At 62.2% G+C, this 47,231-nt stretch carries 44 protein-coding genes; 16 read left to right on the top strand and 28 right to left on the bottom strand.

All coding sequences use genetic code 11. The features are described from left to right. A partial coding sequence (locus AC1DWF_RS08145) for an acyl-CoA dehydrogenase family protein (protein WP_476841587.1) occupies positions 1-589 on the bottom strand: 589 nt, incomplete at its 3' end. A gap of 121 nt (positions 590-710) precedes the next feature. Here AC1DWF_RS08145 and AC1DWF_RS08140 point away from each other — a divergent pair. Beyond that, positions 711-1,616 carry a LysR substrate-binding domain-containing protein gene (locus tag AC1DWF_RS08140; protein WP_476782703.1) on the top strand — a complete coding sequence of 302 codons (906 nt, stop codon included), beginning with the start codon at positions 711-713 and terminating at the stop codon, positions 1,614-1,616. Here AC1DWF_RS08140 and AC1DWF_RS08135 read toward each other — a convergent pair. Further along, a complete protein-coding gene (locus AC1DWF_RS08135; protein ID WP_476788992.1) occupies positions 1,606-3,648 on the bottom strand; it encodes an oxidoreductase in 2,043 nt (680 codons plus the stop codon). The genes AC1DWF_RS08140 and AC1DWF_RS08135 overlap by 11 nt on opposite strands. 111 nt (positions 3,649-3,759) lie before the next feature. On the opposite strand from AC1DWF_RS08135, the gene queF reads away from it, so the two are divergent. Continuing rightward, a complete protein-coding gene (gene queF / locus AC1DWF_RS08130; RefSeq protein WP_476788993.1) occupies positions 3,760-4,221 on the top strand; it encodes a preQ(1) synthase in 462 nt (153 codons plus the stop codon). Between the two features lie 26 nt (positions 4,222-4,247). Here the strand turns inward: queF and AC1DWF_RS08125 are convergent, their stop codons facing one another. The 4 genes from AC1DWF_RS08125 to AC1DWF_RS08110 are packed head-to-tail and all read right to left on the bottom strand — an operon-like array spanning position 4,248 to position 6,839. Continuing rightward, positions 4,248-4,667, bottom strand: coding sequence for a hypothetical protein (locus tag AC1DWF_RS08125; protein WP_476841586.1), 420 nt, complete (start codon positions 4,665-4,667; stop codon positions 4,248-4,250). A gap of 26 nt (positions 4,668-4,693) precedes the next feature. Then, positions 4,694-4,993 carry a type II toxin-antitoxin system RelE/ParE family toxin gene (locus tag AC1DWF_RS08120; protein ID WP_476782701.1) on the bottom strand — a complete coding sequence of 100 codons (300 nt, stop codon included), beginning with the start codon at positions 4,991-4,993 and terminating at the stop codon, positions 4,694-4,696. Further along, positions 4,990-5,220 (bottom strand): hypothetical protein, encoded by a 231-nt coding sequence (locus tag AC1DWF_RS08115; RefSeq protein WP_476782700.1) that lies wholly within the window; start codon positions 5,218-5,220, stop codon positions 4,990-4,992. The genes AC1DWF_RS08120 and AC1DWF_RS08115 overlap by 4 nt, the downstream gene beginning before the upstream one ends. A gap of 53 nt (positions 5,221-5,273) precedes the next feature. Beyond that, a complete protein-coding gene (locus AC1DWF_RS08110) occupies positions 5,274-6,839 on the bottom strand; it encodes a trimethylamine methyltransferase family protein (RefSeq protein WP_476841585.1) in 1,566 nt (521 codons plus the stop codon). A gap of 91 nt (positions 6,840-6,930) precedes the next feature. On the opposite strand from AC1DWF_RS08110, the gene AC1DWF_RS08105 reads away from it, so the two are divergent. Next, complete coding sequence (locus tag AC1DWF_RS08105; RefSeq protein WP_476841584.1) at positions 6,931-7,833, top strand: LysR substrate-binding domain-containing protein; 903 nt, start codon at positions 6,931-6,933, stop codon at positions 7,831-7,833. A gap of 121 nt (positions 7,834-7,954) precedes the next feature. Then, positions 7,955-9,799: a DNA mismatch repair endonuclease MutL gene (gene mutL, locus AC1DWF_RS08100; protein WP_476841583.1), complete on the top strand. Its 1,845-nt coding sequence runs from the start codon at positions 7,955-7,957 to the stop codon at positions 9,797-9,799. 18 nt (positions 9,800-9,817) lie between these two features. Here mutL and AC1DWF_RS08095 read toward each other — a convergent pair whose 3' ends face one another. Then, complete coding sequence (locus AC1DWF_RS08095) at positions 9,818-10,711, bottom strand: DMT family transporter (protein ID WP_476841582.1); 894 nt, start codon at positions 10,709-10,711, stop codon at positions 9,818-9,820. Positions 10,712-10,800: 89 nt separating this feature from the next. On the opposite strand from AC1DWF_RS08095, the gene AC1DWF_RS08090 reads away from it, so the two are divergent. Next, entirely contained in the window at positions 10,801-11,727 is a 927-nt protein-coding gene (locus AC1DWF_RS08090; RefSeq protein WP_476782695.1) for a LysR family transcriptional regulator, read from the top strand. Positions 11,728-11,876: 149 nt separating this feature from the next. After that, complete coding sequence (locus tag AC1DWF_RS08085) at positions 11,877-12,110, top strand: DUF2093 domain-containing protein (protein ID WP_476782694.1); 234 nt, start codon at positions 11,877-11,879, stop codon at positions 12,108-12,110. A gap of 29 nt (positions 12,111-12,139) precedes the next feature. Here the strand turns inward: AC1DWF_RS08085 and lpxK are convergent, their stop codons facing one another. From lpxK to AC1DWF_RS08055, 6 genes are all read right to left on the bottom strand, one after another. Beyond that, the gene (gene lpxK / locus AC1DWF_RS08080) at positions 12,140-13,165 is read right to left on the bottom strand and encodes a tetraacyldisaccharide 4'-kinase (RefSeq protein WP_476782707.1); all 1,026 of its coding nucleotides are present in this window, start codon (positions 13,163-13,165) and stop codon (positions 12,140-12,142) included. A gap of 2 nt (positions 13,166-13,167) precedes the next feature. Continuing rightward, a complete protein-coding gene (gene waaA / locus AC1DWF_RS08075) occupies positions 13,168-14,484 on the bottom strand; it encodes a lipid IV(A) 3-deoxy-D-manno-octulosonic acid transferase (protein ID WP_476788995.1) in 1,317 nt (438 codons plus the stop codon). Next, positions 14,481-15,275 (bottom strand): lysophospholipid acyltransferase family protein, encoded by a 795-nt coding sequence (locus AC1DWF_RS08070; protein WP_476841581.1) that lies wholly within the window; start codon positions 15,273-15,275, stop codon positions 14,481-14,483. The genes waaA and AC1DWF_RS08070 overlap by 4 nt, the downstream gene beginning before the upstream one ends. Further along, a complete protein-coding gene (locus AC1DWF_RS08065; RefSeq protein WP_109574520.1) occupies positions 15,275-15,526 on the bottom strand; it encodes a DUF4170 domain-containing protein in 252 nt (83 codons plus the stop codon). The genes AC1DWF_RS08070 and AC1DWF_RS08065 overlap by 1 nt, the downstream gene beginning before the upstream one ends. Before the next feature lie 77 nt (positions 15,527-15,603). Next, positions 15,604-16,410 carry a 3'(2'),5'-bisphosphate nucleotidase CysQ gene (locus AC1DWF_RS08060; RefSeq protein ID WP_476841580.1) on the bottom strand — a complete coding sequence of 269 codons (807 nt, stop codon included), beginning with the start codon at positions 16,408-16,410 and terminating at the stop codon, positions 15,604-15,606. Further along, positions 16,397-17,740: a TldD/PmbA family protein gene (locus AC1DWF_RS08055; RefSeq protein WP_476788996.1), complete on the bottom strand. Its 1,344-nt coding sequence runs from the start codon at positions 17,738-17,740 to the stop codon at positions 16,397-16,399. Before AC1DWF_RS08055 ends, AC1DWF_RS08060 begins: the two co-directional genes overlap by 14 nt. Positions 17,741-17,882: 142 nt before the next feature. Here AC1DWF_RS08055 and AC1DWF_RS08050 point away from each other — a divergent pair, with 142 nt between their 5' ends. Then, the gene (locus tag AC1DWF_RS08050; protein WP_476788997.1) at positions 17,883-19,313 is read left to right on the top strand and encodes an MATE family efflux transporter; all 1,431 of its coding nucleotides are present in this window, start codon (positions 17,883-17,885) and stop codon (positions 19,311-19,313) included. A gap of 20 nt (positions 19,314-19,333) precedes the next feature. Here the strand turns inward: AC1DWF_RS08050 and AC1DWF_RS08045 are convergent, their stop codons facing one another. The 5 genes from AC1DWF_RS08045 to AC1DWF_RS08025 all read right to left on the bottom strand — a co-directional run bounded on the left by AC1DWF_RS08045 (position 19,334) and on the right by AC1DWF_RS08025 (position 25,739). Then, positions 19,334-20,155: a patatin-like phospholipase family protein gene (locus AC1DWF_RS08045; RefSeq protein WP_476782688.1), complete on the bottom strand. Its 822-nt coding sequence runs from the start codon at positions 20,153-20,155 to the stop codon at positions 19,334-19,336. Next, positions 20,152-21,510 (bottom strand): M16 family metallopeptidase, encoded by a 1,359-nt coding sequence (locus AC1DWF_RS08040; protein WP_476782687.1) that lies wholly within the window; start codon positions 21,508-21,510, stop codon positions 20,152-20,154. Before AC1DWF_RS08040 ends, AC1DWF_RS08045 begins: the two co-directional genes overlap by 4 nt. 4 nt (positions 21,511-21,514) lie before the next feature. After that, positions 21,515-22,888, bottom strand: a complete 1,374-nt coding sequence (locus tag AC1DWF_RS08035; RefSeq protein ID WP_476788998.1) for a M16 family metallopeptidase — start codon at positions 22,886-22,888, stop codon at positions 21,515-21,517. Between the two features lie 113 nt (positions 22,889-23,001). Further along, positions 23,002-23,556: a 16S rRNA (guanine(966)-N(2))-methyltransferase RsmD gene (gene rsmD, locus AC1DWF_RS08030; RefSeq protein WP_476788999.1), complete on the bottom strand. Its 555-nt coding sequence runs from the start codon at positions 23,554-23,556 to the stop codon at positions 23,002-23,004. Next, positions 23,556-25,739, bottom strand: coding sequence for a pseudouridine synthase (locus tag AC1DWF_RS08025; RefSeq protein ID WP_476782974.1), 2,184 nt, complete (start codon positions 25,737-25,739; stop codon positions 23,556-23,558). The genes rsmD and AC1DWF_RS08025 overlap by 1 nt, the downstream gene beginning before the upstream one ends. 76 nt (positions 25,740-25,815) lie before the next feature. Here AC1DWF_RS08025 and AC1DWF_RS08020 point away from each other — a divergent pair, with 76 nt between their 5' ends. Then, positions 25,816-26,268, top strand: coding sequence for a nucleoside deaminase (locus tag AC1DWF_RS08020; protein ID WP_476782973.1), 453 nt, complete (start codon positions 25,816-25,818; stop codon positions 26,266-26,268). Positions 26,269-26,293: 25 nt separating this feature from the next. On the opposite strand, the gene AC1DWF_RS08015 is transcribed toward AC1DWF_RS08020, so the two are convergent. The 3 genes from AC1DWF_RS08015 to AC1DWF_RS08005 form a co-directional block, all read right to left on the bottom strand. Further along, positions 26,294-26,911 carry a hypothetical protein gene (locus AC1DWF_RS08015; RefSeq protein WP_476782972.1) on the bottom strand — a complete coding sequence of 206 codons (618 nt, stop codon included), beginning with the start codon at positions 26,909-26,911 and terminating at the stop codon, positions 26,294-26,296. 188 nt (positions 26,912-27,099) lie between these two features. Then, complete coding sequence (gene ileS / locus AC1DWF_RS08010; RefSeq protein WP_476782971.1) at positions 27,100-30,021, bottom strand: isoleucine--tRNA ligase; 2,922 nt, start codon at positions 30,019-30,021, stop codon at positions 27,100-27,102. A gap of 234 nt (positions 30,022-30,255) precedes the next feature. Further along, entirely contained in the window at positions 30,256-31,059 is an 804-nt protein-coding gene (locus AC1DWF_RS08005; RefSeq protein WP_476782977.1) for a MipA/OmpV family protein, read from the bottom strand. 216 nt (positions 31,060-31,275) lie between these two features. Here AC1DWF_RS08005 and AC1DWF_RS08000 point away from each other — a divergent pair, with 216 nt between their 5' ends. Beyond that, complete coding sequence (locus AC1DWF_RS08000; protein WP_476782970.1) at positions 31,276-31,821, top strand: HdeD family acid-resistance protein; 546 nt, start codon at positions 31,276-31,278, stop codon at positions 31,819-31,821. On the opposite strand, the gene AC1DWF_RS07995 is transcribed toward AC1DWF_RS08000, so the two are convergent. Further along, positions 31,818-32,801, bottom strand: coding sequence for a bifunctional riboflavin kinase/FAD synthetase (locus AC1DWF_RS07995; protein WP_476782969.1), 984 nt, complete (start codon positions 32,799-32,801; stop codon positions 31,818-31,820). The genes AC1DWF_RS08000 and AC1DWF_RS07995 overlap by 4 nt on opposite strands. A gap of 8 nt (positions 32,802-32,809) precedes the next feature. Further along, a complete protein-coding gene (locus AC1DWF_RS07990; protein ID WP_476782968.1) occupies positions 32,810-33,673 on the bottom strand; it encodes a TIGR01459 family HAD-type hydrolase in 864 nt (287 codons plus the stop codon). A 270-nt stretch (positions 33,674-33,943) separates the two neighbouring features. On the opposite strand from AC1DWF_RS07990, the gene AC1DWF_RS07985 reads away from it, so the two are divergent. Next, complete coding sequence (locus AC1DWF_RS07985; RefSeq protein WP_476841579.1) at positions 33,944-35,803, top strand: pilus assembly protein TadG-related protein; 1,860 nt, start codon at positions 33,944-33,946, stop codon at positions 35,801-35,803. Between the two features lie 63 nt (positions 35,804-35,866). Here AC1DWF_RS07985 and AC1DWF_RS07980 read toward each other — a convergent pair whose 3' ends face one another. The 3 genes from AC1DWF_RS07980 to AC1DWF_RS07970 form a co-directional block, all read right to left on the bottom strand. Continuing rightward, positions 35,867-37,405, bottom strand: a complete 1,539-nt coding sequence (locus AC1DWF_RS07980; protein ID WP_476782966.1) for a DHA2 family efflux MFS transporter permease subunit — start codon at positions 37,403-37,405, stop codon at positions 35,867-35,869. 124 nt (positions 37,406-37,529) lie between these two features. After that, entirely contained in the window at positions 37,530-38,678 is a 1,149-nt protein-coding gene (locus AC1DWF_RS07975) for an HlyD family secretion protein (RefSeq protein WP_476788887.1), read from the bottom strand. Next, positions 38,675-39,145, bottom strand: a complete 471-nt coding sequence (locus AC1DWF_RS07970) for a MarR family winged helix-turn-helix transcriptional regulator (protein ID WP_476786876.1) — start codon at positions 39,143-39,145, stop codon at positions 38,675-38,677. Before AC1DWF_RS07970 ends, AC1DWF_RS07975 begins: the two co-directional genes overlap by 4 nt. A 162-nt stretch (positions 39,146-39,307) precedes the next feature. Here AC1DWF_RS07970 and AC1DWF_RS07965 point away from each other — a divergent pair, with 162 nt between their 5' ends. The 3 genes from AC1DWF_RS07965 to groL all read left to right on the top strand — a co-directional run bounded on the left by AC1DWF_RS07965 (position 39,308) and on the right by groL (position 42,090). Continuing rightward, positions 39,308-39,922, top strand: coding sequence for a DsbA family protein (locus tag AC1DWF_RS07965; protein ID WP_476788888.1), 615 nt, complete (start codon positions 39,308-39,310; stop codon positions 39,920-39,922). Between the two features lie 159 nt (positions 39,923-40,081). Next, positions 40,082-40,378, top strand: a complete 297-nt coding sequence (gene groES, locus AC1DWF_RS07960) for a co-chaperone GroES (protein WP_476841578.1) — start codon at positions 40,082-40,084, stop codon at positions 40,376-40,378. Positions 40,379-40,440: 62 nt separating this feature from the next. Beyond that, complete coding sequence (gene groL, locus AC1DWF_RS07955; RefSeq protein ID WP_476841577.1) at positions 40,441-42,090, top strand: chaperonin GroEL; 1,650 nt, start codon at positions 40,441-40,443, stop codon at positions 42,088-42,090. Between the two features lie 88 nt (positions 42,091-42,178). On the opposite strand, the gene AC1DWF_RS07950 is transcribed toward groL, so the two are convergent. After that, the gene (locus AC1DWF_RS07950) at positions 42,179-42,940 is read right to left on the bottom strand and encodes a DeoR/GlpR family DNA-binding transcription regulator (protein ID WP_476786074.1); all 762 of its coding nucleotides are present in this window, start codon (positions 42,938-42,940) and stop codon (positions 42,179-42,181) included. Positions 42,941-43,061: 121 nt separating this feature from the next. Here AC1DWF_RS07950 and AC1DWF_RS07945 point away from each other — a divergent pair, with 121 nt between their 5' ends. Beyond that, positions 43,062-43,418: a DUF4406 domain-containing protein gene (locus AC1DWF_RS07945; protein ID WP_476788904.1), complete on the top strand. Its 357-nt coding sequence runs from the start codon at positions 43,062-43,064 to the stop codon at positions 43,416-43,418. Positions 43,419-43,630: 212 nt separating this feature from the next. On the opposite strand, the gene AC1DWF_RS07940 is transcribed toward AC1DWF_RS07945, so the two are convergent. After that, positions 43,631-45,076, bottom strand: a complete 1,446-nt coding sequence (locus tag AC1DWF_RS07940) for a patatin-like phospholipase family protein (RefSeq protein ID WP_476788890.1) — start codon at positions 45,074-45,076, stop codon at positions 43,631-43,633. A 115-nt stretch (positions 45,077-45,191) separates the two neighbouring features. On the opposite strand from AC1DWF_RS07940, the gene AC1DWF_RS07935 reads away from it, so the two are divergent. Together AC1DWF_RS07935 and fumC are read left to right on the top strand one after the other, a co-directional pair. After that, positions 45,192-45,371, top strand: coding sequence for a CsbD family protein (locus AC1DWF_RS07935; RefSeq protein ID WP_476786076.1), 180 nt, complete (start codon positions 45,192-45,194; stop codon positions 45,369-45,371). 181 nt (positions 45,372-45,552) lie between these two features. Further along, positions 45,553-46,950 (top strand): class II fumarate hydratase, encoded by a 1,398-nt coding sequence (fumC, locus tag AC1DWF_RS07930; protein ID WP_476788891.1) that lies wholly within the window; start codon positions 45,553-45,555, stop codon positions 46,948-46,950. The last annotated feature ends 281 nt before the right edge of the window (positions 46,951-47,231 follow it).

Here is a 47,231-nt window from a genome sequence, read left to right as displayed (position 1 = left end):
GGTTGTCATGCGCTGCCGACTTCGCCCAGACGACAAAGACGTCGGCGATCGGCGCGTTGGAAATCCACATTTTCGAACCGCTGATCTTGTAGCCGGTGGCGGTCTTTTCAGCGCGAGTCTTCATGCCGCCCGGATCGGAACCGGCATCCGGCTCSGTCAGGCCGAAGCAGCCGATCCATTCGCCCGATGCGAGCTTGGGTAGATACTTCTTGCGCTGCTCCTCGGAGCCGTAGGCGTAGATCGGATACATGACCAGCGACGACTGCACTGACATCATCGAGCGGTAGCCCGAATCGATGCGCTCAACTTCGCGTGCCACGAGACCGTAGGTCACGTAGCCTGCACCAAGGCCGCCATATTCCTCGGGAACGGTGATGCCGAGCAGGCCAGCCTCGCCCATCTCGCGGAAGATCGCCGGATCGGTCTTTTCGTCGAGATAGGCCTCTTCGATGCGCGGGGCGAGCTTGTCGGCGGCAAATGCCGATGCCGCATCGCGCATCATGCGTTCGTCTTCGGTCAGCTGATCTTCAAGAAGGAAGGGGTCGGCCCAGACAAAGCTGGCGGCCGCCGCCGGTTTGGATGTGTTCATTGTTCCTCCGGGAGAATGAGAGCGCTTTTTCATATCCTAGCCCGCTTCAGGCCTTTTCGCTAACAAGTAATCTTGTAAAGTTGATGCGTAAAATCAATCAACTCAAGCCCCAGGCCACCCCATGCGCCGCGCCTATGTGCCAACAATCGCCGAACTTGAGGCGTTCCGCGCCAGTGCACGCTACGGCACCACAATTCGCGCTGCCGATCAGCTTGGACTGACGCAAAGCTCGGTGAGCCGATCGATCGGGCAACTGGAGGACAGGCTCGGCGTCGCCCTTTTCCACCGCGTCCGCCAGCGCCTGGCCCTGTCGGATGCCGGCCGCCGTTTTGCCCGCGACGCCGACGCGATCCTCGACGCCCTGCATGAGGCTACCGTCAGAACCATGGCCTTTGGCGGCCAGTCCGACATGCTCAGCCTCGCCGTGCTGCCGACACTTGCCGACCGCTGGCTCATCCCACGGCTGGCGGGTTTCCATCTCGCGGCCCCCGATGTCGCCATCGATCTGGCGGTCCGGCTTGAAACGGTCGATCTCGAAACCGAGGCCTTTGACGCGGCGATCCAGCGCGGACCGGTCGAGCCCGGCCAGCCCGGTTTTCTGCGCCTGTTCGACGAGGAGCTGGTGGTGGTCGCGGCACCCGTGCTGCTCGACGGCCGGGCTTCGCTCGATGACGCCGAACTCGCCGCCTTGCCGCTATTGCAGCAGTCTACTCGCCCGACGCTGTGGCTGCAGTGGTTCCAAGCCGCCGGGATCGACCCACGCACCACCTTGCGCGGCCATCGCTTCGAGCAATTCTCGATGGTTGTCGAAGCGGCAATCGCCGGGCTCGGAGTGGCCTTGGTGCCTCAAGTGCTGGCCGCGCGCGAACTCGCATCCGGCCAACTGGTCATGGCCTCGGCTAACCGCATCGCCGGCGAGTTCCCCTATCGCCTCGCCTTCCGGCCCGGCACGGAGGATCGCCCGGGCTTGCGCGAATTCCTGCGCTGGATCTCGGCAGAGGTTACGTCCCCAGCGGTCAAATCCTGAGGCCGAACCTGATCCCGTCATAGATCGCCGCGTGGATGTTGCGGGCCTGGACCGCATCGCCAATGCGCAGAAGGATGAAGCTCGCATCCCGGATCTCGGGGAAAATCTCGCCGCCATGGATCAGGCGTTCGTAATCGATCGCCCCGCCGTTCCTCGATAGTGGCTTGAGCTCGAGATAGAGATCATCCAGCGGCAGTGTGCCATGCTCGACCACCACCTGATCGACGCGCCGCTCCTCTTGCCAGCCCTTGGCATAATCGGAGGAAAGTGTCGCGACCAGTGGATTGCCCTCGCGCCGAACTGACCGCAGCCGGGTGTTGATAGTGATCTTCACGCCGGTGCGGTGGAACGCCTCCATGTAAGGCACATGGTTCATGCCGCCGATCTCCGGCGCAAACAGCCGCTCGGGCGTGACCAGCTCAAGCTTCGAGCCGGCCTTGCCGATCAGTTCCGCTGCCGTCATGCCCTGATGGCCGCCATTGTCGTCATACAGCAGCACGTTTTCGGCCGGCTTGACGGCGCCTGCGATGATGTCCCAGCTCGACGTCACCAGATCGTCGCCAGCATCGAGCGGCGGGTTTTGCGGCAGGCCACCGGTGGCGATGACCACTGCGTCGGGCCGGAGCGCCAGCACATCGTCCTTGCCGGCCCAGATGTCGTAGCTAATCTCGACGCCTAGCCGTTCCAATTCAGCCAGACGCCAATCGACGATACCGATCAGTTCACGCCGGCGCGGGTTCTGCGCCGCCAGCCGCACCTGCCCGCCAGCCTGGCTTGATGCCTCCAGCACGGTCACCTTGTGGCCGCGCTCGGCCAGCACCCGTGCGGCCTCAAGGCCGGCAGCACCCGCGCCGACCACGACGACCTTGCGCAGCGGGCCTTGGGTGCGTGAAATCACATGCGGGATCGTCGCTTCGCGGCCTGTCGCTGCGTTGTGGATACACAGTGCGCCGCCGCCCTCATAAATACGGTCGAGGCAGTAGGTGGCACCTACGCACGGCCTGATCTGATGCTCACGCCCCTCCAGCACCTTCTTGATGATATGCGGCTCGGCAATATGGGCACGCGTCATGCCGACCATGTCGAGTTTGCCGGCAGCGATGGCATGGCGGGCTGTTGCAACGTCGGAAATACGCGCGGCATGGAAGACCGGGAACTTGGTTGCCGCCCTCACCTCGCCGGCAAAGTCGAGATGAGGCGACGAGGCCATGCCGTGCAGCGGGATGACGCCGGTGAGCGCGGCGTCGGTGTCGATATGGCCGCGAATGATGTTGAGGAAATCGAACTTGCCCGACGAAGCCAGCCGACGTGCGATCTCGATGCCCTCGTCCTTCGACAGGCCTTTTTCGAAGTCCTCGTCAGCGACCATGCGGATGCCAACGATGAACTCGTTGCCGACGGCAGCCCGCACCGCATCGATCACTTGCCAAGTAAAGCGCAGCCTATTGTCGAGCGAGCCGCCAAAGTCATCATCGCGGTGGTTGGTGGCCGGCGACCAGAACCCGTCCATCAGATGGCCGTAGGCCTCGAACTCGATGCCGTCGAGCCCCGCCGCCTGCATGCGCTGGGCAGCAGAGGCATAGTCGGCGACGATGCGCTCGATGTCCCAATCCTCGATTATCTTGGGAAATGTGCGGTGGGCAGCCTCGCGCACCGGAGAGGCGCTCAGCACCGGCAGCCAGTCGGCCTTGTTCCAATTGGTGCGGCGGCCGAGATGGCTGATCTGGATCATCACCTTGCAGTCGTGCTCGTGGCAGTCGTCCGCCAACGCCCGCAGCCACGGCACTATGGCATCGTCATAGGCGTGCAGATTGCCGAAGGCCGCCGGGCTGTCGCGCGAAACGATCGCCGAACCTGCCGTCATCGTCAGCGCCATGCCGCCCTTGGCCTTCTCCGCATGGTAGAGCCGGTAGCGCTCGTTGGGCATGCCGTCTTCGGAATAGGCCGGCTCGTGGCTCGTCGACATGACGCGGTTCTTCAACGTCAGATGCTTGAGCTGGTAGGGCTGGAGAAGCGGGTCGTTGCTGGTCATTGCATTCCTGCATTATCCGGCGCTAATACACGCCACTTAAAATCTGGACATTGAGTTGCGCGCACCAGCGAACCACAGCAATGAGCCAGAGCCACCCCGAAGAGCCACCCAATGACCATCACCGATAGCCTGACCCAGCTTGGCACCAAGGTCGAAACGCCGACCTCGCCCGAAACCGCCGTGCTCGAAACCGTGCCTTACGACCGCGTTGGCGGCCCGCCCGCCATCGTGCGCTTCACCTGCCCGGAATTTACTTCGCTCTGCCCGGTCACCGGCCAGCCCGACTTCGCGCACATCGTCATCGATTACGCCCCGGACCAGCTTCTGGTCGAATCGAAGTCGCTGAAGCTGTTCATGGTCTCGTTCCGCAACCATGGCGCATTCCACGAGGATTGTACCGTGATGATCGGCCGCCGCATCGTCGAAGCAACCAGGCCGTTGTGGCTGCGCATAGCMGGCTACTGGTATCCGCGCGGTGGTATCCCCATCGACGTGTTCTGGCAGACGGGCACGCCGCCCGAGGGATCGTGGCTGCCAGACACCGGCGTCGCGCCTTATCGCGGGCGCGGCTGAGCTGCTCACAGGGATGCTAAGGGCGTTCATTCGCATTGATACTGGCTGAACGCCCATTCGTTGGTCACCGATAAAAAATCGGCGATCTTCCATTCGCCGTCGACCTTCTTCAACTTCCATTGCATGCGGTGCGGTTCGCCTGACGCCGTGAAGGTTGCGACCACGATCGCGCTCTCGCCGCTCTCCGCTTCGTTCAGTTTCAGGCTCTTGTCGAGTTCGGCCTTGTCGTAGGCCGCACTGTCGAGTGGCATGTTGGTGTCAAGACAATCGCCCTGACCCGACTTCACCAATTGGTCGCGAGCATCGAGCACGGCTTTTGCCGGATCTACGAAGCGGCCACGCTCGGCCGGGTCGAGTTCCAACCCGATATGATCGTAGAACGGCTTGACCGCCTCCAGCGCCGTTCCGGCAAGAGCCGGTGTGGCCAGCAAAGGCAGGCAAGACACAACAGCAAATGGGCCTGCGCATCGCATCACGAACCGCCCGATCCCGGCGTACTGGCTGGGTCGCGCGCGCCGTGCCGAACCGCATGAATGACAATGTCGTTGCCAGTAAACTCGTAGAAAATCAGATAAGGATACGGCCTCGCATTGATCCGCCGGATACCCTCCACTTCGGTCAGGCGACCCACCTCAGGATGGCGGCACAGCAATTCTGTGATCATCTTTATGCGCTTGGCGACTTTCCGGCCGCCCGATGGCGATTGATCGGCGACATGGTCGAGTATCCCTTCGAGGTCGGCAAGAGCCGAGAGGGTATAACGCAACCTCATCCGCCGTACTTGGCCCAGACTGCCCGAACTTGCTCGTCCGACGCAAACTCACCGCGCGCGGCAGCGGCGCGGGACCGTTCGATGGCCAAGCGTTCTTCAGCGGTCAACGGGACAGGCTCGGCAGAACCCGCACCTACCAACTCAAAGATCGCGCGGGCAATGTCGTCCTGATCATCCCTGGAGAGCTTTCGAGCTGCCTCCAATGCCTGCTCGAGCAATTTGGTCATGTCTTAGCCTCGCATATATGCAGACAAGGATACTCCGCTCCTACCAGTCTCCGTCAATACCACGCATCGTCCATCGACGCCTTCTTGCGCGCCATGAAGTCGTTAAGCGCCTCGTCGATTGCGACATCCAGCGGTGGCGCTTCGTATTCGGCGAGCATCGTCTTCCAGCGCTTGTTGGCGCGCATGGCGGCATCGAGCGAGCCCGCGGCCTGCCATTTCTCATAGGGCTCGTTGTCGGCGACCGCCGAATCCCAAAACGCCGTTTCGTAGTTGGCCATGGTGTGCGCGCAGCCGAAGAAGTGGCTGCCGGGCCCGACTTCCTTGAAAGCGTCAAGCGCTAGCTGATTGTCGTCGATCTTCACGCCGTCGAGATAGGTGTGCAGCGCACCGCAGAAATCGATGTCCATGACGAATTTTTCGAAAGACATCGACAAGAGTCCATCGAGGAAGCCGGCCGAATGCAGGATGAAATTGGCGCCGCAATGCACAGCCGCCAGCATCGCCATGGTGCCTTCGTTCATGGCGTGTGCGTCGGGCAGCTTCGACGTGGTGAAGTTGCCKGAGCAGCGGAGCGGCAGGTTCAGTCGCCGCGCAAGTTGCCCAATGACCATCGAGCCGATGGCCGGCTCCGGCGTGCCGAATGTCGGCGAACCTGAGCGCAGCGACATCGACGACAGGAAATTGCCSAAAATGACCGGCGCGCCGGGGCGTTCGAGCTGGGTCAACGCGCAGCCGGCCATGGTTTCGGCGAGCGACTGGGCAATGGCGCCGGCATTGGTAACCGGACCCATGGCACCGCCAAGGATGAAGGGCACAACGACCGCCGCCTGGTTGGCCCGCGCATAAGCGCGCAATGCGGTGGTCATGGTGGCGTCCCAGACCAGCGGTGAGTTGACGTTGACGTTGCCCAGGATGACGCAATTCTCATCGGTGAATTGTTCGCCAAAGACGATGCGGGCCATGTCGATGGAGTCCTCCGCCCGGCTCTCCGACGTCACCGAGCCCATGAAGCCACGGTCGGAGTAGCGGATATGGCTGTAGACCATGTCGAGATGGCGCTTGTTGACCGGCACGTCCACTGGTTCGCAGATCGTGCCGCCGGAATGGTGCAGCCAGGGCGAGGACTGCGCCAGCTTCACGAAATTGCGGAAATCCTCGATGGTGCCGTAGCGCCGGCCATTGTCGAGATCCATGACGAAGGGCGAACCGTAGGCCGGTGAAAAGACGACGCTTTTGCCGCCTATGACCACCGAGCGCTCAGGGTTGCGGGCATGCTGGGTGAATTGGGCGGGTGCTGTCTTCAGCACTTCGCGCAGCATGCCTGGCTCAAATTTGACGAGCACGCCGTCGACCTTGGCCCCGGCCCGCTTCCAGTGATCGAGCGCCACCGGGTCGTCGCGAAACTCCATGCCGATTTCGGCGAGGATGCGGTCGGCCGTCTCTTCGATGCGGACGAGGTTTTCCTCCGACAATATATCGTAGGTCGGGATGTTCCGGAGGATGTAGGGTCGACCATGCGCCTCGGGCCCGTGCGAGCGCTGTTCACGGCGCGCATTACGGCCGCCACGCTCGCGGCGCTTCGTCGGCTCGGTCTGGATTTCAGGCGCAACGACGTTCATACATGGCTCCAAAGCACTCCAGCATGAAGCTAGCCTTTGGACCGGCTGCTGTGACGCTTGAAAATCCTCATCATTTGCATAATCTGCACTTATGCAAAGCCTGCGCCATCTCCTGCCCTCCGCCGGCAGCCTTATCGTCTTCGAGGCAGCCGGTCGGCTGTCGAGTTTCACTGCTGCGGGCCGCGAACTCGGCATGACCCAGGCCGCGGTCTCCTATGCCATTCGCGGGTTGGAGGAGCAGCTCGGCGCGCAACTATTCCAGCGCCGCCACCGTCAAGTTTTGCTCACGGAGGCCGGCGAGCGCTTCCATGCCGACGTCACGCTTGGCCTGTCGCATATCCGCAAGTCGGCCGAGGAGCTCCGGGCACGCGCGGGCGGCATGCATGTTACGCTGTCGGCTTCCACCGCCTTCGCCTCGTTCTGGATGATGCCGCGCCTGCAAAAATTCCGAGACGACCTGCCCGGCATAGACCTGCGCATCCAGACCGCCGACCGCGACCTCGATCTGATCGCCGAGGGCATTCCCTTGGGAATTCGCGGCGGCAACGCCGAGGATTGGCCCGACTATGAGCTGCTGCCGATATCAGGCGAGGAGATTTACCCCGTTGCCGGCCCGGCCTATGTCGCGCGCGCGGGCACACCACAGACCCCGGCCGAGATGACGCTGCATCACCTCATCCATCTCGAAKAACCCTTCCGCCCGGCTGCAACATGGAACCAGTGGTTCCAATCTGCAGGCCTCAACGGGGCAGTCGCCAAGCGCGGACTGGTCATCAACGACTATGTCCTTGTCATCCAGGCCGTGATGGAGGGCCAGGGTATCGCGCTCGGCTGGCGCCATCTCACCGACCGGCTGATAGCCGCCGGGCTGCTCGTGCGCCTGACCGATCACGTCATGACCACCGGCAAGGGCTTCCATGTCGCCTGGCCGAAGAACCGTCCGCTCAGCGAAAGCGCCGAAAAGGTGCGCGACTGGCTGGCAACGCAGGCTTGAGAAGCCTGTTCACCAGGCAGATCAAGCCTGGCTGGCAAGCGCGTTCCTGACAGGGATTTCCGCGAAGTATCCATAGGCAAGAGCCTGTCCGCGCCGACGCGAATCCCGCTATAGTGCCCCGATGTCCATTCGCCAGCTTTCCGAAACGATGATCAACCAGATCGCAGCCGGCGAGGTCGTCGAACGACCTGCCAGCGTGGTCAAGGAACTGGTCGAAAACRCACTCGACGCCGGAGCCTCCCGCATCGAGGTGGCCACCGCGGGCGGCGGGCTCAACCTGATACGCGTCGTCGACGACGGGTCGGGCATGCCCGAACAAGAACTCTCGCTGGCGATCTCGCGCCACTGCACCTCCAAGCTCGGCGAAGATATCCTCGACATCCGCTCGCTCGGCTTCCGTGGCGAGGCGTTGCCGTCCATCGGCTCGGTGTCGAAGCTCGCCATCCGCTCGCGAACCAAGGCTGCCGACAGCGGGGCTGAAATCACCGTCGAAGGCGGCCGCGTCTCGGCGGTGCGTCCGGCAGCGACCAATCGCGGCACCTCTGTCGAAGTGCGCGACCTATTTTACGCCACCCCTGCCCGGCTCAAATTCATGAAGACCGAGCGCGCCGAGGCGACCGCCATCGCCGACGTGATCAAGCGGATCGCGATTGCCTTCCCAGCCGTGCGCTTCACGCTCTCGGGCACCGACCGCTCGACACTGGAACTCTCCGCCGCATCAGACGATGTTCAAGGCAGGTTGACCCGCATCGCCCAGGTGATGGGCAAGGATTTCCCCGACAATTCGATCGTGATCGAAGCCGCCCGCGAAAGCGTGCGCCTCGATGGCCATGTCTCGATCCCGTCCTACACCAGGGGCAATGCGCTGCAGCAATATGCCTATGTCAATGGCCGGCCGGTACGTGACAAGCTGATCGCCTCGGCTATACGCGGCGCTTATGCCGACGTGCTGCCGCGTGACCGTCATGCGGTGACGGTGCTCTTCCTGACCCTCGACCCGGCCTATGTCGACGTCAACGTGCATCCTGCCAAGGCGGACGTGCGTTTCCGTGACCCTGGGCTGGTGCGTGGGCTGATCGTCGGCGCGGTGCGCCAGGCGCTGGCTGGTGCGGGCATCCGCCCGGCCACCACGGGCACGCAAGCGATGATGGGGGCGTTCCGCCCCGGTGCGACCGCCTATGGCCATCCCGGACCGGCCAGTGGCCATCGCGCCTACAATCCGGATTTTCGCGCCGCGACCTTTGGGGGATTCGACCCGCTGCGTTCACCGCACCGGCCACTCGATAACGGTTTCTCGGAGCAGCGGCAGGCAAGTTTCGATACCGGCCCTCTGCACAGCGCCGACGCACGCGCCGGGTTGAGCGAGGTTGCCGAAGCCGTGCTGCAAACCGAACTGGGTGCGGCGCGCGCGCAGGTGCACGAAAACTACATCGTCGCCCAGACCACGGATTCGCTTATCATTGTCGACCAGCACGCTGCCCATGAACGGCTGGTCTATGAAGCGCTCAAGAACGCGCTGCATTCGCGGCCTGTGCCAGCGCAAATGCTGTTGATGCCGGAAATAGTCGACCTGCCGGAAGAAGACGCCGAGCGGCTGGCGCTGCATTCAGAGACCCTTGCCCGCTTCGGTCTCGGCATCGAGCGCTTCGGCCCGGGCGCAGTTGCGGTGCGCGAAACGCCTGCCATGCTTGGCGAGACCGATGTCACCCAGCTGGTGCGCGACCTCGCCGACGAGATCGCCGACAGCGACACCTCCGATACGCTGAAGGAGCGGCTGGATGCGATTGCCGCGACCATGGCCTGCCATGGCTCGGTGCGGTCGGGCCGCCGTCTGAGACCCGAAGAGATGAACGCGTTGCTGCGCCAGATGGAGGCGACACCCGGTTCAGGCACCTGCAACCACGGCCGCCCGACCTATATCGAACTCAAGCTCGCCGATATCGAAAAGCTGTTCGGCCGGCGCTAGAGCCGGCCAAATCGGCCATCACCGCTTGAGATTGACCAGGACCACACCCGCCAGCGCCAGTACGCCGCCCAATATGCCGAACAGGCCGGGCGTCTCGCCGAGCCATACGAAGCCGATCAGCACGGCCACCGGCGGCACGCAGTACATGAAATTAGCGGCGCGCGAGGCTGGCAGGCGGGAAAGCACCACCGACCAGCTGGCATAGGCGATCAGGCTCGGCACGATGCCGAGAAAGATGACCGACCAGAATGGCTCGCTGTCGGCGACCGCCATCTGCGCGAAACCGCTGGGCAGTGCCGGCGCCAAGCATAATGCGCCGAGGATCATGTTCCAGGCCGAGACGGTCAGCGGGTGGTGACGGCTGAAGAGCCGCTTCTGCACGATGCTGTTGATCGAGGTGCAAAGTGCCGAGCCCAGGATCAGCAGAGCGCCGGTATTGAAGGTAAGTCCCTGCCCTTCGCCAAGCGCGATGATACCGATGCCGGCAAAGGACAAGAAGGTGCCCGCCCAGGCCAATACAGGAAAACGCTCGCCCAGCAACACCATCGCCAGCACCGCTGTGATGATCGGGTTGACGTTGATGATGAAGCTTGCGGCACCGRCCGAAATGGTCAGCTCGCCAAAGTTGAGCAGGATGGTGTAGAGCGCGACGAAGAAGACGCCGCCAAACGCGAAGCGCCAGAGTTCGTTGAATGCCGGCAAGGCGGGCCGGCGTATCAGCAGGTAGATGGCCGACGGCACTGCCGCTATGGCGAAGCGCAAGGCACCAAGCTCGATGGGACCGATCGCTGTCAGTCCGGCGCGGATGGCCGGGAATGCCGAAGCCCAGCCGACGATGGTAACGACCACGGCAAGGATGGTCACAGCGGACGCCGTCGGTGTGGAATTCAACGTACTTGTCTGGATGGCCATGGCATTGATCTCGAAAATTGGCTGAGGGCCATAGGTGACGTCATTTCGAGCTGATTGACAAACGATCAATTCAAGGATCAGCTGTGAGCATGGATCACAGCTTGGAACCGATGCTGCCGCTTGAAACCCTGCGCGCCTTCCAGGCGGCGGCGCGCTCCGGCAGCTTTTCAGCAGCCGCCGAAAAGCTCAACATGACACATGGCGCCGTCAGCCGTCAGGTTGCCAAGCTGGAGAGCTGGCTTGGCCTGAAACTGTTCGAGCGCAAGGCGCGCGGCGTTTCGCTGACGCTCGAAGGCCAGCGCCTGCACCTCAGGACCAGCGAAGCATTTTCGCTGATCGCCAACACCACCGACCGCTGGGTCGAGCCACGTGGTGCCGCCGTGGTGCGGCTGACTTCTATCCCCTCGGTTGCGGGGCTGTGGCTGATGCCGCGCCTCTCGGCGCTCGAAGCCGGCGCGACCCCATTGCGGATCGTGCTCGACATCGACATTCGCCAGGCCGACCTCGCCGACGAAGGCATCGACCTTTCGGTCCGCTGCGGCCGCGGCAAGATCCCCGGCCGCGTGTCGGCACAGCTTTTCGAAGAGTACTGCTTCCCGATCGCCTCGCCGGCACTCGCCGCCCAGATCGGGGCCGGCAAGGCCGAACGACTGCTGAACTACCCGCTCATCCACGATTCGGATGCTTCCAGCTGGCGCTCATGGTTCAGCGCCCATGGCCTCGACTATCGTCCCCGACCGCAGGATCGTCGTTTCGAGGACTATAATCTGGTGCTCGACGCCGCCGCTCATGGCCTAGGCATAGCCTTGGCACGTCCACCACTGACCGAATCCCACCTCAAATCYGGCCGCATCGCCGTTGTCGACGAACGGAGCGCGCTGAACCCGGTATCTTATTGGCTCGACCGGCCGGTTGGACGACCTCGGCCTGCTGCGGCGGAGCTGGCGCGCCGCATCGGTGCCCAGGCAGGTCTTGCGCCCGAACGGATCGAGCGGTTCCTGGCAGAAGACAGGTAACTTGACCTCAGGCGTTTTGTGGCCATAAAAGCCAATATGCAGCGCAGCCACTCCCTACTGGGGACGCGCGGGCGCGGTGAGATTTGAACCTGTGCAATTGATCGATCCCGATTTTCGAGACCATGCACCAGGATGTTGAGCACAAAGCGATGATGAACCGTTTCGAAGGCCCCGGCGCACGCGAAGCTCGCATTCGCTACCTCGACGGCGATTTCCAGGTAACGAGCCCCGGCTCCTTCGTGCGTTGCGCGGTGACGGCGGAGTCGATCCCCCTCGACGAACTCAAATACTGGAGCGTCGCCCGCCAGGAGCCTTATCGCGACGCAGCGATTTCGCTGGCGCGCGAAATCGAAATGAACCCGGATCTGCGCAAGCGCGGCTAAAGCCGTCGCTTCGCAAGATCATGCCCTGATCAGCCCGATATCTTCCGCCGCCGCCAGGCTTCGAGCGTCTCGCCTACGACACGCTCGGCCGTGTGTTCGATGTCGAACACCGCATCAATCTCCATCACGTTCAGCCGCTCCAGGAATTCCGGCGAAGCTGCACCGTGACGCAGCCGTGCGGCATCCTTCGATGTCGTGACAAGTTCCAGTTCGCCAGCCTGAGCTGCGGCAACCAGATCGTCCAGATCTTCGGGCAGATAGAAGTGATGGTCGGCAAAAGCCCGCTCCAGCACCACCGTCCCTCCGGCTTTCTTCAGCGTGGCAAAGAACTTTTCGGGATGACCGATGCCGGCAAATGCGAGGAAACGTCGCCCCACGAATGCCTTCTTGTTGCGGGGCCGCGCGGTCGCAGCAAAGATAGGCTTGCCGGCGCGCGCCGCCTGACGCACCACCGCATCGGCCTTCTCGCCCTCGCCCATCTTGAGGATGGCATCGGCAAACCGAAGTTGGTCGATCAGCCGCGCGCGCATCGGCCCGCCGGGGATGACATGGCCATTGCCTAGGCCGTAGCGCGCATCGACGACCACCAGCGCGTAGTCGATATGGATGCGCGCGCTCTGGAAACCGTCGTCCATGATGAGGAAATTGCAGCCGCGCTCGATCAGCAGGCGCGCGCCCGCTGCCCGGTTGGCGGAGACAGCGACCAGCGCGTGTTCGGCCAGCAGCAGCGGCTCGTCGCCGACATGCTTGGCGCTGTCATGGTGCGTGTCGACGACATGGGGTTCAGCGAAGCTGCCGCCATGGCCGCGCGACAGGATGCCAGGTACGAGCTGCATGCGCCTGGCCTGCTTGGCGAGCGCGATTGCGATCGGGGTCTTGCCGGTGCCGCCGACGGTGAAATTGCCGACGCAAAGCACCGGCGCATCCATCTTCTCGCGCCGGGCGGTTTTCATGCGCCGGCCAGCGACCAAGGCGTAAAGCCACGAGACCGGGTAGAGCGCGTATGCGCGCCAGTCCGGCTTTTCCCACCAGAAAGGAGGCGCTTCGCTTGCCAGCTCTACCTCCCCCCCGCGCCTTTGAGGCGCGACTGAACGATCAGTGGATGAATATAAGGTTCGAGCGCCTTCAGTGTCCGTGCCAGCGCGCCGCGCATTTCCTCGACGGTCGAGGCACCAGCTGCCATCATGTCATGGCGGGCGATCTCGTTGCCGAGCAGGAAGTTGACAGCACCGGCCAGCATGTCGCGGTCGCGGACAATCTTGGCGCCACCGCGATCGATCAGCCGCTGATAGGTGTCGCGGAAGTTCTGGACGTTTCGCCCCGCCAGAACTGCGGTGTCGAGCATTGCCGGCTCGAGCGGGTTCTGGCCGCCCTGTGCAGTCATCGAGCGCCCAACGAAGGCAATCTCGGTGAGACGCAGGTAAAGCCCCATCTCGCCTATCGTGTCGCCGAGCAGGATATCGGTATCAGGCGTGATCGGATCGCCTGTGCTGCGACGCGCAACACTCAGCCCCATCGCCGTCAGCTCAGTCATCAGCGCTGTGGCACGATCGGGATGGCGCGGCACGATGATGGTCAATAGACCCCGATGACGATTGCGGAGCATGGTATGCACTTCCGCCGCCATGACTTCTTCGCCGTCATGGGTCGAGACGGCAGCCCAGGTCGGGCGTCGGCCGATCTGGCGCTGAACCATGTACAGCGCGCGTTCGTCGACGGGTGGCGGCGAGGTATCGACCTTGAGATTGCCCGAGACGGTGACCGGACGTGCACCGAGCGCGCGGAAACGCTCGCCGTCGACCTCCGACTGCGCCACGACATGCGCCATGTTCTCAAACAGCGCCTCGGCGATATAGTTGCGCTTCTTCCACGACTTGAACGACCGGTCCGAAAGCCGCCCATTGACCAGGATTTGCGGTACGCGCCGTGCGCCGAGTTCAAGGATGGTCATCGGCCAGATTTCCGATTCGGCGATGATGGCGAGATCCGGATGCCAATGATCGAGGAAACGGCTGACCGCAGGCTTGAGGTCGAGCGGCACATATTGATGGATGATGCGGTTGCCCAGCCGCTCTTCGGCAACCTGGGCGGAGGTGACGGTGCCCGTCGTCAGCACGACGTTGATGCCGTAGCCAAGGATAGCCTCGATCAACGGCACCACGGCAATCGTTTCGCCGACGCTTGCAGCATGGAACCAAATCAGCGGTCCGTCAGGCCGTTCGCGGCTCGGCACGCCATAGCGCTCACGGCGGCGATTGTGGTCTTCCTTGCCCTTGGACGCGCGCCAAGCGACATAGCCACCAACCATCGGATAGGCCGCGGCTCCGGCATAACGATAAGCTTTCAGGAAAGCACGAGCCCAGCGTTCGCTCATTGGATGCCATCCACCAGGCGGTAAGCCTGCACTGTGGCGTGATCGATGGCAGCGGTCAGCTCCTGGCGCTTGCGCTCCATCTCGGCGTCATCGGCATCCGCAGCAACCTCGATCGGAGGCGCGACAAAGAGCGCGCAGCGGCCGAAAGGAAGATTGATCGTGGTCTTGTCCCAAGTGCCTTCCAACACCTTGCGGCGGCTCGTGGCGATGGCTGTGGGGGCTATCGGCCTGCCCGAAATGCGCGCGAGAAGAATAATGCCCATGCCGGCGTCGCGGGGCGTGCCATGCGGAATGTCGGCAATCATGCAGACATTCTTGCCCGCATCGAGTGCCTTTTTCAGGGCAATGAGCGCGGTCGCCCCGCCCTTATYGAGCCTGCTTTTGGTTTCGCGGCCACCCGACCCGCGTACCGCCTCGATGCCAAACTTGTTGACGACCAGCGCGTTGAGCTCGGCGTCGGCACTGCGCGACACCATTGCCACCAGGCGGCGCTCGCTCGGATAAAGCGCTGGCGCAAGCAGGTGCTGGCCGTGCCAGAGGCCAATGATTAGCGGTTCGCTGTCGGCGTAACTGCCACCTGCAAGCTTGAAGGAGCCTTTCGTCATCGGGTTGGTCAGCTTGACGAAGCGCATCGCGCCGGCGAACAGGCTCGCTATCGCGCCCTTGGCGAAGCGCKACTTGGCGAGCGGCTCGCGAATGCGGCGCCAGAACGTCTTCGACGCCGGCTGCTTGACACGCTTCTTCTTCGCCGCTGACCTCACGGCCGGCGAYGCCATGCGGGGTTGCTCCATCAGTTCTGACCGGCGACCTTTGCGTCCGGCTCAAGCAACCGATGCAGGTGGACCACGAAGTAGCGCATGTGGGCGTTGTCCACGCTCGCTTGTGCCTTCGCCTTCCAGGCCAGCTCAGCCGACTTGTAGTCGGGGTAGATGCCAACGATATCGAGCGCATCGAGATCGCGGAACTCGGTTCCACCCAACTTCGTCAGCTCGCCGCCGAACACCAGATGCAACAGCTGCTTTTTTCCGTCTTCTTCGGACATCTGCTTCCTTGATTCATTATCTCAGGGGCCGCCTGATCTAGACCAAAGCGGGCCATTTTGAAACACTTCGCGAATTCTTAGCCGTCGTGGCTCGCCATCACTCTAGCCATGACGTCGAGCAGTGTCCCGCTGCCCGCCATCAATGCGCCGTGAACGATGTCGCGGCCGGCAAAGGCCGGCTGGCGGCCCTCTTTGTCGAGCAGCTTTCCGCCTGCCTCGGTCAATAYAAGCTCGGCAGCGGCAATATCCCAGTCATGCGCGTTTGGCTTGACGAAGGTTGCATCGAGAGCACCGCTCGCGATCATCGCCACGCGATAGGCAAGCGAAGGTATGTAGGCTTCGCGATCGAGCCGCTCTTGCCATTCTTCCGGCATCTTGTCGATCATCGGCTTGGGACCGGCGATACGTACGCGCTCGCCCGCCTCATTCACCTTGAGCGGGGCTCCATTGAGGAAAGCACCGCCGCCGGCAACCGCCCAGTAAGTCTCGTTGCGTGCGGGGCATTCGAGCACGCCGGCCAGCGAACKGCCGTTCTCGACGACGGCAACACTCACGCACCAGGCCGTCCGGCCCTCGACGAAACCACGCGTGCCGTCGATCGGATCGACGACGAAGGTGCGGCGCGCGGCGAGCCGGTCGAGATTGTCAGCGGTCTCCTCCGACAGCCAGCCATAGTCGGGCCGCGCTGCCGTCAGCGTTTCGCGCAGATAGTGATCGGCGGCGTAGTCGGCTTCGCTGACCGGCGAGTTGCCGCCCTTGAACCAGACTTCTGGGCTCTGTCGAAAATAGCCCATGGCTATACGCCCGGCCTCGGCAGCTGCCGCACGCAGCAGTTCGAGTTCGGCCTGAAGCTCTGATTTGTCGACAGTCTCAGTCTCCGGCAAGGGTCATGCCTTCGATCAAAAGCGTAGGTGCGGCGGTACCGAAATTGCGGTCGAGATCGCTTGCCGGCACCATGCGCAGGAACATGTCCTTGAGGTTGGAAGCGATCGTCACCTCCGACACGGCCCAGGCAAGCTCGCCGTTTTCGATCCAGAAGCCCGATGCGCCGCGGCTGTATTCGCCCGTCACCATGTCCACGCCCTGGCCGAACACCTCGGTGACGTAGAAGCCGCGCTTCAACGAACGGATGATGTCTTCGGGCGACTTCTCTCCCGGCTCAATGGCAAAATTGGTCGAGGACGGCGACACTGACGAGCCGCCACGCGCGCCGCGCCCGTTGGTCACAAGACCGAGTTCGCGCGCAGCCGAGGTTGACAGGAACCAATGGTTGAGGACGCCCTTGTCGACCATCTTGAGGGTGGCGCCCTCGATGCCTTCGCCGTCGAAGGGCCGCGACGCCTGGCCGCGCCGCTTCAATGGCTCGTCGATGGCAGTGATGGCGGCTGATGCAACCTGCTTGCCCATCATGTCGCGCAGGAAACTTGTCTTGCGGGCGACCGAAGCACCATTGATGGCGCCTGCCAGATGGCCGGCAATGCCGCGCGCGACGCGCGGATCGAAGACGACATCGACCGGACCGGTGGCTGCCTTGCGCGCATTGAGCCGCTTGACCGCGCGTTCACCAGCCTTGCGGCCGATCTCGCCGGCGGCATCCAGATCGGCGAAATGCAGGCGCGAGGAGTATTCGTAATCACGCTCCATCGAGGTGCCCTCGCCGGCAATGACGCTGGCGGAACGCGAGAAGCGTGAGCCGACATAGTGGCCGACGAAACCGTGAGAGGTCGCAAGCACCAGGCCCCCCAGACCAGCGGCGGCACCCGCGCCGGCTGAATTGGTGACGCCCTTGACGGCAAGTGCTGCCTCTTCAGCGGCAAGCGCGTCTTCCTTCAGGCGCTCGGCCGAAACCACAGTGTTATCGAACAGGTCGAGATCGCGCGGCGCATGGGTGAGCAGTGCTGCGTCGGCAAGCCCCTGGTAGGGATCTTCAGGCGAGACCTTCGCCATGGCTACGGCACGTTCCGCAAGGGTCCTGGGATCGGACGCGGCGGTCGCCGAAACACTGGCCACACGCCGGCCAACGAATACCCTGAGCGACATATCCTCGCTCTCCGAGGCCTCGGTGCCCTCGACCTTGCCCAGACGCACGGAAACGCTCGTCGAGCGGCCACGCACGGCAACCGCGTCAGCGGCATCGGCGCCGGCCCTTTTTGCCGCCTCGACGAGGCTCGCCACCCGGTCGGCCAGTTTCGCGGCGTCGTTGGTATCGTTCATTGGCGTGTTCCGATTGCTCGCCGCCCATTGGTCGCGGCCCGTACCACCCATCTATTGTCCCGAACCCGCTTGTGCAATGGGCGGGTGCATGGTCAAACGACCAGACTGCGGCGCTTCGGTGCCGAAATCCTTGGGAAATCGCATGTCCAAACAGGCCCCGGCGGCAGTTCCGGCAAAGTTCACCACCGGTTCGACCATGCGCCATGTCGTGGTCATGACGGGCACTGGCTCGATCGGCCTGATTTCCATTTTCATCGTCGATGCGCTCAATCTTTTCTACATTTCACGGCTCGGCGTCGAAGAGTTGGCAGCAGCGATCGGCTTTGCCTCCACGCTTTTGTTCTTCACCCTTTCGATCTCAATCGGCTTCACCATCGCTTGCGGCGCACTCGTCGCACGCTGCCTCGGCCGTGGCCAGCGCGAGGAAGCCGCTCGCATGGGTGGCGCATCGATGGTCTTCATGGGCCTGGCGACCTTGCTGATGACCATCGCTGCGATGCCATTCCTGCGTCCCATGCTGTCGATGCTCGGCGCGACCGGTGCCACGCTCGACCTGTCGACACGGTTCCTGCAGATCGTCCTGCCATCGTTCCCGATCATGGCGCTTGGCATGTGCACCACCGGCATCCTGCGCGGGGTCGGCGACGCCCGACGGGCGATGTATGTGACGTTGGGCAGTGGCATCGCCGCTGCGATTCTCGATCCTATCCTGATCTTCGGCTTCCATCTCGGTCTCGACGGCGCTGCCATCTCGACCGTGCTGACGCGTTTCGTCATGCTGGCCATCGGCCTGCACGGCGCCCATGTCGTGCACAGGCTGATCAAACTTCCCGATCTGAGCGGCTTGCGTGATGCCGCCCGGCCGTTCTTCGCCATCGGCGTTCCGGCCATGCTGACGCAGGTCGCTACCCCTGTCGGCAACGCCTATGTCACGATAGAGATGGCCTCTTTCGGTGATCAGGCAGTAGCCGGCTGGGCGATCATTGGCCGCCTGGTGCCAGTCGCTTTCGGCGTCATCTTCGCGCTGTCAGGCGCGGTCGGGCCGATCCTCGGCCAGAATTACGGCGCCCACAAATTCGACCGCCTGACCACCACCATGCGCGACAGCCTGTTGTTCACGATCGCCTATGTACTCGCGGTCTGGGCGCTGTTGGCAATCTTCGCCAATCCGATCGCCAGTGCTTTCGGCGCCGAAGGCGTGGCGCGAGAACTCATCGTGTTCTTCTGCCACTTCGCCGCTGGCAGCTTCCTGTTCAACGGCGCGATCTTCGTATCGAGTGCCGCCTTCAACAATCTCGGCTACCCGACCTATTCGACGGTGTTCAACTGGGGCCGCTCGACGCTCGGCGTCATCCCCTTTGTCTGGGTCGGCGCGCATTACTGGGGTGCCATCGGCGTCATCGCCGGATGGGGCCTGGGCGCGGTTGTGTTCGGCGTGGTGTCGATGCTGGTTTGCTTCCGTGTCGTCAACGCCATAGCTAGCGAACCTCAGCATCAGGACGAACCAGTGCCGACACCGCCGCCAGCTGCACAGTCGCCCTTCTCCACCGGCAAGGCATCGACGCTGCAGTAAGGTCTGCGACCAGAGCGAACTTACTGAAGGATTTCGTCCACCGCGCGCTTGAGCTCGTCCTTGATCGCCGCCGTTTCGGCCATCACCTGGTCGATCTTGAGGAAATCGAGCGCCCTGAAGCGCGACACCGGCGGCCTGAGGAAGATGTCGGGCGGGTTCTGGCCGAGCTTGTTGGCGATTATCGACTGCATCATCAACTGGCTGGCGCCGAACATCAGGTCGATGGAATTCGGCTGCTTGCGCCCGTTTTCGAACGGTGCACCAACGACATCAATGGCGATGGTGAAATCGGCAAGGCCCTCAAGCAGGTCGAACGGCACGGGATTGTAGATGCCGCCGTCGATGTAGAGCGTATTGCCTCGCGTCACCGGCCTGAACACCGCAGGGATGGCCGCCGACGCCGCGAGCGCCGAAAACAGTTCACCGTCTTCAAACACCGACATGCAATGGCCGTAGTAGTCGGTCGCCGTCACCTTCAGCGGCAGCTTGAGTTCCTCGAATGTCGCCGGCACGCCTTCAGGCAGGAAGGCCTTGAGGATCCGCTCGACATTGAACTGAGTGACCCTGATGCCGCTTTCGACCATCTCAGAAAGCGTACCCGGCCGCGCCCGCCACATGCGGCTGGCGACTTCAGTGGGCCGGCCAAGCACCGCACGCGAGTGCTCGTGGATTTCACGACCTGTGAGGCCGGCAGCCATGCCAGCGCCCATGACCGCGCCGATCGATGAACCGGCGATAGCCACCGGCTTGATGCCAAGTTCGTCCAGGGCTTCGATGACATGGATATGTGCGAGACCGCGCGCGCCGCCGCCGCCAAGCGCGAGTGCGAAGGTCGCGCTCATCCCTTTTTCGCCTCGGCCAATTTCGGGCCGAGGATCATGACCGCGGGTTCGACCGACAACAGCTTGCGCGCTGCCGCCTTCACATCATCGAGCTTGACCGCATTGATGAGATCGACGCGCCTCTGCATGTAATCGATGCCGAGCTTGTCGGTCTGAAGATCGACCAGCGTGGTGGCAATCGCGCTCGAAGAATCCAGGTTGTTGATGGCATAAGCGCCGAGCATGTACTTCTTGGCAGCCTCGAGTTCGGCTTCGGTTGGGCCTTCTTCCACCATCTTGCGCACCACATCGCGGATGACGCCAAGCGTTTCAGCGGCCCTGTCCGAACGGGTCGCAGTGCCGATAACCAACGACGACGAATGGTCCTGGTCGATGAGTGCGGAACTGACGTTATAGGCCAAGCCGCGCTTTTCGCGCACTTCGTCGAACAGGCGCGAGGAGAAGGTGCCACCACCAAGGATGTGATCCAAGAGGGCAGCGGCGAGGAAATCGGGCGCCTTGCGCTGCACACCGGGATAGACCAGTTGCAGTGAGGTCTGCGGCAGCGGGTACTCGACATGCAGTGTCTGGCCGAGCTTCGGCTCAACGCGCTCCACTGGAAGCAGTTCCGCTTTCTCCGGCAATTCGCCGAAGACCTCATCCAACCGCTTCTTCAGTGTTTCAGCGTCGATCGCGCCGACAACCGCGACATGGAGGTTTTCACGCGTGAAATTGGCCTTGTGGAAGGCGCGCAAATCATCCGCCGTGACCGTCTTCAGCGATGCTTCCGTACCAGCATCCGGCCGCGCGTAAGGATGCGTGCTGTAGATGGCCTCGGCCCATTTACGCGAAGCCTGGGTTTCGGGGTCACGCGCGGTGGCGACGATGCCGGAGACAATCTGCGAGCGTATGCGATCGATTGGCGCCTGGTCGAAGCGCGGCTTTTCAACCGCAAGCTCCAATAGTTCGAATGCTTCGTCCTGCCTGTCGGCCAGCATGCGCATGCCGCCGCCGACGGCATCCTTGCTTTCGCTGAAGCCCATCTCTGCGCCGGCTTCATCAAGCTTGGTCTGGAAAGCGTCACTGTCGAGGTCGCCGGCACCTTCGTCGAACAGCCCGGTCATCAGATTGCCAAGCCCTTCCTTGCCGACCGGGTCCTGGGTACTGCCGCCATCGAACCGGAACTTGATCGCAATGATCGGCACCGAATAGTCCTCGACCAGCCACGCAGTTATGCCCTTGTCGGACTTGACCTCCTGGATCCGGACCTCGGCGCGCGCGGCAACGACAGCCGGCAGCACCAGAAACATCAGCGCCAACACCAGCGTCGTTGCCGATGCAAACACCCTGAAACGCATTGCCATGAGCGTGGTCATCAAATCATTTCTCGACAGATTTCGCCGGCAACAGATAACCGGCAACCGAATGGTCGGGATTGAGGTACTTGGCGGCAACCGCCTTGATCTGGTCGGCGGTCACCGCCTGAATCCTGTCTGGCCACTTCTCGATATCTTCGACGGTTCCGCCGGTGGCCAGCGTGCTGCCATAGATGTTGGCCATGCTCGCCTGATTGTCACGAGCAAAGATCATGGCGCGAACGAAGCGGTCCTTGGCCTTGTCAAGCTCATCGGCAGTCACGCCTTCCTTGATGATGCGGCGGATTTCGACATCGACCGCCGTTTCGACCTGCTGCAGCCCGGCTTCGCCACGCGGCGCGCCATAGACGGTGAAGCTGGTGTCATCGACCATCGTGCCTTCGAACATTGCGCCAGCAGACGAGGCGATCCCGTCCTTGACGACCAGCCCCTGATAGAGCCGGCTACGATTTCCGCCACCAAGAATCTCCGAAAGCAGGTCGAGCGCCTCTGCCTCCCCGGCTTTGGCCGTCTGGTAGGATGGCACCACCCAGGACTTGGAGAAACTGGGAATGCTGACACGCTCGTCGGTCAGCTCGACAGTGCGCTTGGTGTTCTGCTCCGGCTCCGTCGGGCGGATGCGTGGAGGAAGGTCCGGCCCACGCGCGACCTTGCCATAGGTCTTTTCGGCGAGCGCCTTGACTGTATCAGGCTCGACATCGCCGGCAACGATCAGGATCGCGTTGTTGGGCGCGTAATACTGGTTGTAGAAGGCAGTCGCGTCGACCCGGTTGAGCTTTTCGATCTCATGCATCCAGCCAATCACCGGGATGCGGTAAGGCTCATTCTGAAACAGCGTCGCATCGACCTCTTCATTGAGTAGCGCGCCGGGGTTGTTTTCGATGCGCGCGCGGCGCTCTTCGAGGATGACGTCGCGTTCAGGCCCGATCACCGCATCGGTCAGCACCAGGTTGCGCATCCGGTCGGCCTCGAAACTCATCATCGTTTCAAGTGCCGCAGGCGTGACCGTCTGGTGGTAGGCCGTATAGTCATAGGTGGTGAAGGCGTTCTCGCTGCCGCCGATTTCGGCAACCTTCTGCCCGAACTCGCCGGCCTTGTGGTTAGATGTGCCCTTGAACATCAGGTGTTCGAAGAAATGCGCGATGCCCGACTTGCCGGGCGCTTCGTCGGCACTGCCGACCTTGTACCAGACCATGTGGGTGACGATCGGCGCGCGGTGGTCGGGGATGACCACGACCTGCATGCCGTTGTCGAGCGTGAAGCTGGTGACGGTCCAGTCACTGCGCGGTGCTTCGGCCAAAGCCGGCGCTGCCCAGGCCAGGCCCAAGGCAAGTGCGGTCGGCAGCGAACCTTTAGCCCGCAAGAATCCCAATGTCATCGACTGCCTCTGATTGTGGACGTGCCTGCCTTATAGGCTTCGGCATGAAGCGGCGGGAAGTGAATTGTTCGTAATGTTCGGCTCTGAAAGAGGCCGAAGTCAGGCGCCGCCAGCTATTCGGCCACGATGAAGCGGATCACGGTCTCGCCGTAGGAGCGCTCGTCGACGATGGAAAAGCCGGGGCCAGGCTCGAAGGAAGCCGTCGCGGCCTCCTCGACGACGCACAGTGCGCCAGGCGCGAGCCAGCCACCAGTGCGGGCCGAACGCAACGCCTTTTCGCCCAATCCCTTGCCATAGGGCGGATCGGCGAAAACCAAGCCGAAAGGCCCAAGCGTGCCGGCGTCGCCAAGACCGATTGCGTCTCGGCGGAAGATCTTGGTTCGGCCCGTCAGGCCGAAGCTTTCGACATTGGTGCGGATGAGCCCGCGGCCTTCCGCGGACTCCTCAATGAACACGCAATATGACGCACCGCGCGACAGCGCCTCGATGCCGAGGGCGCCGGTGCCCGCGAAAAGATCGAGCACGCGCGCGCCTTCGAGCCTGTCGCCGAAGCGATGGGCAAGCATGTTGAACACCGCCTCGCGGGTGCGATCGGTGGTGGGGCGGATGGCGTTGTCACGCGGCGTGGCCAAAGGCCGGCCGCGCAATTCGCCACCAACAACCCGCATCAGCCGCGATCCCGGCGCGGGCCGCCCGGACGTCCACCGCGCGGACCATCGCCCTTGGGCTTGTCAAAGCGCGGCTTGTCAGAACGAGGCTTGTCAAAGTGCGGCTTGTCGCGCGGCGGCCTTGCCGCTGCTTCCGCCTTGGCCTTTTCGCTCTGCGGGCGTGCACCCGGTGCCATCCAGACATTGGCCTTGCGCGCACCAGGGGTTTCGAACGGCTTCTTTTCGCGTTCGTCACCCTTCTTGCCGCCGAACTTTGGCTTGTCGCCAAATTTGGGCTTGTCACCAAACTTTGGCTTGTCGCCGAACTTGGGCCTGTCGCCGAAGCTGGGGCGCTCGGTCGACAGACGGCCGAGCATATCCTCGCGGTGGCGCTCGTTGGAACGCTTGCGGTTCTTGATCAGCCCACCCTCGCCGATACGGCCACGTTCGCCGTCGCGCTGGAACTTCGGACGCTCCGGTTCTTCAACGCGTGGCGTCTCGTTACGGAAGGTCGGCTTGTTGGAGAAGGGCTTGACGATGTCGGCGTCGAAATTGGCACCCGACTCCTCGATCAGCCGCTCACCAAGCTGGTCACGCAGCATCTTGCCCTTGATCTCCTGAACATGGCCCTCGGGCAGCTCGCCGAGCTGGAACGGGCCGTAGGAGATGCGGATCAGGCGGTTCACTTCGAGGCCGAGCGCGCCGAGGATGTTCTTGACCTCGCGGTTCTTGCCTTCGCGCAGGCCAATGGTGATCCAGGCATTGCTGCCCTGCTCACGGTCGAGCGTCGCTTCGATCGAGCCATAAAACACGCCGTCGACAGCCATGCCGTCCTTGAGCCCGTCCAGGGTCTTCTGCTCGACCTTGCCGTGAACGCGGACGCGGTAGCGGCGCAGCCAGCCGGTTGCCGGAAGCTCGAGCACGCGCGACAGCCCACCATCATTGGTAAGCAGCAGCAGGCCTTCGGTGTTGATGTCGAGCCGGCCGATGGTCATCAGGCGCGGCAGTTCCTGCGGCAGCACGTCGAAGACGGTCTTGCGGCCCTCAGGGTCGCGATTGGTGGTCACGACACCAGCCGGCTTGTGGAACAGGAACAGACGGGTGCGCTCGATGGGGGGAATTTCCATGCCGTCGAGATGGATGATGTCGTCCGGCATGACGTTAACCGCCGGCGACGCCAGTATCTTGTTGTTGACCTTGACGCGGCCAGCGGCAATCAGCTCCTCGGCATCGCGGCGTGAAGCCAGGCCCGCACGCGCCAGGCGCTTGGCGATACGCTCGCCCGGCTCGGGTGCATCCTCGGGAGCGCGCGAACGCGGCTTGAAACCCTCGGTCACCGGACGACGGTCGCCATCGGGCCGTGGCCGGAACGCTCTCGCTTCGCCATCGCCGCGCTTCTCGTAAGGCCTGCCGCCCTCAGGGCGTGGCCCCGAACGGAACGGACGATCGCCACTTGCAGGCCGGGCCTCGCCGTCACGCGGGCGGAATTCGCGGTGCGGACGTTCGCCACCCTCGGCGGGGCGCGCACGGTATGGCTTGTCGCCGCCAAACGAGCGGCCGCCTTCGCGCTTTTCGTAAGGCTTGCCCTCGGGGCGCGGACCCTTGTTGAACGGGCGCTCGGAGCGAGCTTCACCATCGCGCGGACGGTCGCTGCGGAATTCGCCGCGCGGGCGTTCAGCACCTTCGGCTGGACGCGGACGATATGGCTTGTCGCCAAAGGAACGGCCACCTTCACGCTTCTCGTAAGGCTTGCCCTCGGGGCGCGGCCCCTTGTGGAATGATGCCGCCGAGCGTTCGGGACGCGCAGCACCATCGCGCGGAGCGAAATCGCGCTTGGGGCGCTCGACGCCTTCGGCACCTTCAGGACGCTTGGCGTATGGCTTCTTGGCATAAGGCTTGTCGCCGAACGGCTTGCTTTCGCGCTTCTCGTAAGGCTTGCCCTCGGGACGCGGTCCCTTGTGGAACGGGCGCTCGCCACTTGCCGGACGGGCGTCGTCGCGCGGACCGAAATCACGCTTGGGACGATCAGGACGATCGCCACCGCCTGCACCAGCAGGACGCGGTGCGTACGGCTTCTTCGCAAACGGCTTGGCGCCGCCCTCGGCGCGCGGCTTGCCGAATTTCTTCGGAGCGCCGTCACGGGCACCTGCGCCAGCTGGTTTGGAGCCGCCCTTGCGCGGGAATTTTTTTCGATCGTCGTCCATGGTGGCCTTTGCCCTTTTCGGCGGCTAGATAACAGGAAGCTCGGGGGTTAGCGAGGGGTAACAGGATGGTTGAGGCGTGAAACGGCCCGATTACATGGCATTGGCCTTCGCGGAGGCCGAAGCTGCCGCCCAACGCGGCGAAGTGCCGATCGGCGCGGTCATCGTCCGTGGCAACGAAATCGTCGGCCGCGCCGGCAACCGCACCCGCGAACTCAATGACGTCACAGCCCATGCCGAAGTGCTGGCGATCCGCGAGGCATCGGAGAAATTCGCCTCCGAACGGCTCACCGGCCACGATCTTTATGTCACGCTGGAACCCTGCACGATGTGCGCTGCCGCTATTTCGTTCGCACGGCTGAGGCGGCTTTATTTCGGCGCTGTCGACGACAAGGGCGGTGCGGTGGTCAGCGGCGTGCGCTTCTTCGCTTCGCCGACCTGCCATCACGCGCCCGATGTCTATCCCGGGATAGGCGAAACGCGCGCGGCCGAAATACTCAAAGGCTTTTTCAAGGCCCGCCGCGACCTCTAGGGGCCGCGGCGTATCTAACGTCAGATCAGAACGGCCACCAGCTGCTGCTCTTCTTGGCCTGCTGCTTCTTGCGGCGTTCCTTCTTGACCTCGTCCTCGCCGAGCTCGTCTTGAGCGGCGGTGCCGGCTGCCTGACGATAGGCCAGCGGCGGTTCGCTCAGATATTTGCGCGACGTGGTGCTGCCCTGCTTGCTCTCACGCAGGCGGCGCTCGATCTCGAGCTTGCGCTGCTCTGGCGTCCACTTGCTCATGTCAGGGCCGTTCAGCGCCGACATGTCGTTGATGACCTGAGGCTCGAAGTTCGGGTTGTCGCGGTTCTTGGTCGCGTCGTCGCGAATCCGGGCGCGGCGCGCCTCGGGCGATTCGGGCCAGTCGGCACTTGCTGTCTGAACGATATTGTCCTGTGGCGTCGGCAGTGCTGCCTGCGCGCCGGTCTTCGGCTTCACCAATTCCGGGCGCGGCTTGTAATCGATATTGTTGGTCTTCGGCTTTAACGACACGATGTTCGTCAAGTCGCTGGCAAGCTGATTGGTCGCCGACCTGTCGGTGCCATAGGTAGGCGCGCTCATGCAGCCCGTAAGTGCCAGGCCGGAAACGGCGAGCGACGCAAGCAAAGCTCCGCGCGCGCTGATGCGGTCCGTCATGCCAGTAATTTTCACTCGAACGCCTCTCGCTAGATGCCGGCTATGAGCCGTGTCCCGGTCCGTATGCTCATCCGACGGAAATCCGGCGACAAAATGTCTGCCGAAGTTTCGCGCTTTTACCTTAATGAGCCGTCAAGGGCAACGACCGGCCGGAGATCTCAGGCCGGTCGTTGCATTTCAGCAACCGATCACAGGCGACCCAGCGCCTGCAGTTCGTGCAGTGCCGCGGCGTCACGGGCGGACACATCGGCGAAAGCAGCGTCCGAGCCGACATCGCTTGTGTAGCGCCAGGAGCGCGCGCACTTGATAAGCCCGCGGCCTTCCGCCTTCTCCACAACGACCGCTATGCCCGGAACCTCGCGCAATGCGAAGGAATCGACCGGGAGGTCTTCATGGGAAATGACAAGATCGCTGGTGATGCTGATCTCGGCCAGGTCGATACCCGACAGGGCCTCTTCGAGCAGCGCGTCGTTCATGTAGACGACGGGAACCGCTTCCAGAGACGAGCCGATGGTCTTCTTGGCCCGCTCCAGCTCCAACGCTCCGGTGACAACGCTGCGAACCTGACGGATCTTGTGCCACTTTTCGGCCAGGGCTTCGTCGCGCCAGGCTGCAGGCACTTCCGGGAACTGCTCGAGATGCACCGACACAGCCTGCGGGTTGCGCTCCAGCCATGCCTCTTCGGTGGTGAAAGGCAGCATCGGCGCCAGCCACTTCACCAGGCAGTTGAACAGCTCGCGCACGACATGCACGGCTGCCTTGCGGCGGGTGCTCGACGGGGCATCGCAATAGAGCACGTCCTTGCGGATGTCGAAGTAGAAGGCCGACAGCTCAACGCCCATGAAGTCGATCAATGCACGCGTGATACGCTTGAACTCAAAGTCGTCATAGCCCTTGCGCACCAGCGCATCGAGCTCGGCAAGCCTGTGCAGCATCAGCCGCTCCAGCTCCGGCATCTCGGCAAGTGCGACCTCTTCGCCGTTATCATGGGCGAGCGTGCCGAGCATCCAGCGCATGGTGTTGCGCAGCTTGCGGTAGGCATCGATATTGGTCTGCAGCACGTTCTTGCCAAGGCGCTGGTCTTCCCAATAATCGGTGGTCATCACCCACAGGCGCAGGATATCGGCGCCCGACTGCTTCAGCACGTCCTGTGGAACGACCGTGTTGCCGAGCGACTTCGACATCTTGCGGCCTTCCTCGTCCATGGTGAAACCATGGGTGACGACCGCCTTGTAGGGCGCACGGCCACGCGTGCCGCAGCTCTCGAGCAGCGAGGAGTGGAACCAGCCACGGTGCTGGTCGGAGCCTTCGAGATAGACGTCGGCAGGCCACTTCAGATCGGGACGGTCTTCGAGCGTAAACGCATGCGTCGAGCCCGAGTCGAACCAGACGTCGAGGATGTCCATCACCTGCTTCCACGCCTCGTTGGCGCGGGAGCCCAGGAAGCGCTCGCGCGCACCTTGGGCGAACCAGGCGTCGGCACCTTCTTTTTCAAAGGCCTTGACGATACGGGCATTGACCGCCTCGTCCTTCAGCACATTGCCGTCGGCATCGGCGAAGATGGCGATCGGCACGCCCCAGGCGCGCTGACGCGACAGTACCCAGTCCGGACGATCCTCGATCATTGCGCGCAGACGCGTCTGACCGGCAGCCGGCACAAAGCGTGTGTCATCAATGGCTTGCAGCGCGCGGCTGCGCAGCGTCGTGCCGTCGCCAAGCTGCCTGTCCATGTAGACAAACCACTGCGGCGTGTTGCGGAAGATGATCGGCTTCTTCGAACGCCAGCTATGCGGATAGCTGTGCTTGAGCCTGCCGCGCGCGAACAGTGCGTTGCGCTTGATCAGCTCGTCGATGACTGCCTTGTTGGCGTCGCCCTTCTTGCCGTGATCGTCGATGACGCGGACTGCCCCACCCTCACGATCGGGACCGAAGCCCGGTGCGTCCTTGGTAAGGAAGCCGGCATCGTCGACAGTGAAGGGGATCGCCGGGTTGATGCCGCGCTTCTCCAGTTCGGCTACCGCGTCCATCCACGCGTCGAAATCCTCGCGGCCGTGGCCGGGCGCGGTGTGCACGAAGCCGGTGCCGGCGTCGTCGGTGACGTGGTCGCCGGCAAGCATCGGCACGGGGAATTCATAACCGCCGCCCAGGCCTTCAAGCGGATGCAAAAGCACAAGCTTTCCAAGCTCTTCGCCCGACACGCTGCGAAGCAGATTCAACGTGACCTTGGCCTTGGCCGCGGCCTCTTCGGCGAGTGCTTCGGCAAAGATCAGCCTTTCGCCCGGCTGTGGGCCAAAATCGTTCTCAGCCGCTGTGACCTCATACAGGCCATAGCCGATGCGCGGCGAATAGTTGACCGCGCGGTTGCCGGGGATGGTCCAGGGCGTCGTCGTCCAGATGACGACATGGACGCCAGTCAGCGTGTCCGAGCCGGTCGCGACCGGGAATTTCACCCAGATCGTGTCGCTCTCGTAATCCTGATACTCGACCTCGGCTTCGGCCAGCGCCGTGCGCTCGACCACCGACCACATGACCGGCTTGGAGCCACGGTAAAGCTGGCCCGACATGGCGAACTTCAACAGCTCGCCGGCGATGCGCGCTTCGGCGTGGAAGTTCATCGTCGTGTAGGGATTGTCGAAATCGCCGACAACGCCCAGGCGCTGGAACTCGGCACCCTGCACACCGATCCAGCCGGCGGCGAATTCACGACATTCCTTGCGGAACTCGTTGATCTCGACCTCGTCCTTGTTCTTGCCGGCAGCGCGGTACTTCTCCTCGATCTTCCACTCGATCGGCAGGCCGTGGCAGTCCCAGCCCGGCACGTAATTGGAGTCATAGCCGCGCATCTGGAACGAGCGGGTGATCACGTCCTTGAGGATCTTGTTCAGCGCATGGCCGATATGAATGTTGCCGTTGGCATAGGGCGGACCGTCATGCAGCACGTATTTTTCACGGCCAGCAGCGGTTTCGCGCAGGCGCTTGTACAGCCCCATCTTCTGCCAGCGGGCAACCGTCACCGGCTCCTTCTCGGGCAGGCCGGCGCGCATCGGAAACTCCGTCTGCGGCAAATAGAGGGTCTTGGAATAGTCGATCTTTTCGGACGTATCGGTCATCTGTCTTGCCATCGTCTTGCCCGGCAAAGTTGCCACGGGCGTTCAACTGTCATGATCTGGAAAGGCGCCATGCGGCGCGCAGGCAAAAAGTCCCGGACTTGCGGACAGCCTTAGGCCACCCGGAAGGCCGGGCCAGTAATTCGTATCGCAGTCGCGAAGACGGGCGCGAAAAATCTCATGGCCGCGCTTTTAGCGGAGGTGCCGCGCGGAATAAAGCGCCTAATTCGCTTGAGATCAAAGGTTGAAGTCGAACCGGTAGCTGGTCGAGACACCAACCGTCACCTGATCGCGCGACCCACGCTCCTTGACGATGGTGGAATCCGCTGCCGGTCCCATCAGCCTGGAGTACTCGGTGAACAGGCTCGCGGTGACATTATCGGTAGCCTTCCAGCCGATCGCGCCACCGATGCCAACCGAATTGATGCCACTGCCAGGATCATACTGGCCAAGACCGGATGCGGCCGATTGCTGCGCGTTCACGCCATAATAGGTTTCAAAATAGTCGGCCGACGCGAACGAAACGCGAGGCCCGCCCGAAAGTCGGATGTTCGGCGTGACATCGCGGTACGCGTCCAGCGCGATGTCGGCAACGAAACCGTTGTGCGACCTGATGCCATGGCGCAGCTCGGCGCGTGCCCGCAGCCAGTCGGTGGGATAGAATTCGAAGAAACCGCCGAGTTCGCCGCCCCAGGGGATGTCATCCAGTCCCTGCAATTCATCTTTGGCATCGCGGCCAAAATTGATTTTTCCGGCGATACCGGCGCGAACGACGCCGTCATCGATCATCGCAAGCGAAATGTTGTCGTTTCGCGAGGAATAGCGCAACTCCGGGCCAGCCTTGCCGAGCGACACGAGCGGCAGAGCACTCAGCATGTATTCCTTCGAGCCTTCGAAGCTTGGACGGACCATGCCGGTAGCACCGAGCGTCAGATACCAGTCGCCCGACAGCCAACCGAAGGCACCCTCGCCTGCCATTGCCGGACCGCTCGCCAGGGCAAGCGCCGAGGCCATTACCGAAATACGACCAATAGACGTCATCACAACCCCGCGTACGCCACAAACCCAATCGCCAGGAACGTTTTGGGTTTGATGCCAACAGCGTAAAATTTGAATTAAATTCGCATGCTGCCACAAACGTTTATTTCTCTGCCCCGACCGCCCGCCACTGGACCGACTCGGTTGCCGAGGCTAGCCTCCAAGATGGGCACAGTGCCACTCTTATTGAGGACTGATCATTTCAAGGAGACGGGTTCGATGGCTATTTCAGAACAATTGCCGCAAGTGCGCTCCAAATGGGGCTGGTTCGTAGCACTTGGCGTACTTGTGCTTGCCTTGGGCATCATCGCCGCAGGTAACCTTATGGTCGCGACCGCCGCATCGGTGCTTTTCGTCGGAACGCTGATGATCGTGGCCGGTGTGATCGAAATCGTGCACGCTTTCGGCGTGAAGACCTGGGGCACGTTCTTCTGGTGGCTGCTGAGCGGCATCCTCTATGTCGTCGCCGGCTACCTGGCTTTCACCAATCCGTTGCTCACGACAGCAATCCTGACACTGTTTCTGGCGATCAGCCTGATCGCGTCGGGTGTCATGCGTATCTGGATCGGCTTCACGAGCAAGGGGCTCGAAGGCTGGGGCTGGGTTGTGTTCTCCGGGGTCATCACCGTGCTTGCCGGCCTAGTCATTGCGGCCGGCTGGCCGGTAAACAGCCTGTTTATCCTCGGCATCTTCCTCGCCGTTGACCTTATCGTCCAGGGCATCACCTACATCGCCTTTGGCCTGGGCCTCAGGAAGGTTGCTTAAAAGGCGATAGCCTGGTCAAGTTCCGAGAGAGGGCGCACGCCAGAGAGCAGCGCCCTCGCCTCGGCTTCGTCCTGTTTCATCTGGGTAACCAGAGGGTCAAGGCCGTCGAACTTCACTTCGCCCCTGAGATAGCCGAACAGCGAAACGGACGCGACCTCGCCATAGAGATCGCCGGAAAAGTCGAAGACGAAAGTCTCGAGCAACGGCGCGCCATTGTCGTTCACGGTCGGGCGCCGGCCAAAACTTGCCACGCCGTCAAACAATGTGCCGTCGGCACGGCGGAAGCGGACGGCATAGATGCCCTCCTTCAGTCCCGTTTCGGGCGAGAGCCGCATGTTGGCGGTCGGAAATCCCAGCGTACGGCCAAGCTTCGCGCCGCCCACTACCTCGGCTTCGACCGTGTAGCGATAGCCAAGCAAGCCCGCGGCTTCGGCCGCTTCTCCCGCAGCAAGCAGCTCGCGGATGCGGCTCGAGGAGATGATCTCGGCACCCTCGTCGCGAAACGCGTCGACCAGGGTCACGCCAAATCCGTGTCGTTCACCCGCCGCCATAAGGAAGGCTGGGCCGCCTTGCCGGTTCTTGCCGAAATGGAAATCGAAACCGGTCACCACATGGCTGATGCCGAGCTGCTGCTCCAAGATGGCGGTGACGAAGTCCTCGGCTGAAAGGCTGGAAAACTCCCGCGTGAACGGCCGCTCTATCACGGCTGCGAAGCCGAGCGCCTCAAGAAGCCGCGCCTTAACATGGGGCGGCGTCAGCACGAACAGCGGAATGTCGGGGCGGAACACTTTGCGCGGGTGCGGCTCAAAGGTCAGCACGAGTGCCGGCACATTGTGCCGACGCGCCTCTTCCAGAGCGCGTTCCAATACCGCGAGATGGCCACGATGGATGCCGTCGAAATTGCCAATGGCAACGACACCGCCACGCAGCGACGCCGGCACGGCTTCCTCGCCTGAAACGCGGATAAAGCCCTGTTCCATCACCTTGCCTACCGAAGTTTCGGAATGGTGGCCACTGGTGCATAACCGTGCTTGTCGAGGAAGGCGGCAAGCTTGGCCGGATCTGGCATGTGTGCATGCTCGCCATAGTCGCGGGCGTGGATGCCACCGGAGACGTAGAGCACATCGATGCCGTTATCGGCAGCACCCTTGACGTCGGTGAACATGCCGTCGCCGATGGCGAGCGCCTCCGATCTGTCAACCTCGCGGCCGAGCACTTCGCCGGCAGCGGCGAGTGCCGCCTCGTAGATCGGACGATGCGGCTTGCCGGAAACCAGCGTGCGGCCGCCGAGCAGGCCATAGTCGCGGGCAAGGGCGCCGGCGCACCAGATCAATTCGTGGCCGCGCTCGACCACGATATCGGGGTTGGCGCAGATGAACGGCAGGTTGCGCGTGCGTAGCCTGCGCAACATCTCAGCATAGTCGTCGGGCGTCTCGGTCTCGTCATCAAAGAGCCCGGTACAAACCACTGTCGATGCCTCGAACTCCTCGACCAGGTCGACGTCGAGGCCATCATAGAGCGGGTAGTCGCGATCGGGGCCGATATGGAAGACGCGGCGCGGGCCCGAGCGGATCAGCTCGCGAGTGACATCGCCAGATGTGACAACCTGGTCCCAGGCGGATGTGGGCACACCGAGGTTGGCGAGTTGGGCGATGACGCCATCGCGCGGACGCGGCGCGTTGGTGATCAGCACCACCGCCACACCCTTCTCGCGCGCCGCCTGAAGGGCTGCGGCTGCTTCCGCAAATGCCTCAACGCCGTTATGGATAACACCCCAGACGTCGCACAGCAGGGCCGAATAGCGGCCGGTCAGCGCTTCGAGCGACGCGATTGATTGAGGCAAGCCCGCCATTGTCTGTCCTTCGATCGATCCCAACGGGAGAGATTGGCCGGTCGGCCAAGCAGCCCGGAATTATCCGAACCGGCCCGTCCTGTCACCAGCTTTCGCCTGATGCAGCCACAGCGGCGGTGCAAACTGCTCCCGCCAGCGGCTGCAAACCGTGCAGCAGCGCTCGTATGGTAAACGACAGGCTAAGCCGGGGCTGAATTTTCTCGGCTGCTCGGGAACCGCAATTTCATGGTTTTGCGTGACTTTATTAGCTTGAGCTTGGGGGCCAATTGCATGATCCGCAAATTCCTGAAGGACGAACGCGGCAACTACGCCATCATGACGGTGGCTGCGATGGTACCGATCATGGGCGCGCTAGCCCTCGCCATAGACTACGCCGAGATATCGCGAGAACGCGAGGCAACGCGCAACGCACTTGACGCGGCGGGCATCGCAACCGCGCGACGAATTGTCGAAGGCGTAACCGACGATCAGGCCAAGGCTTATGCGAAGAGTTTTTTCGAGGCAAATCTGGGCCACGTAAAGCCGGCCAATACGACACTTACCATCACCCTGCCAAATAACACTAGCGGCGGCGGCACCCTGAAGCTCGAAGCAGCGCTCAAATACGACCCGTATTTTGTCCCTGTCGCCGCCGCCCTGCTCGGCAAGGGTTCCGGCTCAACGCAGATCGATTTTTCAGCAAAATCCGAGATCCGCCTCAAGAACACGCTCGAAGTCGCACTCGTCCTCGATAATTCCGGGTCGATGGATTATATCGGCTCCGGTACCGGTAAAAAGCGCATGACGCTGCTCAAAGAGGCGGCGGCACAACTTGTCGATACGCTCTCACTTCAGGCCGAGCAGATGAAGCAGGTCGTCAATCCGGTGCAGTTCGCCGTCGTGCCATTCGCGGCATCGGTCAATGTCGGAGCTGGCAACTACAAGGAAACTTGGATGGACGCGACGGGTGTATCGCCAGTTCAMCACGAGAACTTCACCTTGCCTGTAACTATTGGAACCAACAAGAAAATCGAACGCGTAGGCGAATATGTCCGCAAGACGGGCAAAGGCTGGGGCGCGAATGAAAACGATATTTTCACGCGCTTTACGCTCTACGACGACATGAAAGTCTATTCGAATTCCAATAAAACCCAGACCAAGGCCTACACCATCTGGCAGGGCTGCGTAGAATCCCGGCCTGCACCGTACAATATGCTCGACACCGCACCGACCCCCTCGCATCCGGAAACCTATTTCGTGCCGATGTTTGCACCGGATGAGTGGGATAAAACCAACAACGACAATGCTTTGAACAGCTGGTGGTCCGATAACACGACCCCCACCAACAACTACACATCGGCAAACGCCGCTGCCAGGCAGCGCGACCTCGCCAAATACTACAACGTCATCCAGAGCTATGGCGCTACGGTCAAGAGTGGTGAGGGACCGCACTACAGCTGCACGACCAAGCCAATCACGCCATTGACCGACGTTTCCAAACCGGCAGGCGTTACCGCCATAAAGGCGGCAATCACCGCCATGGCATCAAGCGGAGCGACCAACGTTCCGGAAGGCCTGGCCTGGGGTTGGCGTGTATTGTCGAGCGGGCCCCCATTTACCGGCGGACGACCGGAAACCGAAAAAGGCAATGACAAGGTGGTCATCGTTTTGACCGACGGCGCGAACACTTACTATCCCTTGAGTTTCTTCGGCGTGACCGACCTGGCTGGAAGCAAATCGAGCTACTCTGCGTACGGGTATGCTGGACAGGCGCCTATTGGTGGCTCGGATACCAGGCTGTTTATGGCTCAGCCAACAACCGGCTTCGACAAGACCCAGCACACGGAGGCCAACTACACCGTCGCCATGAACAACCACATGGCAACCACATGTACGAACGCAAAAGACAAAGGCGGCATCATCGTCATGACGGTTGCGCTCGATCTCGATCCGACAAAAGGCACAGCGGCCGAAAAAAAAGCGACCGCAGCCCAGATCGAAGGCCTGAAATCCTGCGCTTCGGAGTCGCGCTTCCGCAAGGACGCAAGCGGCAAGCCGGAAAAGCTGTTCTTCAACACGACCAGCGGCGACCTGGTTGAAACTTTCAAGAAAATCGCGGACGAACTGTCCAACCTGCGCATCGTTGGTTGACGAAAATCGCCTGCCAACGGACTGAAAAAAGCGCCCTCCTCGCGGATGGGCGCCTTTTTCTTGTCAGTCCATGTGTGCGGCGGGTGCACCGCCGACCGGTTGAGCCGTCGGCTTGCGCAGCAGCAGTGCCAGCGGGATGGCACAGAGCGAGACGATCATCATCAGCTTGAAGTCGTCGATGTAAGAGATCATCAGTGACTGGATATTGACCATCCCATCGATCTGCGTCAGCGCCAACGGGTCCCCCGCTGCCGCACCGGGCGACACAGCCATGAGGTTGGGGTTGAACGCTGTGATGTTCGTTGACAGTTCCGCATGGTTGATCTGGATGTTGCGGGTCAACAGCACAGAGACAATCGAAATGCCGATCGACGATCCGATATTGCGAACGAGGCTGAACAGGCTCGCCGCATCGGTGCGGTGACGCGGCGCAAGCGTCGCGAACGCCACAGTCGACAACGGCACGAACACCAGGCCGAGCCCCAGCCCCTGGATCACGCCTGTCGAGATGATCAGGAAAGCATCCATCTGCGGCGTGAAGCCTGTCATGTAATAGAGCGAGAGCGCCGTCAGCAGCAGGCCGGCGACAACCAGATAGCGGTTATCGACCAGACGCACCAATCGCCCGACAAGCAGCATCGAGACCATGGTGCCGACGCCGCGCGGCGCCATGACCAGGCCGGTGGTGATGGTCGGATAGCCGTAGATGCGCGTCAGCATCGGCGGCAGAAGCGCAAGGCTAGCCAGCAGGATGACGCCGATGACGAAGATGAACACCAGACCGGTCACGAAATTGCGGTCGGTGAATATCTTCGGGTCCAAAAACGTGTGTTCGGAGGTCGCCATATGCACGGCGAAGACCCAGAAACCGGTTATGGCGAGTCCGAGCTCGATCCATATCTCGGCCGCCGAAAACCAGTCGACCTCGCCGCCGCGGTCGAGCATGAGCTGGAGCGCGCCGACGCCAAGCGACAGCATGGCAAAACCGAAGAAATCGAAGCCGCGCAGGCGCTTGACGATAGTGGGCAAATAGGCGGCTGAGCCCAGGAAAGCGACGATGCCCACCGGCAGGTTGATGAAGAACACCCAACGCCAGTTGAAGCTTTCAGTCAGCCAGCCGCCGAGCGTCGGGCCGATGATCGGCCCGACCATGATGCCGGCACCCCACATGGCCATGGCCTGGCCGTGGCGTTCCTTGGGATTGATGTCGAGCAGGAAGGTCTGGCTCAGCGGCACGATCGCCGCGCCGAACACGCCTTGAAGCAGGCGGAACAGCACCATCGACTCGAGGCTCCAGGCAACACCGCAGAGCATCGACATGATAGTGAAGCCGACGACGGAAACGAGGAACAGTTCCTTGCGGCCGAAGCGGTCCGACAGCCAGCCGGTGAGCGGCGTCATGATGGCAGCGGCGACGATGTAGGACGTCAGCACCCAGTTGATGGTGTCTTGGGATGCGCCGAGGTCGCCGACCATCGAGGGCAACGCAACGTTGGCGATGGTGGTGTCGAGCACCTGCATCACCGTCGCCAGCATGATGGCGATGGTGATCAGGCCGCGATGCGGCACCTCAGTAAGTGACTTAGTGGCTGACTGGCTCATTCGACCAACTCTTGCGACCAACTTGGGACCTGCGGTCGTCAGGCGGCGACCCGAAAAATCGGAGGGCCGGCCGCTTAGACGGCCGGATCAGTCCGGGACTTTAAGCGCGCCGCTGTGGCGCGGATTATTCCGCGGCCACCGCGTGGCCGAAGATGCTGCCAAAGCCGCGGGACTTGCCGGTGTCGATCGACACCGTGGCGCTCATGCCGGTGCGCATCGCCAAGCCAGCGTCGGCGGTGTCGACCTTGACCCGTACAGGGATGCGCTGCGTGACCTTGACCCAGTTGCCGGTGGCGTTTTGTGCCGGCAGCAATGAGAACTCCGCGCCAGTGCCGGCGCCGATCGCTTCCACCGTGCCGCGGAAGGTACGGTCGGGATAGGTGTCGAGCACAATATCGGCTTCCTGGCCTGGCTTCATATGGGTGAGCTGCGTTTCCTTGAAATTCGCTTCGACCCAGGTGTCGCCGGTCTCGACCAGGCTGAACAGCGCAGTACCTGCACTCACGAACTGACCGACCTTGAAGGATGCGGCCTGCGAGACCACACCGTCGGCAGGCGCGCGAACCGATGTCTGCGCCAGGTTGAAGGCTGCATTGTCACGCGCGGCGAGTGCCGCCAGCACTGTCGGGTGCTTGTCGGTCTCGATGTCCGGATTGCCACCGAGTGCCGCCTTGGCGCTGACGATGCCCTGCACGGCAGCGCTGTGCTGCTGCTGGGCCTTGTCGAGTTCCATGCGGGCCTCGTCCAGCGAAGACTTGGTATTCACGCCCTTGGTGACCAGATCGTTGCTGCGGTCGAACTGCGCCTGGGCATAATCGAGCCCGCTGGCCGCGACCCGCTCCTGCGCGACTGCCTGGCTGTAGGCGGCGCGAAGCTGCTCGACATTGAGACGTGCACCGGCGAGCGCGGCATCGGCCTGCGCCAAAGCGATCCTGTAGGGCTCGGGATCGACCTCAAACAGAAGGTCGCCGGCCTTCACCGTGGTGTTGTCGGCGACATCAACCTTGATGATGCGGCCGGCCGCCTCCGAGGCGATGATCATCCTGGCCTGACGCAGATTGGCGTTTTCGGTTTCCTGGTAACGGCCGCCGGTCACGTAGAAATAACCGCCTCCGACAACCAGGGCCAGCGGCAACGCCGCCATCAGCACAAAGCGGCCACGCCTCTTGGGAGCCGGCGCTGGTGCCGCCAATGCGGGCTGGAGCTGGGCTGCCGCTGGGCTCTCGAGTTCGAGCTTTAGGCTGTTTTCGTTCACTTTCGCCACCGCGTTCATTTTGTCGTCTCTCTCAAACAATTCACATTGGCGGGTTCGCCCGCGGAAAGGTTGTCGACTATGGTGCGCAGGCCATGGACCGTGGCGAGCCGCTCTTCGGGAGTAAGTCCGCTCAGCGCCCGCTCGTAGACCTCGCCGGCAACTGCCTTGACCTTGGAAAAGGCCTCAAGCGCCTTGTCGGTCGGAAAGATCATGCGCACACGCCTATCCGCATTGCCTTGACGGCGCTCGATCCAGCCGCCCTCCTCCATCCGGTCCAGCAGTCGCGACACGCTGATCGGCTCGATTTCGAGAAGTTCGGCAAGACGCGCCTGCGCCACACCCTCTTCCTTGACCAGCCTGACAAGCAGTCGCCATTGCGCCGCCGACAGCCCAAATTCGCTGCCGCGCTGCTCAAAGTTGCGACGCATCAACCGTGCCGCGTCGTGGATGAGGAAACCCAGCCTTTCGATGCCTTCATTTTTCATGAGCGGCATATATTATAAGCATGCTCACCATTCAAGCGGGGATTTTGCACTGCACCATGATTTTACGTTCACACTATAGTGCGCACGCGCGACGATCAGGCCGCTGTCAATCATGGCCGCTCATCGTTTAGGAAGGCCCCAGACATAAACAGGATCGATTGCATGCGGGACCGGTCGCCAAACAGGCGTCATATTCTCAAGGGCATTGCTGGCCTGAGCGTGATAGCGCCCATGCCGCTTTGGGCCAATCCAATGCCGAGCGTGGACGAAGTGGCCTTCGACCCGGACATACCGGTGCTCGGCAATCCGGACGGCAACGTCACTGTTGTGGAATTCACCGACTACCAGTGCCCCTACTGCAAGGTGAGTTTCATCGAACTCTCAAAGGTCATGGCTGAGGACGGCAACATCCGCGTTCTCTTGCGCGACTGGCCGATCTTCGGCGAAGTATCGCGCAACGCGGCTTTGCTGACGCTGGCTTCTCACAGCCAGGGCCGCTACGCCGACGCCGTCCGCACTTTGATGACCACCCATGACCGCCTGACGTTTCGCAGCACCGCCGACCTTCTGGGCGATATCGGCGTCGATGTCGCGCAAGCCCGCAGCGAGCTCGACACGCGTCGAGACATCTTCGTCGGCCTGCTTGCGCGCAGCCACGCCCAGGCTACAGCCTTCCAGCTCCGGGGCACGCCCGGCTTCCTGATCGGCAAGGCGCTGTACAAGCGCGGCATGACGGCTGACGACTTCCGCAAAGCCATTGCCCAGGCTCGGGTATAAACCCACGAATCTCGCTGTCATGTGGATGTCGTTCCCTTGACAGTAAAAGGGCGACGGCCTATCTCACCGGCACGTTAGCACTCTCCTGAAGTGAGTGCTAACCAAGTCCGGCCAGCCCGGACCGAGGAACGTTCTCAACAGTTCACCGAGGAAATTCAAATGACAAAGTCGAAGTTCCGCCCGCTGCATGACCGCGTGGTTGTTCGCCGCGTCGAATCCGAGTCCAAGACCGCCGGCGGGATCATCATCCCCGATACGGCCAAGGAAAAGCCGCAGGAAGGCGAAATCGTCGCCGTCGGTTCCGGTGCCCGCGACGAAGCTGGCAAGATCATTGCGTTGGACGTCAAGGCGGGCGACCGCGTTCTGTTCGGCAAGTGGTCCGGCACCGAAGTGAAGCTCAATGGCGAAGASCTKCTGATCATGAAGGAATCCGACATTATGGGCATCATCGGCTGAACCGTCGAAATTAGTTCGCAACCACATCAGAAGTAACGGGCATTCAGCCCAGGAGCTAAAACATGGCTGCTAAACAAGTAGTATTTTCCCGCGACGCCCGCGAGCGCATGCTGCGCGGTGTCAACATCCTCGCCGACGCTGTGAAGGTCACGCTCGGCCCCAAGGGCCGCAACGTCGTCATCGACAAGTCGTTCGGCGCCCCGCGCATCACCAAGGACGGCGTTTCCGTCGCCAAGGAAATCGAGCTTGAAGACAAGTTCGAGAACATGGGCGCTCAGATGGTCCGCGAAGTTGCTTCGAAGACCAACGATAAGGCCGGCGACGGCACCACGACCGCGACCGTTCTCGCACAGGCTATCGTTCAGGAAGGCCACAAGGCCGTTGCCGCCGGCATGAACCCGATGGACCTGAAGCGCGGCATCGACCTGGCTGTCAGCGAAGTCGTCGCACACCTCGTCAAGAGCGCCAAGAAGATCAAGACCTCCGAKGAAGTCGCCCAGGTCGGCACGATTTCGGCCAACGGCGAAGCCTCGATCGGCCAGATGATCGCGGAAGCGATGCAGAAGGTCGGCAATGAGGGCGTCATCACCGTCGAGGAGGCCAAGACCGCCGAGACCGAACTCGAAGTCGTCGAAGGCATGCAGTTCGACCGCGGCTACCTCTCGCCCTACTTCGTCACCAACCCCGACAAGATGATTGCCGAGCTGGAAGACGCCTACATTCTTCTCCACGAGAAGAAGCTCGGCAACCTGCAGGCCATGCTGCCGATCCTCGAGGCTGTCGTTCAGACCTCGAAGCCGCTCGTCATCATCTCCGAGGACGTCGAAGGCGAAGCTCTTGCAACGCTGGTCGTCAACAAGCTGCGTGGCGGCCTGAAGATCGCTGCCGTCAAGGCGCCGGGCTTCGGTGATCGCCGCAAGGCCATGCTGGAAGACATCGCCATCCTCACCGGTGGCCAGGTCATCTCCGAAGACCTCGGCATCAAGCTCGAGAACGTCACGCTGGACATGCTCGGCCGCGCCAAGAAGGTGTCGATCTCCAAGGAGAACACCACCATCATCGACGGCGCCGGCAAGAAGCCTGAGATCGAGGGCCGCGTCGCCCAGATCAAGCAGCAGATCGAAGAGACCACGTCGGACTACGACAAGGAGAAGCTGCAGGAACGTCTGGCGAAGCTCGCCGGCGGTGTTGCCGTGATCCGCGTCGGCGGTGCGACCGAAGTGGAAGTCAAGGAAAAGAAGGACCGCGTCGATGACGCGCTGAACGCAACCCGCGCTGCCGTCGAAGAAGGCATCGTGGCTGGCGGCGGCGTCGCTCTCCTGCGCGCCACCCAGGCAATCACCGCCACCGGCATCAACGCCGATCAGGCAGCAGGCATCAACATCGTCCGTCGCGCTCTGCAGGCTCCGGCCCGCCAGATCGCTTCGAACGCAGGTGCTGAAGCTTCGATCGTCGCCGGCAAGATCCTTGACAACAAGGGGGCTACCTTCGGCTACAACGCCGCGACCGACGAGTATGGCGACATGATCGCCATGGGCATCGTCGACCCCGTCAAGGTTGTCCGCACCGCACTTCAGGACGCAGCCTCGGTTGCCGGCCTGCTCGTCACCACCGAAGCCATGATCGCCGAAACTCCGAAGAAGGAATCGGCTGGCGGCGGCATGCCTGGCGGCATGGGCGGCATGGGCGGTATGGGCGGCATGGATTTCTAATCCAGCCACCTGGCTCGAGTTTAGGGAAAGGGCGCCTTCGGGCGCCCTTTTTCGTTGCGCTGCGCTTCTCTACGACCTGCGAGGATGATCAATACTCGGCGCGCATGACCGAAATGCCAGCGTGAGAGAACGCCGCGATACGGTCTTGCGCTGCCTTGCCGTCGACGATCAATGTGGCGATGTCATTGAGACCGCCAACCTGAAATGGCGACACGGCACCTAGCTTGTCGCTTGTCGCAAGCACGACAGTTTCGGCGGAGCAGGATACGAGCTGCCGCTTGATCGCCGCCTCCTCCATATCGCCCGTGGTCAACCCTTCCGTCACATGGACGCCGGTGACGCCGAGGAAAAACAGATCGGCACGGATGCGCGATATCGCTTCGGCCGCCAATGCTCCAACTGCTACCATCGAGTGACGGAACAGTTTCCCGCCGATGATCACCGCCTCCACTTGCGGTTTGTCCTCAAGTGCTACCGCGACGGTCGGGCTGTGGGTGATTGCCGTGAAGCGGGCCGCGACCGGGAGGTGACGGATGATCTCCAGGTTCGAGGTGCCACCATCGAACACCACCGACATGCCATCCCTGATCATCGCCGCCCCTGCCTTGCCGAGCGCCGACTTGGCGTCCATCGCCATGGTTCGGCGTTCGCCGATCGAAACCACCGTTGGCGACACCGGCATCGCGCCGCCATGCACCCGCAACAGCAATCCTTCCGCCGCGAGCTCCCTGAGATCGCGCCTGATCGTGTCTTCCGACAACTCCAGTTGGTGGCTGAGATGCTTGGCGACCACCTGCCCGTCCTTGGCAAGAAGGTCGAGGATCAGGCGTTTTCGTTGGCTTGTGAGCACTTTTGCAATTCCATCAGGTCGGTAATGTCACACGATATTGCATGATACCGCACGAAGCTATATCAATTTCGTGCAGATTCGTACAATTTCAGGACACCTCATGAACACTGTTACGAAACCAATACTCATCTTGATCGCCGGCCCCTATCGTTCCGGCACCGGCGACGACCCCATCAAGATGGAGGAAAATCTGAACCGCCTCGAAAGCGTCGCCGTTCCGCTGTTTCGCGCCGGCCACATCCCGATGATCGGTGAATGGGTGGCACTTCCRCTCGGGCGGCAGGTCGGCTCGAAAGGGGCTGGCGATCCGCTCTATGACGAATTCGCCTACCCGGTCGCCGACCGGCTATTGCGCCATTGCGATGCCGTCCTGCGCTTGCCAGGCGCCTCCAAAGGCGCGGATGAGGATGTGCGGCTGGCCTTGGAACGCGGCCTCAAGATCTATTACGACCTGTCTGAAGTGCCCGGGCTGGCGTGAGGACAGGCATCCTTTTTCGTCGCGAAAATTTTCTCAAAATAAATCGCAACGAGATGGAACCTTTTGCGGCGATGGTCGTTTCATGCAGGTCCGAGGCACGTCTGGATGGAGCAATCCAAAAGGAATACCAAAGGACATCTAGGACGCCTCCAGCACTTTTAACGAGTGCCGGAGGCGTTCTGATTCATGCTCTCCTGCAGCCGCCGAGCCGGTCAGTTCGCGCCGCGAGATGCGATTTGCAGGGCGTCCAACACGCCGGCGTGGCGGCGGATGTCGGCAACGGCCTCCTGAAACCGATCATTGACCCTAAGTGTCTCGCGCCCTGCCGCGATGGTAAGGTCGACCTGATCGATCGGCAGTTTCAGTCGGGTCGGAACGCGGTTGAGCTCGGCTTGCGCCGAGCCATCAAGATCCGAAAACGACAGATGCTCGACCACCAGGCGCACGTCGCGGCAATCCCAGCCTGCCAGCGAACCGCGGAGGCGCCTGACGGCCTCAGCCGGCAGGCTGCAGCGATAGCGGATGAGTTCGCCACGCCACTCACTGACGGCGAATTTCAGCGCATCCAGCTGATCGCGAACCGAGGCCGAAAAAGAAGTATTGGTCGCGGCTTCGAGAAGGTTGGCCAACCTGGGACCTTCTATCCGTTCACCCCAATCCACCTCCTGGTCGCGGCCAGCGTCGGCAACAAGGAACAGTAGCGTCCGCAGCTTTACGGCCGCCGCCGGCGACAGCGGTCCATAGGGTGTGCCAGCTGACGAGCGCTCGATGGTGAAGCCGGTGATGCCGAGATTATCGGTCAGTCCGCCATCAAGCAGTTTCACATAGTCGAGGCGGTCAGCTTCTTGATAGGCCTTCAAGGCGCCGGCATAGGCCTTAAGACGGATTGAGGCGTCGGCATCGGCAAGCGCGCGGCTTAGCCACTCAGGCTTGCTGTATCCGCATTTCGGGCTGGTTGCGGAGATGACCACCGGCGCAAAGATGACTGGAACAGCGGCCGACGCGGCAACGGCATCGGCAAGGCGGACCTTGTCGAGATCGCTGCACAGGGCGGCGAACGTATCGTAGGTGAACAGGAACGGCGTGCGATTGTAGATATCGGAGGCGTTTATCCAGACGATCGGAGCGTCGGAGCGTCGCAAACTCGCGTAGGTCGCACCATCGAAGAGGTTGTCGTCGAGCCATTTGGCGAAACTGTTGCGGTCGTTGACGCCGCCGTTGAGCGCGCGCGCAAGATTGAGCGGCGATATTCTTGATTTCCTGAGATAGGCTTCAGCGTCCCGGATCAGAAACCGTTCACGGAAATCGCGGTAGTCGTCCCTTCCCCTGTAGCCAAAATATGAAGCGGCGACCGCACCGCCCGACGCGCCCGAAATCATGCGGATGCTATCGGCGAGGCTGCGCGTTGCCGGTTGCTCGTCGATGATGGTGTCGTCGAGTTCGCGCAACACGCCATAAGCGAAAGCAGCGGCCCGCATGCCACCTCCGGAAAAGGCAAGCCCCACCACCGTCGAGCCATCATCGCCCGGCTCCGGGATGAATTCCGGCGAGGACTGGCCGACCTGCGAGGTGAGCGTGTTGATCGGACCGACATCGCCGGCCGCACAGCCGGCCAAAGCAAGGCTCGCGGCTAACGCTACACTAACTGCCCACCGCATCCATTCCCCCGACTTCTGAACCGACCAGCCCGCCAGCTATATCGAAACACCGCAACAGGGGAACCCCTCGGCGTCCCGCACGTTGATCCCGCGCATAAGCCACAGGAGATGCGAAATGGTGAACAAGGATCAGGTCAAGGGTGTCGGCAAACAGATTGCCGGCTCCGTCAAGGAAGCGGCCGGCAAGGCCACAGGCGACAGGGAAACCCAGGCCAAAGGCACCGCCGAGAAGGTCGCCGGCAAGGTGCAGAAGGCCTATGGCGACACCAAGGAAAAGATCAAGAAGGCGCTTTGACCACAAGTTCTTGCGGGAAACGAGGCGGCTTCGGCCGCCTTTTCTCATGCCAGGAGCGTCGAACTTCACACGACATCCAAGCTGAACCGATTAGGTTCTTACTCGTCGCCAATCTCCGCTTGAAGCCTTGTGTGCAACGCGATAGGCCGATGCCCGCAACGACATTTTGCGGAGACAGATCGTGACAGCCCAGAAGACCAGAACCGAGACCGACACCTTCGGACCGATCGAGGTCGCCGCCGACCGCTATTGGGGGGCGCAGGCGCAACGTTCGCTGGGCAATTTCAAGATCGGCTGGGAAAAGCAGCCGCTGTCGGTCGTGCGCGCGCTCGGCATAGTCAAACGCGCCTGCGCCGAAGCCAACATGGCGCTTGGCCGCCTCGATCCCAAGATCGGCGAAACAGTGGTGGCTGCCGCGCAGGAAGTCATCGACGGCAAGCTCAACGACCATTTCCCGCTGGTCGTCTGGCAGACCGGCTCGGGCACGCAGTCGAACATGAACGCCAATGAGGTGATCTCGAACCGCGCCATCGAGATGCTGGGCGGCGAGATGGGCTCGAAGAAGCCGGTCCACCCCAATGACCACGTCAATATGAGCCAGTCGTCGAACGACACCTATCCCACCGCCATGCACATCGCCTGCGCCGAGCGCATCGTCCATGACTTGCTGCCGGCCTTGAAGCGCCTGCACGCCGCTCTGGACAAGAAGGCCAAGGAATTCAACCACATCATCAAGATTGGCCGCACCCACACCCAGGATGCGACGCCGCTGACTCTGGGCCAGGAATTCGGCGGTTATGCCGCCCAGGTCGCCTCGTCGATCAAGCGCATCGAACTGACCCTGCCCGGTCTCCAGGAACTCGCCCAGGGCGGCACCGCCGTCGGAACCGGCCTCAACGCCCCGATTGGCTTTGCCGAAAAGGTTGCCGAGCAGATCGCCGCCATCACCGGTCTCGCCTTCGTCACCGCACCCAACAAGTTCGAAGCACTCGCCGCTCACGATTCGATGGTCTTCAGCCACGGCGCCATCAACGCGACCGCGGCAGCACTGTTCAAGATCGCCAACGATATCCGTTTCCTCGGCTCGGGCCCGCGCTCGGGTCTCGGCGAGTTGTCGCTGCCTGAAAACGAACCGGGCTCGTCGATCATGCCGGGCAAGGTCAATCCGACCCAGTGCGAAGCGCTGACACAGGTCTGCGCGCAGGTGTTCGGCAACAACGCCACGCTAACCTTCGCCGGCAGCCAGGGCCATTTCGAGCTCAACGTCTACAACCCGGTCATGGCCTACAACTTCCTGCAGTCGGTGCAGCTGCTGGCCGACGCGGCTGTTTCCTTCACCGACAATTGCGTCGTCGGCATCGAAGCACGCGAAGACAACATCAAGGCAGCACTCGACCGTTCGCTGATGCTGGTGACGGCACTCGCCCCCACCATCGGCTACGACAACGCTGCCAAGATCGCCAAGACCGCGCATAAGAACGGCACCACGCTGCGCGAGGAAGCCTTGGCGACCGGACTGGTTTCGGGCGAAGACTACGACCGGATCGTGCGCCCGGAGGACATGACCCATCCGGGTTGATTGCCAGTTTTCTTACGTTTAGAGCGCTGCGCCTCCTAATGGACGCGCGGCGCTTTAACGCAAAATCATTCCAACTGTGAACGATCTGTCGACACATTCGCACCTTTAGTGAACAGTCGAAATCCATTAGGTGTGGGGCATCGAATTTCAACGGAGCCTCACCCCAATGTCCAATGCTTCCATCGCTTCCGAAAAGGCCGTCAGCGGTAACGCTTCGGCCCTCATCCTTGCAGGCCGCGTCCTGCTGTCGATCATCTTCATCCTCGCCGGCTTCGCCAAGC

It is taken from the genome of Aminobacter sp. P4_D5 (genome assembly GCF_056401815.1).
The sequence above is the reverse complement of the archived record's forward strand: the minus strand, read 5'-3'. Positions and strand labels throughout refer to the sequence as shown.

Excerpts from the sequence above, each read along its gene's own strand:
- AC1DWF_RS08140 (WP_476782703.1), top strand. The coding sequence starts at position 711 with ATGCGCCGCGCCTATGTGCCAACAATCGCCGAACTTGAGGCGTTCCGC.
- AC1DWF_RS08135 (WP_476788992.1), bottom strand. The coding sequence starts at position 3,648 with ATGACCAGCAACGACCCGCTTCTCCAGCCCTACCAGCTCAAGCATCTG.
- AC1DWF_RS08120 (WP_476782701.1), bottom strand. The coding sequence starts at position 4,993 with ATGAGGTTGCGTTATACCCTCTCGGCTCTTGCCGACCTCGAAGGGATA.
- AC1DWF_RS08115 (WP_476782700.1), bottom strand. The coding sequence starts at position 5,220 with ATGACCAAATTGCTCGAGCAGGCATTGGAGGCAGCTCGAAAGCTCTCC.
- AC1DWF_RS08085 (WP_476782694.1), top strand. The coding sequence starts at position 11,877 with ATGATGAACCGTTTCGAAGGCCCCGGCGCACGCGAAGCTCGCATTCGC.
- waaA (WP_476788995.1), bottom strand. The coding sequence starts at position 14,484 with ATGAGCGAACGCTGGGCTCGTGCTTTCCTGAAAGCTTATCGTTATGCC.
- AC1DWF_RS08065 (WP_109574520.1), bottom strand. The coding sequence starts at position 15,526 with ATGTCCGAAGAAGACGGAAAAAAGCAGCTGTTGCATCTGGTGTTCGGC.
- AC1DWF_RS08055 (WP_476788996.1), bottom strand. The coding sequence starts at position 17,740 with ATGAACGATACCAACGACGCCGCGAAACTGGCCGACCGGGTGGCGAGC.
- AC1DWF_RS08050 (WP_476788997.1), top strand. The coding sequence starts at position 17,883 with ATGTCCAAACAGGCCCCGGCGGCAGTTCCGGCAAAGTTCACCACCGGT.
- AC1DWF_RS08045 (WP_476782688.1), bottom strand. The coding sequence starts at position 20,155 with ATGAGCGCGACCTTCGCACTCGCGCTTGGCGGCGGCGGCGCGCGCGGT.
- AC1DWF_RS08040 (WP_476782687.1), bottom strand. The coding sequence starts at position 21,510 with ATGACCACGCTCATGGCAATGCGTTTCAGGGTGTTTGCATCGGCAACG.
- AC1DWF_RS08035 (WP_476788998.1), bottom strand. The coding sequence starts at position 22,888 with ATGACATTGGGATTCTTGCGGGCTAAAGGTTCGCTGCCGACCGCACTT.
- rsmD (WP_476788999.1), bottom strand. The coding sequence starts at position 23,556 with ATGCGGGTTGTTGGTGGCGAATTGCGCGGCCGGCCTTTGGCCACGCCG.
- AC1DWF_RS08025 (WP_476782974.1), bottom strand. The coding sequence starts at position 25,739 with ATGGACGACGATCGAAAAAAATTCCCGCGCAAGGGCGGCTCCAAACCA.
- AC1DWF_RS08015 (WP_476782972.1), bottom strand. The coding sequence starts at position 26,911 with ATGACGGACCGCATCAGCGCGCGCGGAGCTTTGCTTGCGTCGCTCGCC.
- ileS (WP_476782971.1), bottom strand. The coding sequence starts at position 30,021 with ATGACCGATACGTCCGAAAAGATCGACTATTCCAAGACCCTCTATTTG.
- AC1DWF_RS08005 (WP_476782977.1), bottom strand. The coding sequence starts at position 31,059 with ATGACGTCTATTGGTCGTATTTCGGTAATGGCCTCGGCGCTTGCCCTG.
- AC1DWF_RS08000 (WP_476782970.1), top strand. The coding sequence starts at position 31,276 with ATGGCTATTTCAGAACAATTGCCGCAAGTGCGCTCCAAATGGGGCTGG.
- AC1DWF_RS07995 (WP_476782969.1), bottom strand. The coding sequence starts at position 32,801 with ATGGAACAGGGCTTTATCCGCGTTTCAGGCGAGGAAGCCGTGCCGGCG.
- AC1DWF_RS07990 (WP_476782968.1), bottom strand. The coding sequence starts at position 33,673 with ATGGCGGGCTTGCCTCAATCAATCGCGTCGCTCGAAGCGCTGACCGGC.
- AC1DWF_RS07980 (WP_476782966.1), bottom strand. The coding sequence starts at position 37,405 with ATGAGCCAGTCAGCCACTAAGTCACTTACTGAGGTGCCGCATCGCGGC.
- AC1DWF_RS07975 (WP_476788887.1), bottom strand. The coding sequence starts at position 38,678 with ATGAACGCGGTGGCGAAAGTGAACGAAAACAGCCTAAAGCTCGAACTC.
- AC1DWF_RS07970 (WP_476786876.1), bottom strand. The coding sequence starts at position 39,145 with ATGAAAAATGAAGGCATCGAAAGGCTGGGTTTCCTCATCCACGACGCG.
- AC1DWF_RS07965 (WP_476788888.1), top strand. The coding sequence starts at position 39,308 with ATGCGGGACCGGTCGCCAAACAGGCGTCATATTCTCAAGGGCATTGCT.
- AC1DWF_RS07940 (WP_476788890.1), bottom strand. The coding sequence starts at position 45,076 with ATGCGGTGGGCAGTTAGTGTAGCGTTAGCCGCGAGCCTTGCTTTGGCC.
- AC1DWF_RS07935 (WP_476786076.1), top strand. The coding sequence starts at position 45,192 with ATGGTGAACAAGGATCAGGTCAAGGGTGTCGGCAAACAGATTGCCGGC.